Raw genomic sequence first — 57671 nt, forward strand, 5'->3', positions numbered from 1 at the left:
GTGTCCGCACTCCAATCGCTCTTATCAAATGCTTTTAGAATAAGGTCTAGTAATGTACTTGTGTCGCCATTGCGACTACTTGTTGAAATTTTCTTAATTAATGCCATCAAGGGATTTTTAAGGGTTAGTGTTTATTTATTATTCAAATGATTATTTTCTGCTTTACCAATTTAGGTAAGGGGCAAAAAATCAATATTTCAGGCTTTAACTGTATAGGTATTGAGTGAAAAACCATTTTTTAGGCTTTACCTATTTAGGCAAGGAGTAAAAAATCAATATTTCAGGCTTTACCTGTTTAGGCATTCATCAAAAAAACAATTATTCAAGCTTTACCCATATTGGTATCATTCAAACCCATCTCTTATCACTGTTCAATAGCCCTCTCTATCGCTGCTTTATAAGTATGTGTATGTACTTATCTTTGCTTGTGTTTTTATGATTAAGTATGAATTTACACTATTTTGTTTAAACTTGGAAAATAATTATCATATAATATCAAGTGATGTTAATAAATATAATAAGGTGTTGCCAGCTTAGCTTTATTTTATGCAGTTTTTATTTAGGCGTTGATTAAATAGGATCTCTTCAGCTCCCTACCCCTAAATCCCCTGAAGGGGACTAAAAAAAGCTACAACTTGAAGCCTCTTTAGGGGTTTGGGGTAAAAAAAAGAGAGGATACCCTTTGGGATATCCTCTCTTTATATATTTGTGTTTATCTGTTTCAAATACACCCTTTCGTCTATCGACACTTTCCCTAAAAGGGAAAGATTTAGGCACAAAACATAGAATAGTAATTCAAAGTTTTGTTCTCCCTTTTCAGGGGAGATGTCCGAAGGACAGAGCGGTGTTCAATGATTCGCAGTTAATGAACAAACTTTTTTAAATATGAATCACTTCATCATAAGCAGCTGCAGCTGCTTCCATTATCGCTTCACTCATTGTTGGGTGAGGGTGAATTGCTTTCAGTAACTCGTGACCAGTTGTTTCAAGTTTACGAGCGACTACTAATTCAGCAATCATCTCAGTTACATTAGCACCAATCATATGAGCACCTAGTAACTCGCCATATTTGGCATCGAAAATCAGTTTAACGAAACCTTCGTTGGCTCCAGCAGCACTTGCCTTACCCGAAGCAGAGAATGGGAATTTACCCACTTTGATTTCGTGTCCAGCTTCTTTAGCAGCTTTCTCAGTCAATCCCATTGAAGCAATCTCTGGGGTGGTATAAGTACAACCAGGAATTGTGGTATAATCGATAGGCTCAACGTTCATGCCTGAGATTTTCTCAACACAACAGATACCTTCAGCAGAAGCAACGTGAGCCAAAGCAGGACCTTCAAGGATATCGCCGATGGCATAAATACCTTCTACATTGGTGCGGAAATAATCGTCAACAATAACTCTTCCATTTTTAGTTGCAACACCAGCTTCTTCAAGACCAATGTTCTCTGTGTTTGGAGCAATACCTACAGCAGAAAGAACGATCTCACATTCGTGAACTTCGATTTCGCCTTTCTTATTTTTGATATTTACTTTCAAGTCACCAGCAGTACCTTCAACAGATTCAACTGATGAATTCACCATGACTTTAATTTTATTTTTCTTGAAAGAACGTCCCATTTGCTTCGAAACTTCTTCGTCTTCTATAGGAAGAATGTTTGGCATAAACTCAACTAACGTTACCTGAGTTCCCAAGCTTGAGTAGAAATAAGCAAACTCCGATCCAATCGCACCAGAACCCACAACAATCATCGACTTAGGCAACTTATCAAGAGTTAAAGCCTTACGGTAACCAATAATTTTTTCACCATCCTGTGGCAAGTTTGGTAATTCGCGTGAGCGAGCACCTGTCGCTAAAATAATGTGCTTTGCTTCGTAGTTGGTTTTACTACCATCTTCAGCCAAAACTTCTAGCTTTTTATCTGCAGTAAGTTTACCAAAACCATTGATAACCGTTACTTTATTCTTTTTAAGCAAATATTGAATACCTGCACTCATTTTGTCTGCAACACCACGGCTACGAGCCACAATCTTTTCAAAATCAGGCTTGATTTCACCTTCAACAGCAATACCATAATCAGCTGAATGCTTCATGTAATCGTAAACCTGAGCTGATTTTAATAATGATTTGGTTGGGATACATCCCCAGTTTAAACAGATACCACCCAGTTCGGCACGTTCTACTACGGCAACGTTCATACCCAATTGTGCACCTCTAATGGCAGCAACATAACCACCTGGCCCACTTCCTACTACTATTAAATCGTAATTCATCTTTATTTTGTTGTTTAGTTTATGAATATCTATGTGTTTCAGATCAGTTTAAAATCCTTCTGTTAAAGTCGATCTGATATATTTTCTGCTAATTTATTAATTCTAATTCTAAATAAAAGAATTTAAACTTTTTTTCCAGAGCACATACATGCACTTTTATCGATACTAATTTGGGCAAAACCCTGCGGGTCGGGCTATCCGCACTCGCTCTTTGTCCGAAAAAAAAATGGACAAAGGAGCTCAAACAAATGCTCCTATCCCTTTTGCGTAATTAAAAGCAAATGCCGCGAATTAATACGAACTTACCACGGATTATAAATTCCTTATTCACTCATTCCTCATTTTCTCCTAAAACTCTGTCAGGAACAACTACGTTGCACTCTAACAGGTTTTCTTCTCATATTTTTAACTCTAGGCACTTTCACTCATTTGTAATTCCTAATTCAGTCTCAAGACTGGTGATAATTCATAACTCATAATTCATAATTTGGGTCCTAGTTTTAAAAGACTTAGTTGAACCAGTTTTGCAAGGATAAATAAGATGACGAATGAAAAAATAATAGTTGCTCCAGAAGGAACGTTCATCTTATAAGCCATAAATAGCCCCAAAAGAGAGCCTAATATGCCAAAACCAATCGCTCCAATTATCATCCTTCCAAAATCCTGTGTAAACATATTGGCAATGGTTTGTGGAATAGTTAAAAATGAAATAACCAGAATAATACCGACAACCCGAATATTTAAAACGATAGCCAGAGCAACTAATGCAATCATCAAGTAATTGAGAAATTGGACAGGTGCCTTATGTGTTTGTGCGTAACTTTCGTCGAAAGCCACGTAAACAATTGGGCGCATCATAAAGGCAAAAACCAATATGGTGAGCACGCACAAGGCTGAAAGCAGGTAAAGATCGAGGCTCGAAACCGTGAGAATACTACCAAAAAGATAAGACATGAGGTTGGGAGCATAACCAGGTGTCATGTATATAAATATAATTCCCAAAGCCATTCCCAAAGCCCATAGTATCCCAATAACGGAGTCCTGACGAACATCGGTCTTTTTGGAAACCCACTCAATTCCTAAAGCGGATAAGACACCAAAAACGGCTGCCCCCAGAACAGGATTTAATCCTAGAAACCAGGCAATGCCAATTCCCCCAAAAGAGGCATGTGTGATACCTCCACTTATAAAAACGATGCGACGGGCTACAATATAGGTTCCTATAATCCCACAGGAGATACTTGCCAGTATGGCTGCTCCTATAGCGTTTTGGAAAAAATTGTAGCTTAATAATTCAATGATTTCGTTCATGAAATTTTGATTTCAAATGGAATGATAATGACTTGAAATTTCCTTAATGTTTCTTCAAAACTCGATGAGGGACTTCACCATGAGTAATTAAATCAATAGGACAGTTATACGTTTTGAGTTGTTCCTGATTGATAATGTTTGAATCGTGATAACACAAACTTCCATTGACACAAGCTATTGTTTTCACATGAGAACTGATGGTTCCAATATCGTGTGAAACAACAATAATGGCCATGTGATCGTTAAGTTGATCAAGTACGCCATAAAGTTCCATCTCGAAATGACTGTCTACGTATGTATCAGGTTCATCTAATATCAAGATTTGAGGATCAGAAATAATGGCTCTACAAAGAAATACACGTTGTAGCTGCCCTCCTGAAAGCTCTCCAATATTTTTATTTCTAAGATGAAGGATGCCCATTTGCTCCATCAGAACTTTAGACTTCTCCTTATCTTCGCTGGTGTATCTTCCAAATAATTTTTTGTGAGACATTAGTCCTGATAAAATGACTTCGCGTACAGGAATTGGAAATTTCTGATCGATGGTATTAATCTGAGGTAAGTAACCAATGAGGTTATCATCAATATTATTGAATTTAACCTGACCTTCGATGGGTTTGATTAAACCCAAAATAACTTTCAAAAGGGTTGTTTTCCCACCACCATTGGGGCCAATAATAGCAAGGAAGTCATTCTTTTTAACCGTTAGATTAACATCCTTGAGTACAACTTTATTATCGTAACCAGCATAAACTGATTTCAATTCCAGTAGTTTGGTCATTTTGTTTTTGTTGTTTTGAGCAGATACAAAATACAAAGTATTTCGCAGAAAGCACTATAGAAGTATCAAGTATCAAGTTAATTATGAATTAGAAATTATGAGTTATGAATTTCAAATTCATAAAATATCAAACTCACAATTTCACTCATTTTCAACTTTAGGCACTTCTATTTCTTTAGGTAAGTCATAATTCGGTTCATCTCAGTCAACCAATCCTCACTTAAGGGGTCAATCTGAATCAATTCAGCATCAATCTCTTTAGCAATAACCTGAGCATTTTCAATATTGAATTGCTTTTGAAGAAAAATTGTTTTGATATTGTGAGCTTTAGCTTGGTGGAGCATTTTCTTCATATGAGCCGGTGAAGGCGCTTTGCCATCGTGCTCGATTGAAATTTGAGTTAAACCATAGTCTCTTGCAATGTATGAAAGCGCAGGGTGGTAAATCATGAAAGCCTTTTCAGGCATTTGAGAAAAGATAGCTTCTGCACCTTTGTCCATTACATTGATATCCGACATCAACTTCATGTAGTTGCCTGTGTATTCTTGTTCTTTTTCCGGAGCCAATTGCACCAATACTTTAAAGGTATTTGCGATAAGTTGCTTGGCTGTTTTTGGAGATGACCAGATGTGAGGATCGATACCTCCTTCATGAAAATGATCGCCATGACGAACTTCGGTCCCTTTAATTAGTTCAATCCCCTCCGACATATCAACACTTTTAATATGATCGTTTCCTTCTAATAATTTATTCAACCAAGCTTTCTCGAATGGAATGTGACCAATTCTCAAATACAAGGATGATTTTGACATATCCTTCATTTGTTTTGGCGTGGGTTCATAGCTAGCAGGACTTGCTCCAGGAGGAATAAGTACGTTTACTCTGAAATCCTTACCAGCAATACGCTCGATAAAGTATTTTTGAGGTAGAATACTAACTGAAATTAGTTTATTGTCAACTTTGTTTTGTTTCGAGTTACAAGATTGAAATCCTAAGCTAAGGCCTAGGAATAACAAAAAAAGAGTGATTTTGTTCATTTGATTTTGATGCTTCAATTTAGAATAGTTTCAAATAACAAATGTAAAATATTTTACTCAATTAGCAATTCGTATTTCAAATTAAAGCAGCTCCTCTTTTAGAAATTTTGCAGTGAACGATTCTGTGCATTCTGAAACCTCTTCAGGCGTACCTATACACATGACTTCTCCTCCCTTACGACCACCTTCTTTACCGATATCAATCACATGATCTGCAACTTTAATCACATCCATATTGTGCTCAATTACGATTACCGTATTGCCTTTATCTACCAATCGATCTAATACTTCGAGTAAGACCCGGATGTCTTCAAAATGAAGACCTGTTGTTGGTTCATCAAGGATATAAAGAGTTTGCCCCGTATCCTTTTTAGCTAGTTCGGTTGCCAGTTTAACACGTTGAGATTCGCCACCTGAAAGCGTGGTTGATGGTTGCCCTAAAGTGATGTAACCCAATCCAACTTCTTGCAAAACTTTGAGCTTAGGCAGAATCGTTGGAATTTTCTCAAAGAAAACGACTGCTTGATTGATGGTCATATCCAAAACATCGCCAATAGACTTTCCTTTGTAACGAACCTCTAAAGTTTCACGATTGTATCGTTTACCATTACATTCATCACAATGCACATACACATCGGGAAGGAAATTCATTTCGATAGCTCTAACGCCGGCACCTTGACAGGTTTCACAACGCCCACCTTTTACATTAAAGGAGAATCTTCCGGCTTTATATCCTCGGATTAGAGACTCAGGTAATTTTTCGTAAAGTTTACGAATATCACCAAACACATTGGTGTAAGTTGCAGGATTCGATCGAGGCGTTTTTCCCAAAGGAGCTTGATTTACTTCAACGACCTTATCGACATGATCAATTCCTTTTATCTTATCGTAGCTCAAAGGATCTTTAACAGATCTATAGAAATGCTGTGATAGGATGGGTTGCAAGGTTCCATTTATCAAACTCGATTTTCCACTACCAGAAACACCCGTAACACAGATAAATTTCCCAAGAGGAAAACTAACATCAACATTCTTTAGATTATTTCCTTTACAGCCTATTAGTTGGATGCTTTTACCATTTCCTTTTCGTCTTTTCTCAGGAATAACAATGCTTTTTTTACCATTGATGTATTGCGAGGTAAGGCTATCGCCACTTAGCATTTTATTAGGCGTACCAGCAAAAACGATTTCACCACCATGCTTACCAGCAAAAGGCCCCATATCTACTACGTAATCAGCAGATAAAATCATATCCTTATCGTGCTCTACAACAACAACAGAGTTGCCCGAGTCGCGAAGCTGTCTTAAGGATTGAATCAATTTTTGATTGTCTCGCTGATGAAGCCCAATACTGGGTTCATCGAGTATATAAAGCACATTAACCAGCTGTGAACCAATTTGTGTTGCCAAGCGTATACGTTGCGATTCACCTCCAGAGAGGGTTATAGAACTACGATTGAGAGAGAGATATTCCAAACCTACATCAAGTAAGAATTCTAGACGATCTCGAATCTCTTTTAGAACTTCTGATGCAATTTTGAGTTGCTTTTCGCTTAAATGAGTCTCAACGGTTGCAATCCATTCGCTTAAAAGACTAAGGTCCATTTGAGCGAGATCGGTAATGTTCTTATCGTGAATTCGAAAATACAGCGATTCTTTTTTTAAACGTTGTCCTTCACAGGTTGGGCATAGTGTGTTTTTAATAAATTGCTCTGCCCATTTTTTTGCCTTTTTCGAAGTGGTACTACTTTCCTGATTCGAGATGTATTTTAAGACACCATCAAAACTTAAAAAGTAATTTGATGAACTCCCCAGTGGCGTATTTTCAAGCTTAAAGGTCTCGTTTGATCCGTCGAGAATAATACTCAAGGCTTCTTCTGGAATATCATTGATGGCCGTTTTTAAGTCAAAATTGTACTTACGAGCGATCGCTTCAATCTGCCAAAAGATTAGGCTATTTTTGTATTTACCCAAGGGCACAATTCCACCTGCGTGAATACTCACACTGTCATCGGGAATAATTTTTTCAATATCAATAGCACTTATTCGACCTAAACCTTTACACTTAGGGCAAGCTCCGTGTGGTGAGTTGAATGAGAAACTATGAGGTGCTGGTGTATTATAGGAAAGACCTGTACTAGGACACATTAAGAGACGACTGTAGTATTTCACTTCCTCACTATCCTTATCCATAATCATGGTAATGCCCTTACCATGTTTCATCGCCATTTGAATGGATTCTTTCAATCGCTTATCACCAACTTCATCAACAACCAATTTGTCAATTAAAATCTCGATGGTATGACTCTTGTAACGATCGACTTTAAAACCATGAAGTAATTCCACAATCTCACCATCGACACGTGCATATAAAAATCCTTTTTTTCTAATCTGTTCGAATAGATCTTTATAATGTCCTTTTCTCCCTTTTACAATAGGAGCGAGAATGTAAATTCGTTTCTCATTGAATTTCTCAAAGATGAGATTGATAATTTGCTCATCGGTATATTTAACCATCTTCTCACCCGTTTCGTAGGAGTAAGCAATACTTGCCCTTGCAAAAAGTAGTCGGAGGAAATCGTATAGTTCGGTTATGGTCCCAACGGTTGAACGTGGGTTTTTATTTGTGGTTTTCTGCTCTATGGCGATTACTGGACTAAGTCCGGTGATTTTATCCACATCAGGACGCTCCATGCCACCGAGGAATTGACGAGCATAGGCGGAGAATGTTTCGATATATCGACGCTGACCTTCAGCATAGATTGTGTCGAAAGCCAATGAAGATTTTCCACTACCACTTAATCCAGTAATAACGGAAAGTTGATTGCGGGGAATACTTATATCAATATTTTTCAGGTTATGAACTCTTGCACCAAGAACGTCAATATTCTCGGTTTCTAATAGTTCATTTTCTATGATTTGTTCAGCTTTGTCTTTCAATCTACAATCTCCTTATAATTTAAATCCTCGCTTCTACAGATGTTTTTACTTACGGATACCTTCAATAAGCTAACAACTACTTCTCTTCTTCCTGAGGTTTTTTGTATTCAGAAAACGCAAAATTAATATATCCTTTGGCAGGAAGTGTAATTTCGTACTCTTTTTTAGATTTATTTGTGAGATAGGGCTTTCTTAACCAAGGATTAAAGAGTTTTAGTATTTTATAATTAAGCCCATTTTTTTTTGCAAGATCAGCAAAATCCTTCACCTCACCTTTAATTTTAATCTTCCGAGTAGGAATGTTGGGATATAAATCGGAGTCACGGAATCTAAAGCCAAAATCTTGAGGATTTTCCATGATAAATTTGGTCGCAATAATTCTGAAAAGATAACGAGCTGGCTCTTCACCCAACAAAAGGTCATAATACGATCCTGCATTTTGAAGTTTCATTTGAGAATGGATGTGTGTTCTGCCTGCATTATATGAGGCAGCTACCAAGGCCCAGCTACCAAATTTTTCATAGGAATCTTTCAAATAGCTGCAAGCTGCTTGTGTTGATTTCTCAATATTGTATCGTTCATCTACTTCTTTATTAATTTCAAGCTTATAATCGCGAGCAGTAGGTGGCATAAATTGCCATAAACCGACAGCACCTGCTGGTGAAACAACTGTTGGGATCAAGCCACTTTCAATCAAAGCTAAATATTTAAAATCATCTGGGACTCCTTCATTTTTTAAGATAGGTTCGATGATTGGAAAATAACGATTGGCTCGTTTTATAAACAATAAGGTTTGAGATTGCCAATAGGTATTTACAAGCAGTTCTCTGTCCAATGATTCTTTTACATCCCATCGGTCCAAAGGCACTTTTTCATCTGCAAAGAAGAGATTGTTAGGTGTTTTTAATGCGTAAACCTCATACTTATCCATATAATCTGTTCCCAGATGTTCATTATCGAGGTCGGATAGTTTTGAGTAATTAAAAAGCTGGGCCACGAAATAACCACAGGTTAGCAAAATCAGTGTGAGTGATATATTTTTGAATGTCTTATTTTTTAACATGTTTTGAGTTTTTAAAGGCGTCCTAATACTGAGGTTTGATCTAGAATTTATCGAAATAAGTTTTGAATTCCTCTGGAGGCACAGAAACACAGATTCTAGCATATTTAGCAGCCTTATCTTTTTGGGTCTTGGTGAAATAGCTTAGTGATACAGAGCCGATTCTTTTTTCCAAGAGTTCTTCTTCTGATTTGTTTACGATTACAAATATGCCAATGGCTTTACTATTCGTGTAGAATTCAGATGCGAGAAGGCCTTTTTCTTCAAGAAAATTAATGTTCTGGTTTATACCTTTTACAGTTGTTTCTTTAAACTGTTTTCTGCTATTTTCTCCTTTTTCTGAGTTCAATAAATTTGCAACCAGAATTTGAGAGAAAGCATTAATGCCATTGGTGGCATACATGAGTCGAATACCCAACTCGGTATTAAATTCGGTATTTATAGAGTGGATAAAGCCCAAACGTTGCCCACTAAGCCCGATTGATTTGCTAAAACTTTCTACAATAATCACATTCTCAAAATCGAGTAGATTCTGATAAAAAAGATCTTCATTGTCGCAAAATATTCTTCGATAAGGACAATCGATTATAACAGTTGTATCATTATCATTCAGAATTTGAATGATCCTAAAAAGTTCGTCATCTTCAACCTTATTACCAATCGGGTTGTTTGGATCACAAATGATAACAGCTGAATTTTTAATTTCAGGTAAACGATCTAACAGATTATCAAAATGGGTATAAGTCCCAGATTCAATCTCTCGAATGGTCATTATCTGAAAATAGGAGCCCCAATAATACTCTGGTAAGAGAATTCGATCGACATTAAGTGTTTGGAATGTGAGGTCGAGAGCAGACATACCACCCCCACTAATACTAATATTAGACAAGGTGCTTTTGTTGTCAAAATAATGTTGATTGATTGCCTCTCGTAACTCTTGTCTTCCCTGCGAAGGAGGATAAACCTGCATGGCATTGCTATTGAAGCCTACATCTTCAACAATAGAATTTAGGTTTATATTGCAAACGGCATTTACACCACGATTAAGTAGTAAATATTCTTCCCCAGTTTCAACGCTCTGTTTTCTAATTCTCTCCCCGATACCAACAATGGCAGAATATTTTGCTCCACTTTTCCGTATTTGCATAAGTTTGTCTGTTTATGAAGATTCTAGTAAAATGCTTATTTAGAATAATTCAAAGATAAGAATATCTCTTGTTATGAGAACGGCTTATTGCCAGTTTTAATATTTGATTTAGATATTTTTTTTAAGTTTTTCCTTGTTCATTTTAAGAAAGACCATAATGAATAACGCCCCAAAACTAAGTTTTGAGGCGCTAATTATCTTGATTGTTCTGATTTATGAGTCTCTTGACCAAAAATTAAAACATATAGTCCCAAACAGGAAGTTGAATTGGCTTGCTTTCAAAAGCTTTGATCGCCTTTTCGTTTAAATATTTTTTGTTGATTACAACACGAAACATATACTCACTGAACCACTCATCTGTGAAAGTTAAGTAACCATTGTTTCCTGAAGTTGTACCCCAAGAGTTTTCGAACTCCCATTTTATTGGCTTTTCGTTTTCGTCAACATCAACTCCAATAAGTGTCATTGCATGAGATGAGCCCGATTGGCGAGTTAGGATTCTAGCTTTTTTGTCCATATCGAACTCAACACCGAATAAAGAAGCATAGTCGTAGGTGTTCATATCCATTACGCCAGCTTCACGGTTGTGTTGTTTTCCTACATCGCAAGATGCATACATCGCCTGATTGTTTTTGATAGAAGCCATCGCAAATGCTTTAATCTCATCATTTGGCAAGTTTAAATAGGTCCAGTTGATACCTTCAGCTACATTACGGTAGTTTTTGATTTCGTAAACTTTGTAATATTCACGAGTTGGGTCATTCATAATCATCACCATTTCGTCTTTTGCAAACTCAGGTGCTACAAGAGCCATAAATTCCTGAGGAGTGTATTTCTTAGCCTCGCTAACTTTACCATCAGTATCTTTGTATCTCCACGTAAAATCAACAGGTGGCTGACCCAATGAAAGAGCTAAAATACGGTAGACATCTTTCAATGCGCTTACTTTTGCAGCTTCAACTTTTTTCGCATGTCCTTTTTTGATTGCAAGCTGACGGATTTTGTATGCTTCACCTCTCAGTTTCTCTTTAACAATTCGGTTTAGTTGACCTGTGTTATTCGAAATAGTGGTTTCAGGCATAACTTCAGCTGGAACAACACCATATTTTTTTGCGACATTGAAAAATGAATTCCAAACACCACCATCATCAATAGGGCTACTTAAGTATCGAACAACTTCTCTGTCGTCCATATCTTTATCAGCAGTAGCAATAATGTTTTCTAAGAATAGGTTTGACTTTTCGAAGATATCCCAGAAATAGTTGTAGTTGTGTGAAAAATCGAAAGAGCTAAGATTTAAATCTTTGATCACGTTTGGACGAATTGTGTTCATCGAAGTGAACATCCAACAACGACCTGAGCTTTTTTGGTTGGTAATTCCTTTTACAGCAACTCTGTACTTAAAAAAGTGATCAGTTGCGCCTACTTTGTTTCTGTTTAGTGCTATATCGCGAATGCTTTTACTGTTTGTAATTGCATTCTGAATTGCTTGGGTTGAAGCATCAGCATTAAAGCTATTGCGAATCTCGCTAAGTGTTTTGCTGTCAATAGCACCCTTAGTTTGTGCCATGCTAGTACCTGCAATAGCCAAAGCTAAAACAGGAAGCATTAAAAATTTAAAATTCATGTTTGTGATTTTAGTTGTCAATTCTAATGAGCACAAACATAAGAAAACTATGGGATTTTGTCTCGAATGATTTCCTACTAGAGAGCAGGTTTTATTATAAAATTTATTAAAATCAGATTAGGGTTTCACCTTCTTTTCACGATGTACCAACCTGAGACTTTCGAAAAAGTCAACCAATTTACGGAGCAGATCAGCCCAAAGGGTTAAAAAGAGTAGGGCGGTTCCTAACCAAATAACTGCAAGATTAAACCAATAGGTATCTATATAGTAATTCCAAACTCTTTTTACAGGCGCGTAAAAATGTGCACGTCCAAATCTAGAATCAGGATACATAAAAACAGGGTCTTTCTTTTGTATGAGTCTTTGACTCACTTCAATCATTTTATTGACTTCAGTTCTATTTAAAACCAAATCAGCTAAGGCTTGGTTGTAATATTTTTGCTTAAAGTTATACACTCCATCACGTCCTAATGAGTCTACTAGTCGAGAGTATTGAAAATCTTTTTTGTAACCAGATTCACTGTTTATTCCCATAAAATGGAGCTTAATACCATCCAAGTATTGTCTTGTCTTTTCAAGTATATCTAAATTGAATTCAAGCATATTTAATTTAGCCAAGCTAGCGAATGGTTCAAATCCTGCTTCTTCGGTTAGTTGTGTGATTTCATTTCTAAGAAGATGGAAATGGCTCTTAGTTTCCTCTGAGTTTTTTTCGAATTCAATATTTCTTTCACAATCGATTAGAATGGATTCTATCTTAGGAATTAGGAAAGAGCTCGTGAAGGCAGCATCACTCACCCCTTTTTCGAAATCGAAGAAGTGCTTTTCGAATTCATTGTCTTTGAATTGGGTGACAGCCATGGCTTCGTAAGCCCATCGTGTTGTCATTAAATCCCCAATTATTGGTACATAAACTTTATTCGTAATACCACTGTGTAAATCATCGAATTTAATCATTGCTCCACCTAAAAGTAGCTGCGGAACAAGAATTAATGGGATGAGAATATAAATTGTAATGACTGAGTTTAGACCTGATGAGATATTCAAACCAACCATATTTGAATAACAGGATGTGGTAAAGAGAATTAGCCAGAAAGTCATTGTCATGCCATGAATTTCAAGAACATAACTGCCTAAAAGAACAAAGGTTAAACTTTGTATGGCTGAGAGTAAAAATAAGAAGGTAATCTTCGAAAAGAGATAGGCATTCCTTGAGAGGTTAAGAAATTTCTCCCTCTGAAGAATTTTTTTATCACGAATAATTTCCTCGGCACTTACACTTAATCCAATAAACATGGAAACAACTACGGCCATAAATAGAAATACAGGATAGTTCTTATTATCACCAAAAACATAGCCTCCAGCTGAAGTGTATTTGGTGAAAAAGCCCAGAATGAAGGCTAGGAGAGGAGCCTCAAACAGGTTGATGATCAAATACTGCTTGTTGGTAAGTTTAGATAGAAAGTTTCTAATCCAGAAAATTGAGAATTGCTTTGTCTTATTTGGAACCTTAAAGTTGCTTTTGGGTAAGCTGCTTTCTGATTTTACAGGTTCAACGGGAGCGTCAATGTTCTTACGGTATTTCTCGTTCCATACCTTAGGGCTTGTTCTTCGTTCGCGTGTGGGTTTTCCATTATCATCAATTTTCCGCGTTTCTACAATCTGAAGAATCTGTTCTGGATTTACATTTCCACAAGTTACACATTCACTTTCAGCCGCATTAACCTGAGAATTCTGAGTTTTAAAATAGACAATAGAGTCAATAGGGTTACCTGTGTATATAGGGTAACCACCCCTATCCATAATCCAGAGTTTATCGAACATTTTAAAAATCTCCGATGAGGGTTGATGGATATTAGCAATAACCAGTTTTCCTTTTAGAGTCTGCTGCTTAAGTAAATTCATAATCATCTCAGAATCTGTAGACGATAGACCTGAAGTAGGCTCGTCAACCAGGAGGATAGATGGTTCACGCATCAACTCTAAACCAATATTTAGTCGTTTACGCTGACCGCCACTAATGAATTTATTTAGTGGGTTTCCTACCTTGAGATTTCGAACTTCGTATAGTGCTAAATCGTGTAGTAGGGTATGAACCGTTTTTAGAATTTGACGTTCTGTAAACTCTTTGAAACAAAGTTTAGCGTTGTAATAGAGGTTTTGTAAAACACTTAACTCCTCTATTAGAAGATCGTCTTGTGGGACAAAACCAATAAGACCTTGAATGGCTGATTTATTTCGATGTATTTCAAAATCGTTGATGAAAATCTCGCCACTATTTAAAGGCAGATTTCCATTTAATACATTGAGAAGAGTAGATTTACCAACACCACTTCCTCCCATAATTCCAATAAGCTGTCCGCTTTTTTCAGAGATATTGAAATTGTGAATTCCATTGTGAGAATTTCGGAATCTGAAAATGGCATTTTTTACGGTAAAGACAATATTTTCCTGATTATCTTCTTTTAGAAAGATACTCGCGAGATCGGAATAGTATATGGAATTAATATTTGGTCCTTTTATAATTGAACCATGTTTAAGTCTGTAGCTTTGTCCTTTAATTATCTTATTGCCTTCAAGATATAAGTTGAGCTCACCGAGGTATCTAAAAACGATGAGATTGGCTGAAGGGAAATAAAGGTTAATGAGTTTTCCATACAGATTTTCACAATACAGATGTTTGGTTTGATTGAGATCTTTTTTTTGTTCTTTTTTCATGAACCAGGAAAGATTCTCCGACCATTCAGTTATCTGATTGTTTATAATAAGGAACTTACTTTTATCGTATTCATCAAGAAAATCTTCACCGATAATAAAAGCAATTGCATTTAGAAATTCATTCCGTTTGATGTTGAAATTCTCGGCAACAATACTGATGAACTCAAATTCATCTTCACTAACAATATCATCTTCGTAAATGAATTCCAGAAGGCGAAGTAAAACGATGAGGCGTTCTTCTTGAATGAGTTCGGAGCGAATTCTGATACATACATTAGCAGCCTCGGATAGGGAGATAATATTAGACGTTTTTTCATGTACGCTTGATTGATATTCCATTTCTCTATGGTAGAACTCATAGTAGTTCTGGAATAAATTAAGGTATTCAACTTCATCTTGTGCACTAACATAACGCTTAAGGAAATTATCGACTATATCTTTCCCTTTGTTAGAAACACCCTCTTCCTTAGCATTTGCTACAATAGCAAAAAGGTGCATCAGTGCATTTAATATAGATTCTCCCATTTGAAGAGTTGAATTTTAATATAAGAGTAAAATAGCTTAGATTATCTTTGCTGAATAGATCTAAAAATACAATTTATTTATCAAAAATATGAACAGCTTAGAGAAAACAAGTCATAAAAAAAACTGCAATTCTTCTGAATTGCAGTTTTAGATTTTTTCGATAGTATTAAACTAGAATGAAGGTTACTTTACAATAGCTTCTCTTAGTTTCACAATACTTGCTGTAATCTCTTCTAACTGAGGCTTAGTCATACTGCCTTCAACTTTATCGTAGCTAGCTTTTAAACCATTGAAATCAGCTATTAATGCAGCAATATTTGGATCTTGCATTTCTGGCTGAAGAACTTTTAAAAGACGTTCTAATGAATCTTTCTGATCGAAAATTACTTTAACAATTTCAGGGTTTGTAAATGTATTCTCAGAAATGTGAGTTGCAATATACAAGCCTTCTATAAAACTACCACTTACAACAAAAAGAGAAAGGTTAGCCTTGCCATTCTTGTTTAAGAAAGCATAAGTCTCATAAAATGAGTTTGTAATAATCTTAACTAACTCTTCTTTCTTATCTATATTTTTTTCTACATCACTCACCAAAGTTTCGTTAAATGCAGAAGTGATTTCTAAATTGTCAATAATTTTCTTAGAAGCTTTTAGGAACAACATTGTTTCTTGCTTTCTATGGTATGTACTTGCGTAACTTAGGTCTGCACTATAGATACCCAGATTTAAAGCTCTGGACTTTTCTGTAAAATACTTGTCTGCATTTTCAGTAGAATTTGAGATGCCCAAAATATAATCAGCACCAATTCTATTCAGCATCGAAGTTAGTTCGAAAGTTGTTGGAAGCGGATAAACGATATCTTTAACTTCTTTAGCGATTGCTTTTTTTAGTAATGGTTTTTCAGTTTTAGCTTCGTTATTTGCTTTTTTGTCTACAGGCTTACATCCTGTGATGTTAATTGCGAATATTAATCCTAAGATTATTAGGCTATAAGGGGTTGTTGTTAGTCGTTTCATTTTATTACGATTTTATAGATCAATATGTATTCAAGTTTTCAGCCTAAATTTAGCAAAAAGGTGGTAAAAACGAACTTAAATCAAATTATATTTTTTAAGATTTAGTCAAGTCATTTGAGTCTAAACAAACTCAAGATTAGAATGAGCTATTTATGTTAATGCGATTATTGAAAACTAAACTAACTCAGATGAATTTTTTGTAGAAAGTTTTGCTTGTAGTTGTTGCCGATTGGTAAAGTGTTATTGCTCATATGTACCATATTGCCTTCAATCGATTTTATTTTGGCAAGAGCGACAATATAGGATTTGTGTACGCGATAAAATTTTTGAGTAGGCAATAGCTTTTCAATCCCCTTTAAAGATTGATAAGTGACAATATGTTCCGAATCCGTATAGATTTTTACATAGTCGCCTAAAGCTTCTATATACTGAATACTATCTAATCTAACATTAATCGTTTTTTTATTGGCCTTTACAAATATGTATTCCATATCACCTCTAACTTCTTCTTGATGTTCAGTCAGCTTTATTTTTTCTTCGGCTTTCTGTATGGCTTGCAAGAAACGCTGAAATGCAAAAGGTTTTTTTAGATAGTCGAGTACGTTAAGCTCATAGCTTTCCACCGCATACTCAGTATAAGCACTTGTAATAATAGTTAATGGAGGATTTTTGTAAGTTTTAAGAAAGTTGATCCCATTTAGTCTCGGCATATTGATATCTAAAAAGATTAAATCAATCTCTTCTTTTTTAAGAACTTCCATTGCTTCCAGAGCATCTCCGCACTTACCAACCAATTCTAAGCCCGAAAGTTCAGCAATGTATTTCTCCAGCACACGTTGCGCTAAAGGTTCATCGTCAATTATTAAGCATCTTAGTTTCATATTTATATTTTTTTTTCGTTCTAAGACTTGGTGGTTAGTCTTACCTCAATCGGCATCAGCCAACCAAATTAATCATTTTTTTGAGACAATCAGGATAGTTCAATGCTTAGTGTGATTTTAAATACTTTTTCTCCTTTGTCAATTTCTATTTTATGCTTCTGAGGGTAAATCAGTTCAAGGCGGCTTATTACATTTTGAATACCGATTCCACCACTTCCTTTTTTAGAATTACTCCAATTAGGATCGTAGCTATTTTCGATGACGAGTTCCATTTGATTATTTTCATCGAAATTGAAGGTGATATTGATAAAGCTATCTGAGTTTTTACCGTAAACGCCGTGTTTGAATGCATTTTCGATGAGGGGTTCAAAAAGAAGTGGCGCTATTTTATGCCCATCGAAATGCCCATTCACAATAAAATTAATAGGGGTATTTTCATCCAATCTAATTTTGTGAAGGCTGATATAATTTCGCGAAAAATCAAGTTCCTTATTGATGTCTACAAATTTTTCATTGCAATCGTATAAAATATAGCGCATTAAATCGGATAGTTGTAAAACGACAGTTGCAGTATCATCAGATTTATCTAGAGCTAAAGAGTAGATATTGTTTAAGGAGTTGAATAAGAAGTGAGGTTTTATTTGTGTTTTTAAAACTTTAAGTTCAGCTTCAAGTTTTTCCTTTTCAATGTCTTTTAATTGGCTAGATATTTTTTGTAGAATAAACCACTCTCTGGTTACTGAAATTATACTGGTAACCCCAACATAAATAAATGAAAAGAAAAAGAAGCCAAACCATTCTGCAAGCACGAAAGATTTGAACCCATCATCTTCTAATACAAAACTATTTAGAGGGTATATGAGTAAAAACTGAATTAAAAGTGCCGAAAGTCCAACAGTTATAAAGAGAAAAACAAAAAAAAGAAAAAATGATTTTTTTTTGAAAAATACGGGTAATAAAAACCTTAAATTGGTATAGACGGCAGCTGCAAAACAAAGATTGAAAGCTATCGCAAGAGAAATGGTTTGGAATGTAAGGACATTTTTAAATTCACTTGCCCAAAATAAGGAGAATAGCCAAAAAAAGACTGAAACAAGCCAAAATATAATATGGTAAATGTTTCTGCTTCGGGTCATTAATATAGGTGTTGACATATAGAGTATTTCAAATTGCAGCATGAAAATAAAAAACAATCAGCAGTATATGAAATAAATGTCTAAATAAGATTCATTATGGCTATGAGATAGATAGTTTTGTACGATTTTTATTAGCTTCGTTGGAATCTAATGACTCAAATGATATGATTAAAAAAGAGCTTTTGTTTTGGAATGTAGACACCCAGTTCGATTTTATGAGCGAATCGGGAAAATTATATGTGCCTGGTTCGGAAGAGATTTTGCCTGCACTGAAGTGTTTAACTTCATTGGCAAAAGAGAATCATATTCAGGTTGTAAATACAGCCGATCATCATTTCCCTGATGCAAAAGAATTGTCTGATACGCCTGATTTCGTAAACACTTTCCCTCCACATTGTATGGCTGATTCGCCAGGAGCTAACTATATGGATGAGACACGACCTGAGGCACCTGAAGTTATTCAATGGGATAAGGTGTATTCTAATGATGAGCTTAAGAAATTGATTTCTTTTCGAAATCTTGTCGTGTTGAAAGATGTATTCGATGTATTCGAAGGCAACCCTAATACTCAAAAACTTGTGAAGTTTTTATCACCTCAAAAGGTTTTTGTGTACGGCGTAACAACTAATGTTTGTGTTGATTGTGCTGTTTGTGGATTGGCTGAGCAGAATATTCATGTCTTTGTGATTGAAGATGCAATTAAAGAGCTCCCTAATATCCCTCTTCCTTTTAAAAAATGGGATGCTTTAGGTGTCAAGCGAATTAAATATGCTGATATCGCAAGTTATATGTAAATATTGAACGGGAGTTTTGTAAATCTATGCATTCCAAAGTTCTTTAACTTTTTCAATTTTTTCGTCCAGTGGCATAAAACCATCTAGCCAATGAATTTCGAATCCACTGCGCTCCATTTTTCTAAACCAAGTCATTTGACGCTTTGCAAATTGATGAATAGCAATCTCTAATTGAGTAAACATCTCTTCATAAGTTAGTTTTCCAGTTACATATTGGGTGAGGAATTTGTATTCCAGTCCATAGTAAATAAGATCCTCTGGGCTAACACCAGATTTAATCAGGCCTTCAACTTCTTGTATCATACCTGAATCCAGACGTTCTTTTAGGCGTTGAGAAATTCTACTTCTTCTATCTTCTCGGTCAAATTTAATCCCAATAAGTAGTGGTTTAAGTTCGGGGTGCTTCATCTCTATCTCGGGATGAGAACTTATATATCGCTCAATTTCAATAGCACGTATGGCTCGTTTTTTTGTTTCCAGATCGGAATTGTTATGAACGTGTTTGTATCCTCTAAGAATATCGCCTAGTTCATCTATGCTTTTATCCATTAATGTATCACGAAAATCTTGATCCTTTGGAACGGCAATCAATTTGTAGCCTTTTAGGCAGGCTTCAAGATACATGCCTGTGCCTCCACAAACAAGGGGTAGGTGATTTCTTTTTTGAATATCTTCGAACGCTTCAACAAAATCTCGCTGAAACTCATAAACATTGTATTTGTAACCTGCATCTGCAATATCAATTAAATGATGAGGAATTTTTTGACCATCAATTGTGTATTCTTCAATGTCTTTTCCTGTCCCTAGATCCATCCCACGATAGATTTGTCTTGAGTCAGCACTGATGATTTCAGCATGAAATGTTTTAGCAAGGTTTACAGCTAAACTTGTCTTTCCAGTTGCTGTTGCACCTAGTACGACTAATAAATTGTATTGCATGAGATTTTTTTTCTGGTGAATCGCTACAAAATTACTTTAAGTTTTCAGAATAATTAGAATCATTTTCTATATTTGATAGTATGGCCTATTTGATGGGCCTCTTTTATTTTAAAATGGATTCATAAAATGCGTTTTTTTTCAGCTTTGGCTCTTTTAGGTAATTTGTTATTTGATCCCGTAAGGACTTGGGAGAAACTATCTTTGAAAGAAGAATTAATCAGTGATTTGCTTTACAAGTTTTTATCAATCATTGTGTTCTGTTCTTCTTTGTTTGCATTTATAGGAATTCTAGTTCAAACATCCAGTATGGTTAGGGCTATCGTTCAGTTTATTATTGTGTTTGTTTCGCTGATGGTAGGTGTCTATTTTGCGGCAAAGCTTTTAATAATCACTGCTCCGAATTTTATGGGAGAGGTTAAGATGCATCGAATTTTTCAATGGACGATTTATTCTTCTTCTGCATTTGTTCTTTTTCATGGATTATCTCAATTGTTTACGCCATATTCTTTTCTAAATCAACTTTGTTTGTTTCTGGAGCTTTATTTCATTCGTTTATTATGGATAGGGTTGAAGCCAGTTTTGGCTATTCCAGAAAATAAAAAACTTGGTTATATGTTTTTAGCAGGAATGTTTATACTTGTTTTACCTTTGATATGCGAACGCATACTTTTAGTGTTATTTCAGTATTTTCAATGATAATGGCTAGGGAGGGAGAAAGGAAGAGGTGTCCTGTTAATAAATTTGAGATAAATACTAACTTTGTCTCGAATTGATTCTAGCTTGTTAGTTTAGTTAGTATTATTTCAGTCTCCCTAGTTTGGTGAGGCAATATGAAAATAGAATAAAGCTTAAAATGCAAAAAATAAATATAAGAAATAAGCGTGCCAGTTTTGAATATGAATTCATTGATGAATTCGTTGCAGGAATCCAATTATTTGGAACAGAAATTAAATCTATTCGTGCTGGTAAAGCTAGTTTGGTTGATTCGTACTGCTACTTTTCTAACTCCGAATTGTATGTGAAAGGCATGCATATTGCCGAATACAGATTTGGGAGTTATTACAATCATGAAGAGAAGCGTGAAAGAAAACTTCTACTTAATCGCAAGGAATTAGATAAACTGGATAGAAAAACAAAAGAATCCGGTCTTTCAATTGTTCCGATCAGTCTTTTTATCACTGAAAAAGGCTTTGCTAAGCTTAAAATAGCTCTATGTAGAGGTAAAAAGAACTACGATAAACGCGAAAGTTTGAAACAAAAAGATCATAAACGAGATATTGATCGTTTGATGAAGAGGTAGTTAGGCTGTAAGGCCTATTTTTATTGAAAAAACATGTCGTTTCAAGTCGTTTTTGAAGACATTTACTTTATATTTGCAGTCCCATTTTCGCCAGGAAGTGGGATTTTTCATCTCCCATAATTTATAAAAAGTCAATCAGAATAAAAATTGACTTAAGGACTGGATATTAACAAGATATCAACATTGTTGATAATTTGTTAATAACATCTGTGTGCCCTTATTTTACTACGCTTGAGTTGTTGATAACTTAAAAGGTTCATTTGTTGCAAGTGACTTATTAACAATTTGAAAGGCCCTACTTATCAACGATGTATTTACTTATCAACAATTCTTATTTAGAATAGGATTGAGTTTATTCAAGAAGATTATTTTGTACAAAATAGTAAGAGAAGTTTTTGTGTAGAACCTTGAAAGCCCTCTCTTTGTGGTGTTTGAATTTTGAGAAGCTTTATTTAGTTTCTTTTTTTAAGAATTATTGAATAAAAATATTCTTAAATGATAAATATAAATTTTGATAGTAGCGACTCTTCGAAAATGAAAATGCGACCATAAATATAGTTTATGGTCGCATTATATGATATGGATTTTTTAATATTCAAAAGTGCTGCCACCCAAAAATTCTCTCATAAGCGAGTTTTTAGGAATCTCGTTGTCCGGAATCGGAATGAAAAAACTGAAGAATTTCAGAAGACGATTGGCTTCGGAATACTCGGGCTGATTGGGCTGAACCTCTTTTAGTATAGGTTCTACATGTCTCTTAAGCACACCTAGTTCATAGGGTAAAGCAGAATTAAACATCACATCGGCATTCTCTTGAAAAGGGAAGATGTTTTTTTCTTCACCATTTCTAACACTTTGCCAACGTTTAATTGTATCAAGAGCTGAGTAATTTCGATATTTGTGATCGCGAACGATTCTACGAATTAGGCGATTGTCGGTTGAGTGAAGTAGATTGTGACCATCAATAGAGATTGAAGTTAGAGCTGATATATAGATCTTGAATTTAACTTCATCAGAAATTAGAGAGGTTAGTTCTGGGTTCAATGCATGAATGCCTTCTATGACAATAACATTCTTGCCATTAATCCTTAATTTTTCACCATCGTAGTAGCGTTGCCCGGTTTCAAAAGAAAATTTTGGAAGATCGATCTCTTTCCCATCAAGTAGCTCAAGTAAATTCTCATTGAAAAGTTTCACATCCAGAGCTTCTATGGATTCAAAATCATATTCCCCATTTTCATCAAGAGGAGTTAGTTCTCTATTTACAAAATAATTGTCAAGTGAAAGGTTAATTGGTTGAATACCTGAAACCTTAAGTTGGATAGATAATCTTTTCCCAAAGGTTGTTTTCCCAGATGAGGAGGGGCCAGCGATTAGGATAATTTTAATTTTCTTCCATTTTTTACGAATGCGATCTGCAATTTGAGAGATTTTTTTCTCATGCATCGCTTCGTATATTTTAATTAGTTCAGATATTTTATGCTCTTCTATACTTTTATTGAGATCCCCAATATTTGATATGCCTAGAATTTTCCCCCAGCGCTTATACTCGCTAAAAATCTGAAACATTTTTTCCTGCTCAAGTCTAGTTTCAGCTACTGATGGATCTTTTTTGTTAGGAGCTAAAAGTAACATACCATTGTGGTAGTGTTGTAGATCGAATACATCTAAAAGTCCAGTTCTTGGGAGTAAAAATCCATAGAAATAATCGACAACAGAACCAATCTTATATACTGAAGTGTAAAGGTTGCCTCGAGTTCTTAGCAGCTTTGTTTTTTCATGTAAACCTTGAGACTCGAATAATTCAATTGCTTTTTCAGTTTCGATCTCATTTCTTTCAAAGGGTAAATTAGCTTCAACGATGCTTTGCATTCTTGCCTTAATTTGCAGTACTCCTTCTTCGGTTAGGATGGTATTTTTATTTGTTAATCTGCAATACTCGCCATTGGAAACCGAGTGCTCTACTCGAAATCCTGCATTGGGAAAGACTTCTTGTACAGCTTTATAAAGAACAAATGTAAGCGAACGAATATACATTCGTCTTCCTGCTGGGTTTGTATAGTCGACAAACTTGATATTCTTTGGTTTGTAAATTTCGTAAGTGAGTTCTTTGAGTTTATTATTGACTATTGCTCCCAAAACGTTCATTTTTAATTGAGAGGCAATTTCGTTTAAAATAGTTTGGAGGCTTGTGCCTATTGGATAAGATCTTTTTTCATCAAGATCTTCTATATATATGCATATAAGATTTCCCATAATTAGATATTTATACTTGTTTAAGCTCTTTCTAAAGATAGTAATTATAGGATTTGAATAACTTTTTATTTGTTAATTAAAATCAAAAATTGTGTCAGGAAATCTGAAAGAGAGGCTTTTCTGTGTCGAAGCTTATTCATTACTGTTTGATTCTTTTTTTGTTAAAGTAGTTTAGCATCAATAAACTGAATGCAATAACCAACATGCCGAGAATTGAGATGAAATCTGGTGATTCGTTAGGTAGAATTAACCAACTAATACAAGCGCCAAAAATTGGGATGATGAATTTCCAGGTATTCAGGTTAGAGACTTTAACACCTTTACGACCTAAAAGGCCAAACCAAATGGTAATTGCCATAGCTGATACAATAGCCAGCCAACCTAAAGCAAAGTAATATTCACTTGGGTGAATGGTCCAATTGGGTTGTTCTAGTGGAATTGAAACGAGTATGAGCATGATTCCACCCAATATCATCGAAAATGAAGCTAAGATTCGAGGAGGAATCTCTTGTGTATCACGAGCGACAATCACATTACCCATACTACCCACAATATTATTTAGAATTAAAATTCCTACACCCAAAGGAATTGTAGTTGTTAGAACAAAATCGGCTCTTCCTAAACTAATGATACACACTCCAAGCATACCAAGAAGAATGGCTGATATTTTTGTCCAGGTCATCTTGTCATTTTTCATCATCAGATGAGCCAAGATAGCTGCAAAAAGGGGTTGTGCACCAATAAGCATTGCACCTAATGCTCCAGGGAGATAGTCGATGCCGGTATAAAACAGACCATATAGAAAGGTGGTTTGTAAAAGCGCGACTTGTATAATTAACTTCCATGATTTTGAACTTAAGCCTCGGAGTTTGGCTTTAAATTTTGGAATAAAAGGTAGAATAAGCAGACCCGAAATAAAGAATCGAATACCTGCAAAGTTTAGAGGAGTCGTGTATTTCAAACCAATTTTGATGGCAGCAAAGGGGGTTGCCCAAAGCAAACAGGCAACTATAGCTAAAAAACTAGTTGAAAGTAGACGTTTATTCATGTTTTGACTTTATTTCGAACTATAAAAAATCCCTTCGTAATGAAGGGATTTAATGGTGTGAGTTCTGGGAAATAGTTGAAGAATAACTAGCTTCTTAGAAATATATTATTCTTTTTTTCGTGACCAATAGTGGTGATAGGACCATGGCCTGGATGAACTGTTACGTCATTATCCATGACCAAAAGTTTGGTTTTAATTCCTGTAATTAAGTCTTCGAAATTACCGTATGGTAAATCGGTACGACCAATGCTCTCACGGAATAAAACATCACCAGCTATTATGAATTTTTGTGCTTCGTTATAGAAAACAACATGCCCTGGAGAGTGTCCTGGAACATGAAGAACCTTCAGCTCAGAATTTCCAAAACGGATAATATCACCTTCATTGATAGCATCGCCCATTGCTGGTGGCTCAACTACATTTTCAAGACCAAGACGTACCCCATAGTTTGGAGCTTCAGCCAAAAGAAATTCATCAGCTTTATGTGCTTTGGCTAGTAGACCGAACTGATCTTTCATGAATTGGTTCCCAAAAACATGGTCGATATGTAAATGTGTGTTTAAAAGATGAACAATTTTAAGTCCTTTTTTCTCAACAATATCAATTAGCTTTTGTCCTTCTTCTTGATAGAAAACGCCACAGTCGATTAGAACAGCCTCTCCTGTCTCATCGTACAATAAATAGGTGTTTTCTTGCCATTGGTTAAAAACCAAAGTTTCTATAGTAATCATATCTTCAATTTTTACAGTTAAAGCTTCAAATTTAAGTCTAAAGCTTTAATTGACAAAAGAATTATATGGATTTGCATGAATTAGAAATATGATTTAATCCAGGCTTGCCTTTTTCATTGAATTTATATTATGAAATAAGCTGCTTTCTATTTCGTGAAAAGCCGCTATAATACTTATCTTTATTGTTCTTGATTTATTCTTTATTGGAGCACTTCCATAAATTAGGAGATCAGAATTTCAGAAAAAATAAATAGATGTTGTTATGAAAACAAATAAGAAAATTGCAGTTGTATTATCTGGTTCGGGTGTGTATGATGGATCTGAGATTCATGAAGCGACACTTTCCTTATATGCTATTTCAAAACATGGGGGAGAGTATCAGATTTTTGCTCCCAATATTGACCAGCATCACGTTGTGAATCATCTGACGGGTGAAGAGATGGCTGAAACTAGAAATGTTTTGGTTGAGTCTGCTAGAATTGCCAGAGGTCAGATTAAAGATTTAACTGAGTTTAAGGCAAATGAGTTTGATGCTATTTTATTCCCTGGTGGATTTGGTGTCGCTAAAAACCTTTGTTCTTTAGCTTTTGATGGCGCTGAATGCAAAGTAAATTCAGCTGTTGAGAAGGTATTGAAGGAAATGCACGAGGCTTCAAAACCCATTGCAGCGCTTTGTATCGCACCTGCATTAATTGCAAAGGTGATTACAGGTGCAGAAGTTACCATTGGGCATGATGAAGGAACAGTAGGTGCTATTGAAGCAATGGGCTCTCATCATAAGCAAGCCGGACATGGCGAAGTAGTGATTGATACAAAGAATAAAATTGTAACGACACCTTGTTATATGCTCGATGCAACTATTGCGCAGATAGGCGAAGGTGCCGATAATGTTGTGAAAACCCTTATGGAAATGTAAGTTCAATCTTGTAGATAATATGGTAACGAGAGGGGCCTATGGGTGCCCTCTCTGTATATGTAGAGTACTGAGACTATATTTTGCAAAAAAAAATGATTTGCAGGATGACTTAGCTCTCATAAATTAAAAAGTATTTCAATAAGTACATTCTGTGGAATTGATTTACTTTTAGATTGGTTTTATGTATTTGAAACTGCTAAAAAATAAGATTTAATTTATTGACAATGAAGAATAGAAACACCAAAGACCTTGGAGCCAACCATATTTATACTTTTATTTTTTCGAATATCTCCTTATTTGTAGCTGTCTTTTTTTCCATAAATTCAGTGCCTCAGGTTGCAGCCATTCTTTATTCTTTAAGTTTGAATCTTCTTTTGATTTGGGTCCTTTATTATGCATCAGCCAAAAGCAAGTTAAAATACCATTCACAATATTTTAATGATTTGACGATTGGAATGGGGATGCTTGCAGCTTTTGTATCAGCTGTTATTTTTAGTTCAATTATGTTGCTTTTGAATGATAATCAGTCTTTCGGAGCTCTAATTATCTTTTTTGCTTTCCTGGCTTATTTCATTCATTTCTTAATCATGAAAGCCTATTCGTGGAATAAGGTTTTTGAAAACAAGCTAATTGATTATAGAATGACAATTGAAGCAGAGAAAGAGAATAACAGGAAAATATTATTAGAATTCTTAAGTGAAAGTGATTTAGATAAAGCCTCTGATTACCTTGATACAATTGGTTTGTACGATTCAGGCGTTGATGCCATTATTGAGAATCTTAGGAAATAAGTTATTTGCATTTATTTAAGATCTTCTCTTTCGAGTTTGATATTTAGTTTTCGTGGAGGAGGTAATTCCCCTTTTTTCATACGCTCAAGAATTTCTTCAACCATCCAATCTCTACTTTCGGGCTGGTACTTCGATTTTAGTGAAGTTCCAAACATGCTTGCAACAGCTTGCCAAAAAAAAGCCGTAGTCGATCCCTTCAATTCCTTTAGATGATCGTAGGAGGAGCTTCCTGTTTCTCTATCAATTAATCTCATTAATAGTTTACCCTGAGAAATCTTCAATTTCATCATGGGTTCTTTATAGGCTTTCATCAATCCTTTATATTCTTTTCGAATAAGTTTTCTTCTTTCTTTTTTTGAAGTGACTGATACCAATTCCTTATTGAGAGCGCTAATGGTTTGGTTAGCCATTTCGGCATAGGGATAAACGATTCTGATATTCCGAACAGTTCGCCAATATTTTTTAGTAGATCTGTAGTGTTTTCTTTTTTTTCGTTTACGAGCTTTAATTTTTACCTCTTTCAAATCGACATGAAGATTGCTGTCTAAAACGGTAATGCTATCTGTTTTATTAACTTGAGCAATACCATTTGTAGGCATTCCTAAAAAGAATGATGCCAATAATATAAAACAGATTAGAGCTTTGTTTTGCATGCGCTGAATTGAAAAACGATTGTTTGTATTTACGAAAATACGAATTTGATTTATTTTATGACTGACTAAAATAAATTCAAGACAACGAACGGTGCTTTTGGTAAAGATATAATCTAAATTATGAATTGTATTTGTTAGGAGCAGCCTTTGTTTACTTCCTTATTCAAATGATTTAGACTCATCCTTCAAAATAATCTATATAACAGTAATTTTTGCTTATCTATTTTGGTCTAAGTGGTTAGACATGAGTGAATAGATTACTTTTGTCTGTTAAAAATTTTTGGGATGAAAAATCTTTCATGCAATCCTTTTCAATACCCTTTATTTTTCTTTCTTTTGCAAAATATTAACAGAATTGTACTACAACAAACATCAGTCGTTTAACGACAGAAATTAAAACATAATAGGGCATGACTAAGTACGTAGAATTAGATGTTCGATCGGAGATTGGGGAAATAGAGGGTGTTATCCTTCATACACCAGGATCGGAAGTTGAGAATATGACTCCTGAGAATGCTGAACGAGCTCTTTATAGCGATATTCTAAACCTTTCAGTAGCGCAAAAAGAATACAAGCAATTGAGTGGGTCATTGAATGAGATTACTCAAACTTATCAGGTAAAAGAATTATTGGCGAACATCCTTAAGGACGATAAAGTAAAAGAGATCGTTATTAATAAGGTTTGCAAAATTGAGCCTGACCTAGCTATTAAAGGAAATACTTATTGTATTAAGGATACTCTGTTGGATCAAACAGCTGAAGATTTAGCTTCCTTATTGATTGAAGGTGTGACCTTAACTCGCGATAACCTGACTAAATTTTTAAGCAAGGAGCGTTATGCAATGCGTCCGCTTCATAATTTTTTCTTTACTCGTGATGCCTCTATGTCACTTGGTGATGAGGTATTAATTGGTAAAATGGCGAATGCCGTTCGTGATCGTGAGTCATTGATTATGCAGGCTATTTTTGATTATACACCAGGTTTCAAAGCTAAGACTGTCAATCCTATTGACAATCCAAATATGGACCCTAATTGTATGATTGAGGGGGGTGATGTTTTAATTGCACGTGAAGATATCCTAATCATTGGTAATGGTACACGTACGACAACTCAAGGTATCGACTTTATTTTGGCTCAGCTACTTTCTCAGAAAGAAGAAAAGCCTCGTCATATTTTAGTTCAGGAATTGCCTGCGCATCCAGAATCGTTTATTCACCTTGATATGGTGTTTACTTTGCTTGATAAAGACAAGTGTATGGTTTATGAGCCATTGATTATTCGTCCTAATAAATACCAAACGGTTCATATCACCATCCAGAATGGTAAGGTTGTAAATATCAGGAATGAGAACAACTTATTGCAAGCGCTTAAGAAATTAGGTATGGAGTTGAAGCCAATTTACTGTGGTGGAACTAAAGAGCCTTGGAACCAGGAGAGAGAGCAGTGGCATTCTGGTGCTAACTTCTTCGCTGTAGGACCAGGTAAGGTGGTTGGATATGCTCGTAATATCTACACCATGGAAGAAATGAACAAGAATGGTTTCGAAATTATTCCTGCTGACCATGTCATTAGCCACAAAGTTAATTTGGCTGATTACGAAAAGTATGTGATTACACTTGAAGGATCAGAGCTACCTCGTGGTGGTGGTGGTGCTCGTTGTATGACCATGCCAATTCGTCGTAAAGCGGTTAACTGGTAAACCAAACGATATATTTTAAAAAGAGAGCCTTGCAGATCTATGATTTGCGAGGCTTTTTCTATTTATAGACTTGCCATTTCAGTTTGATAGAAAAGGATGTAGAGTATGCCAATTTCTACTTTGTTGTGCTTTTGTTCATATACTCACACGTGTTTATTCCCTCTTACCCCACAGTAGATTTAAGCCAATATTTAGTTTTTGAATTTTATTTCAATGACAAATTAGCTTCCCATTTATTGGAAATACGTTTTTGAGATGAATCATCTCTATTTCACACAAAACCTGTAAATCCTTGCTATTCCTAATGTTAACCTGTTTTGAATGGGTAAAAACAAGGGCTCTATAATATAGAATACATCTAAAAGGTATGTACTGTGCAATGCTAGGTAGAAAATATTTATATTTGCTGTGTGAGATTCAGTAGTCAATATAGAAAGAAGTCAAAAAAATAAACTCATCATGAACAAGAACAAATCCAAAGAGTATGATGTGATAATCATCGGGGGTGGAGCCACCGGTGCGGGAACGGCACGAGATTGTGCCCTGCGTGGACTAAGTGTTTTGCTTGTTGAACGTCATGATTTTGCCACTGGTGCAACAGGACGAAATCATGGTTTGTTGCATAGTGGTGCACGATACGCTGTAACCGACCACGAGTCGGCGAAAGAATGTATCGAAGAGAATATGATTCTACGTCGTATCGCAAGCCATTGTGTTGAAGAGAATAATGGGTTATTTCTAACCCTCCCAGAAGATGATATCGCTTTTCAGTCTCAATTTGTTGAGGCTTGTACAAGTGCGGGTATTGGCACTGAAATCATAGATCCTGATTTCGCTCGACGATTGGAGCCTTCAGTCAATCCTAATATAATTGGTGCTGTGAAAGTACCTGATGGTTCTGTGGATCCTTTCCGTTTGACCATGTCAAATGCCTTGGATGCACGACTTAATGGTGCAGAGCTTTTAACACAACACGAGGTGACGGGGGTGATTCGTGAGCAGGATAGAGTTGTGGGGGTGGAGTTAATCAATCACAATAATAAAGAGAAGGTAAAGCACTATGCAAAGATTGTTGTCAATGCCGGAGGTATTTGGGGCCATCACATTGCAAATCTTGCAGGTGTCAATATCAATATGTTTCCAGCCAAAGGTTCCTTATTAATTTTTGGTCACCGTGTTAATAAAATGGTCCTTAATAGATGTCGAAAGCCAGCCAATGCAGATATTCTGGTACCGGGAGATACAATTTGTTTGATTGGAACCACATCAGAACACATCCCATACGATCAAATCGATAATATGTTTGTATCCAAGGATGATGTGGATGTGCTTATTCGCGAAGGCGTGAAGCTCTCTCCATCATTGGCTACGACTCGTATTTTACGTGCCTATGCAGGTGTTCGTCCTTTGGTTGCAGCTGACGATGACCCAACAGGACGAAGCATTAGTCGTGGTATTGTACTGCTGGATCACCAGAAGCGTGATGGTCTTTCAGGTTTCATAACCATTACGGGTGGTAAACTAATGACTTACCGATTGATGGCTGAAGAAGCAACTGATTTGATTTGCCAAAAACTGGCTGTTGATAAAGCCTGTGAAACGGCTCATAAGCCATTGCCTGGATCGGAAAGGAGTGACTTGTCTATGGAGAATGTTTCTCAGAAAATTTATTCAGGTTTAAGTATTGCGCAAAAATCGGCGCAAGACCGCCATGGCTCATTGGCACATAAGGCTTCTAATGGAGATGAGAATGACGATTCACTGGTTTGTGAGTGTGAAGGGGTGTCTCTGGGAGAGGTGAAATATGCCATTAATGAATTACATGTCAATAACCTAATCGACCTGCGTCGCCGTACCCGTGTCGGTATGGGAACCTGTCAGGGGGAATTGTGTGCTTGCCGTGCGGCAGGATTGCTTTGTGAGTCTTTGGAAGAAGTAGGTAAGGCAAAAGATGACTTGGCTAATTTCCTTCAGGAACGATGGAAGGGGATGTCGCCAATTGCCTGGGGAGATACAATCAATGAAGTTCAGTTTACCTCCTGGATTTATGAGGGTATATACGGATTGAAAGCAGATAACAATTAAGAAAGCATTAGTATGAAGTTCGATAACATTATTATAGGAGGTGGGTTGAGTGGACTCACATGTGGCATTAAGTTGGCAGAGCAAGGACGAAAATGTGCGATTGTTTCATCTGGGCAGAGTGCCATCCATTTCTTTTCGGGTTCTTTCGATTTGCTTGGTCAGGTGAATGGAGAAGAGGTTAGCCATCCTATTGAGGCAATAAAAAACTTAGCCGATACGCATCCTTATCAGCGTGTGGGAATAGAAAATATAGGCCGTTTGGCAGAGGAAGCACCTCAATTACTGAATCGTGCCGGCTTGAAATTTTGTGGAAAGGCAGATCAAAATCATTTTGTATTGACACCAATGGGTGTTATGAAACCAAGCTGGTTGACTCTGGATGATTTTACCTGTTTCGATCAAAAACATAGCTTCCCATGGAAGAAAGTTCTCATTCTAAACTTCAGTGGTTTTCTGGACTTTCACACTTTGTTTGTAAAGGATGGCCTAAAGAAGTTTGAGGTAGACTCTCAAATCAAAAATATTGCAATGAAGGCCTTCGAAGCGATTCGTAAAAATCCAAGCGAAATGCGTTCTACCAATATTGCCAAGGTCTTCGATAAGGGAGATGTATTAGATGAGTTTGTCAAAAAAGCAAACCTCTTAAGCGAAGGTTTCGAAGTGATTATTCTGCCATCAGTCTTCGGATTATTTAATAAAAAGGTAGTTGATGAGCTTAAAGCAAAAGTAAATAAACCGGTTGTATTGGTGCCGGCTATCCCACCTTCAGTCCCGGGTATTCGCAGTCAGATGCTTCTTAGTCGGCGTTTTCAGGAGTTGGGAGGAACCTTTTTTATGGGCGATAATGTGGAAGAGGGCTATTTCGAGAATAACCGACTCATGGATATCAGGACCAATAATCATGGTGATATCAAGCTGGAAGCCGATGCCTTTATTCTGGCTAGTGGGAGCTTTTATAGTAAAGGAATTGTGGCTACTCACGACAAGTTATACGAACCCATTTTTGGCTTGGATATCGATGGAGATACTGATCGTTCTCAATGGCTCGATGAGAAGTTCTTCAAAGATCAGCCCTATATGCATTTTGGTGTAAAAGCTGATAGCAATTTCCGTGCATTGATGAAGGGACAGGCCATAGAGAATTTATATGTTGCAGGTTCGGTACTTGGAGGGGCTAATGCCCTAAAGGAAGGCAGTGGAGCTGGTATCAGTTTATTGACTTCGCTGCATGTCGTTGAGCAAATTTTAAAATAACAGGATGATGAAGAAGGAAATATTTGAGCCGTTTAATATCAGCGACAATAATTTTGAACAATGTGTGAAGTGTACCATTTGTACCGTCTATTGTCCTGTTCTGGAAGTTAATCCTGACTACCCAGGTCCTAAGCAGTCTGGTCCCGATGGGGAACGATTACGTTTAAAGGATCCTGGTTTTTACGATGAGGCATTAAAACTATGTTTGAACTGTAAACGTTGTGAGGTTGCTTGTCCGCATGGGGTTAAAATTGGAGATATCATCCAGATGGCCCGCATTAAACACTCTAAGAAAAAGCCAAAGTTTAGAGATATGATTTTGGCCAATACCGATATCGTAGGGAGCATGGCGAGCACATTCGCACCTCTTGTTAATCCTATGGTTGCTTTGAAGCCTGTCCGTCGAATAATGGATGGTGTGCTTAAAATTGATCATCACCGTATATTCCCTAAATATGCAGGGATGAGGTTTGAAACCTGGTATCGCAGATATGCGGCTAAGAAACAAATGGATTTTAAGAAACACGTTAGTTATTTTCATGGCTGTTATGTGAATTATAATTTCCCTCAGCAGGGTAAGGATCTCATTAAGATTATGAATGCAGCAGGTTATGGTGTTCATCTTCTTGAAAAGGAAAAATGCTGTGGAGTGGCTTTAATATCCAATGGTTTGATTAAACAAGCCACCAAACAGGCACGTCATAATGTCGAAGCCTTTAAGAAATCTATCATCGATAAGAAGATGCCGGTTATCTCGACTTCTTCAACCTGTATATTCACCATTCGCGATGAGTACCCGCATTTGTTAGGCGTAGAGAATAATGAAATTCGTGATGAAAGTGAATTGGCAACCCGTTTCCTATTTCGTTTAGTCGATTCTGGAAAGCTTAAATTGGTTTTCAAAAAGAATTACAAAAAGCGTATTGCTTATCATACCCCATGCCATATGGAAAAGCTGGGTTGGTCTATATATTCAACTTCGCTATTGCGAATGATTCCGGGAGTAGACTTTGTGTCGCTTGAGTCACGATGCTGTGGTATTGCAGGAACTTACGGATTTAAGAAAGAGAATTATGAAACCTCGCAAGGTGTCGGTAAGCCTCTATTCGATCAGATAGATAGCTCTGATGTTGATTTTGTAGCTACCGATTGTGAAACCTGTAAGTGGCAAATTGAGATGTCTACATCAAGATCGGTACAGCATCCCATCTCTATACTTGCAGAAGCACTGGATGTGGAAGCGACCATGAAACTATGGCAAAACGAATCGGCTGAAATCAGCTTATAAACCAAACGATAATATGTAAAAGAAACCTTGCATATCTTTGATTTGCAAGGCTTTTCTATTTTTCATTTGCGAGTTATCCGATGAATTTTCATCATATAGAGTAATCATCGGATAACTGACCAATTATTTATCGATAAAGGAACCCGATACTACCGAAACGAAGTGGAGATCAGCTGTTGTTTATGACTTATATTTCTGATAATTGAATGATAAAGATCGATTCGAATTTATGAATTGAATTATATGTGTTACTTTTGAAACGTTGAAATGTTTCATCATCAATCTTAAGTTTATGCCGTATCAAGATGTGTTTGTTCTTTTCTGGGAACAGGTAAAAGAAAGTGTGCAAGAAGGCCGTTTTGCCAAGTTAACTATGGCAAAGACCATTGGTAAGCCCGACTTGAGAAATATATTTGTCAGACCAGTCGCTTCTGAGGATGGCTTTAAGGTCTTAGTGAAATTGCGCTACAGATCTAAAGAGACAGAGGATGTGGAAAACGAACTGACATTAGAAGAGGCTTTTGTGGTTTTGGAATCACATCTTAAAAAGCCTTTTTTATCTGTTCTGCTATTTTCCACAACAAAGGATCTTACTTTCAAAATTAATAAAAAGGGAGCGGGTAGCATTACCGAGAATTTGCCAACATTCCATGAGGTTATACAAGCTCAAAATGACGAGGAATAGTTGGCTCTTAGCTAGTCAACCAAACGATATATTTTAAAAAGAAAGCCTTGCAGATCTACGATTGGCAAGGCTTCTTTTTTATGTGAACGGGTAGCTGTGTTGTTAAGCTTTTCTATTTTTCGTTTGCGAGTTATCCGATGAATTTTCATCATATAGAGTAAGTATCGGATAACTGACCAATAGGGCGTAGTCCCAACAGAACCCAGATCAAAACACCTGAGTTGTTGAAAAATAAATGTTTATAGATATTGAAATGTTTTAATGTCCCCTTATTTGTCCCCACTTAAAAATTTTCATTTGTTAATGAAATCAATGGTCCAGAGATTTATGTCTAAAGCAAGCGATTGTAGAATTCTAGCAAGAATATAAACACATAGAGGAGTAATTAGACTCCTCTATGTGCTTTTTGAGAAACAGTTTGTAGGAAAGTTTCTAAATATGTAAACGATACTTCCATTTAAAAATTTACTGTAATTGGATCTCCCCAAGTTTCATCTAAAGTTATGTTGAATGGTGAATTTTTAGTTGTTGTTTCATCTTTTAATATCTCACCTGAAATAGTTGTTGTACAATTAGGAGCTAGTGGGACATCATTTATTGTTCTTATTTTTATAATCGTATTTGCTTCTGCATTATACACTGAAACTTTAACTGTTGCTAAATAAGGTGTATTATCTACTATATTTGGTACTAATAATTGTGATGTTTTATTTGATAATGGAAAACTATTGTAAACAGCTGCTCCATCAGCAGCACGTGTTCCCATCCAATATGAAGTAGGCATATTTTGTATTTCAATACATAATGCTCTAGTGCCTTCCAGATCTGTAAAATTATAAGCTATTGCAGCAGATATACGCTTTAAATCAACAGTTACTGCATTTATTATATTGTCAGTTACAGTGAAGTCAACTTTACCTTTAAAGAATCCTGTAGTTGAAGCTCGTGCTCCATTCATCTCCCAAGAACAATTAATATATTCACTACCTGCACTCATTGCTGCTCCATCTGTCAAATCATGTCCTATTAATGTGACGGTATAGTCACCTGCAGGTAATTCATCAGCTATTGCTGAAGTAAACTGAATTGTTTTAACAAATGTACCATCTTGTTTAAATAATAAATATTCATATACTGGTAATACTATTCCTGTTTTGGTATTTGAGATTTCACTAGTTAAGCTATTTGTATTAAAAGTAACTTTGTTAAGCATAGCTTCTGGTTTTACTTCAGCATCTTTATTTTTTGAACATCCGGTGAACATTGTAGTAATTACAGCTACGATAAATAATAATTTCCTCATTTGATTTACTTTTATAATTGATGAATATTTACAATTGATTTTTCGAAATCAAAATTATAAACAATAGTTTTTCATTCCTACTGTCAAATCTGTCAACTTTTCGAGACGGAAAATAACATTTAGAAGAAGTCTTTATCTCGAGAACTGGATAAGTTGAAAATTGAGCCAAGAAACGAAGCTTATTTATTTGGGGGAAACTTCACTAACGCCTGACACACTGGGCTATTCTAAGAATGAATACAGATAACAAAAGCCAGTTTTAGAAGCCAGAAACCCGTTTCCGGTATTTGGGATATAAACTATACAAAACATACTTATAAAAATATCCATTACTGATAAAACCCCTATAAAATGGGAGATTTTACAAAGCCAACAACCAATTTTTAAACGGGGTATTTAAACCGATAACTCGATAACGGTAGTATTAAATAGGAATTATATTTATTTAAGATATAAACTCACTTTCATCTGATATATGAGTCTTAAAAAAGATTGGAAAATATCATATCTAATCAATCTGAATCGCACTTTACTTCCGATTCAGCCTAAACACTAAAAAGCCTTTATTGAGGTGTCCACTATATAATCGTGTGGGCTAAGTAAATCAAATTTACTCTTCGGTTGAAAAAATTCTATAAAAATAGAAATAAGTGCAATTTTGAGTCAGAAATAATAACCAGACTATTCTTTATTGTAATGAATGAGAATCCTTGTTCTAGCAAAAGGAGGATAGTAAAAACTAAAATAAATGGAATTTAATTGCAAAATGAAAAAAACGTCAAAACTGAAGACAATAGAATTTGAATTCAAAACATATGGTCCCATAGATTTTTTAAAAGACATATTGAATAAGTATTTAATAAAAAGAGAGCATCAAAAAGCTCTCTTCTTTTGTGGTGTATTAATAATTGTATGCTTTTTAGCGTATACCTAAAAAAAAGATAGAAGTAAGCTCTGAAAATAGGGCAGTAGGAGGTGTTCATTAAGCTTGGCTAAAAGGGGTACAGGGCTTTCGTTTTGCTTATGAAGGCTTGTTTTCTGCAACAAAAATCAAGGCTTATTTGTGGGTGTTGTAATATGCTGGTAATGAGCAGTGCTTGGGGATCAAAAAAAACATAGTGTTGTTTTTAAAAAACAACACTATGTTTTGAGTAAAATGTGCTTATGTTTTTACAAAAACATAAGCATGTTTTTTTTAACAGATAGCCTTAATCATTTTTACACGACCTTTTCGTATGTCAAATTTGTTAGCATAGTCTTTAATTCCTTGCCGGGTGTAAAAAGTGTTTTTGCATTTTTTATGGAGTGAGCAGTGACATCTTCTTTATTTGCTTCCCCATTGCTGCTAATACTCACACGTAGGCTACCAAGCTCGCCAAGGCGAACAATTGAACCTTCTTCCAGTCCGTCTTGCATGACTTCTACCAGTGCATAAAGTACAGCACGAATATCTGCACCACCAACCGTACTGTTTTGAGCAATACGCTTGGTGAGTTTCTCAAGTGTTAATTCACCATTACTAGCTGAACTTGCATAAAATTTTTTCTCTCCGCCACCCACGACACCTGGCTGACCTCTTTCAATGACTTTGTACTTGATTGTCATATTGTAATAATTTTTAATCCGTAATTGTTCTGATTTTTTAGTTTCGAGGTGCAGCTATCTGTCCTGTTTACAGTAATCACCTATTCTAAACTAAAATCAAAATGTTTGATTTTACGTATTAAGTTTTATATTGCGGGCTCCATCGGCCTCCTCTTCCAGTTGTCTCGCCAAAGTCGTCCGGTTGATGACCAGCCGATGGTTTACCTCATTTTTATGAATGACTTGCTTTAGTCGTCATCCAGTAAAACAGTTATGAAATTATATAAAATATTTTTAACAACATAATGAGTTATTAAGTTTCGTTAGGCTATTCTTTTGTTTTGTGTATCTCCTTTTCAGGTTTCCTTCTAAGTTCGTTATAGCATCTCCCACATTTTATTTTTATTCTAGTCTTTTAGTATTAAATTCGCGCCATCATTAAAAGAAACCATTAGCATGAGGAAGTTGAAAAACAGCGAGCTGAATCGCAAAAGTATAACTGAGTTTAAAACGGCAGAGAAAACACCCTTTATAATTGTGTTGGACAATGTGCGCAGTTTAAACAATATTGGTTCGGTCTTTCGTACTTCTGATGCGCTTTTGATTGAGGCGATTTACCTGTGTGGTATTACAGCCACACCACCACATCGCGATTTGCACAAAACTGCTTTGGGTGCTGAGGATTCTGTGGCTTGGAAATACTTTGAGAAAACAGAAGATGCTGTTGCCGATCTTAAGGCGAATGGTTTTGATGTTTACGCTATTGAGCAAGCCGAGAACTCAATTTCTTTGCCTGACTTTGAAATTGAATCGGATAAAAAATATGCCTTTGTTTTTGGTAACGAGGTAAAAGGTGTACAGCAATCTATTGTTGATGCTTCACAGTCGTGCATCGAAATACCTCAGTTTGGAACCAAACATTCATTCAATATCTCGGTAAGCTGTGGTATTGTTCTTTGGGATTTATTCTCGAAGTTAAGATTCTAAAAAGTACGCCTAAAGTTTTAGACGCAGATTATAAGGATTAAAATATGATCGATATACAAGATTGAAATATGATTTTTCAATCTTAATAAAATCATCATTAATCAGCGTCTAAATCGATTTGTGAAAATCAAATTTTGACCCTCTATACATTGAATTCGAGTGTGACAATTGTTCCAGGGAACTCTTTGCGCGTTAGTTTTGAGAACTTACGGTGCTTCACTTGTTTCCATACACCATTACCCGAAATAATTTGAATTTTACCATCGTTTTGCTCAATAAACTGACGAATGGTAAATAAACCCATACCATTGTGTTTAAATGGTTTTGAGGTTGATCCTGACTCTACAGCCCATCTTATGGCTCCCATACCGTTTTGAGCCTTTTTTAAGACAGCTGTCGCCAATTGTGGTATACTAGCTCCTCTATTTACGATACTGATGATTAGCTTCTTATTGTGTACCGATACGTAATGCGAAATAAACACTTCTTTACGATTGCTATGAGTAAAAGCATTTCGGAATATTTCAGCGACACAGAGTTCAATCGCCATTTTTAGCTGAGGATTCAAAGCGACATCAGGACGTTCCGGGAATATTTTATTTTCCAGATAATCGGTCAGTTCGCTTTCATCATCACTATTAAAGAATTGGCATTTAATAAGACTCTTCCAAACATCTTTTTTCATGCCACCTCTAATCATTTTCTTGGTATAGAAAAGGTTAAGAATGGAATCTTGAAGATTGATTAAACGAACCTTATTCTTGCGTCTTTCACAATCCATAATAAGACTTCCTAATACCGCAAAAAGATTGGATTCAATGAGTTTAGTCTCATGAAAATTCAGAACGACTTCGTCCTTTATCAATTGCTTCGTAGAGGTATATAATTCTGTTAGGAATAGATGACTCTGAAAGTTATTAGTAAGTTTTTTAGGGATGATGATTTCCATATTGCTTGGGATATAATTCAATATTAAAAAAAGATGATACTTCTTCAAGTGGTTACATGACGGACCTCTTTAAATTAAAAGTATCATAGTTTACAAAATGGAGAAATTTAAGTGGCGACTAAGATATAAAATATCCTTCATATCCATATATCCTTTGGCTAATTTTAGATGGATATCAGCTATTCGTATGATGAACGGAAGGAAAGCTCTTGATAATAGGAGCAAAAAAAAACGACTCTAGAGAGAGTCGTTTTTTTATATGCTTTAAGTTTGAGTTTAATTACTCAACAATAGCTTTAAATTCTGCATTTTCAAAAACAGTATAGAATTCAAGATCTGACTTAGCGAAAGCTTTTAATGAAGCATCCTTAGCAGTAGCTGATTTCAAGTTAGAGAAAATTAAGTTGTTGTTGTTAGTTCTTGCACCAACAATAGCTTTAAGGTAGTCAACCATAGCATCATCACTTGTGTTCTTGTTCAATTTCTCAAGAGCAACCGTGTATTTTCCAGCTAAGATGTTTGCTAAAGCAGAGTTTACAGCATAACACTCACCAAACTGCTGAGTTGCTAAGTCGTACTGAGCTTTTTTAATTGCAACGATACCTAAGTTGTAGTTTACTTCTTTACCTGCACCTGTAGCAGCACCAAACAGTACTTCAGCTTCAGCAACATTACCATTAACTAATTCTACAGCACCTAAGTTGTTTTTAACAACTGCGTTGTTAGCAGAAAGTTGATCAGCTTTGTCGAAGTTAGCTTTAGCTTCCTCGATTTTTTTCATTCCGAATAAAATCATACCTGCATCGTTATGAGCTCTCCAGTCAGCAGCAAATTGTTTTTTAGCTGTGTTGTAGATCGCTAATTTCTCGCTAGCTACTTCAGTTAGAGTTGCAGCATAAAGCAATTCTTCAACGTTTAATTCAGCAGGATTGTTCTTAGCAAGATCTTTAATTTTTTCGTCTGATTTACCAATATTATCAACGTTTACAAGGAATTTAGCTCTTCTTAATTTAGGAAGGATCTCTTCTTTAACTTCAGAGAAAGCAGCCGAAATATTTCTGATTTCTTTTTCACGTACTTCAGGATCTGTGTACATTGAAAGAACACGTAGAATTAATTCTTTATCTCTGATGTTAGAGGCTTGCATTAATTTTTTGAAACCATCCCAGTCCTCAGGAGTCACATTAGATTTGAAGAATTCCTCGCTAGTGTAATCAGAAAGCTTCGCTTTCTTCATTGATTTCTTCACATACTTCGAAGAAGATACTTCACGTTTACCAGCTAATTTCTCATTGAAATCTTCCGCTCCATCAGGTGATGCATAAGCCGAAACTTCAATCCCTTTATATTCTTTCTTAGCGTCAGCTTCAACAGTTTTGAAGTACTCGCTTAGAGCTTTAATATCTTCGCTTTTCATTTCTGACCAACGAACGTTAGCGCTGTTGATTAGGTAATGAAGATCAGCTTCTTTAGTTTCAGCAATAATTCTTTGGAAAGCATCTTTACCAATAATATTAGCAGGTTTATTTTGAACAAGAGTAGCAGTCGCTTTAACCCCTTGTGCAATTTTTACAGGATCAAAATCCAATGATTTTTCACCTTTTTGAGCTGTCATTCTAACTTCTAAGTCAGATATACGCATGGCAACTTCATAATCAACACTCCCTTTATATTTAATTGTTTTGCCAGCTTCGTAAGGTACAACTTCAGCATTTCCTTGTACTTTTTCACCCTGTAGAGTTCTTGGCGCAAAAGCAACTTCTCCACCTTCAAACTTTAATACCGGAGTCGCAATTAAAGTCGCTTTCTTGTTAAAATAGTTAGCAGGTATTCTAACGCTAACCTCAACATCAACTTTCCCAGCGTGAGTTTCTAGAATCTCTGGAGTCACATTGTAATCAATGTCACTTGCATTTTTTTTCATCTTACTCATTCCAGCACAACCAGAAAGTAAGGCACCAGCTAGTAGCATAGCTGCCACGTGATTAAGCTTGATTTTTTTCATGATAATAACTTAAATATGTTGTTGTAATTAATTAAAAGGATATGAAAACAAATTTAAGAAAAATTTATTCACTAAAAGATTCAATTTTGATTAATGTTTGGAAACTAATCTTCTAGATTATGACTCTATTGAGACCTTTTTTGTATTCGGTGTTAAAGATCACGTCACAGATTTTAGAATAGTCAGAATTATTTCCAATAAAATCGATGTTATTTGTATCAATAACGAGGAAGTTCAGATCTTGTTGTTGTTTGAAGAATGAAAAATAACTATTCTGAATTTTCAGTAGATAATCTGCTGTTATGTCTTGCTCATAATCCCGACCTCTCATTTTGATGTTGTCCAGTAACTTGTCCACATCTGAATGGAGATAGACATATAAATCAGGTTTAGGTAAAGAGTTGTAAATGATATGAAAGAATTGACTATACAGTTTATATTCATCATCTTGAAGCGTCTGTTTAGAGAAAATCAAAGACTTCATAAAATAATAGTCAGCAATGGTGAACGATTTGAATAAATCTTGTTCACTCAATTCATTTTTTAATTGATTGTATCTATCGGCCAAAAATGACATCTCGAGAGGGAATGAATATTTCTCAGGCTCCTCGTAAAATTTAGGCAGGAAAGGGTTATCTGCAAACTGCTCCAAAATGAGTTTTGCATTGAATTCTGAAGCTATTTTGCTCGATAAAGAGGTTTTTCCGGCACCTATATTTCCTTCGATGACGATAAAATTATAATCCATTAAAAGTGTGTTTCTGATTTGGACTCGTAAAAATATAAAATGCTGTTTAAATAATAGGCTTTTTAAAAAAAAGAGTAGCCATTGTTGATAAAAAAATCAAAATGGCCACTCCTGTAAATTCGTGTTAGTATGCTTTAAGTTATTTTATATCAGGGCTTATATTCATGTTGTAAAAGATGAATGACCAGATATCTGCATATTCTTCAATTTGCTTAGATGTTGGCATGCCAGCACCATGGCCTGCATTCGATTCAATTCTTATGAGAACAGGCTGATTTCCTGTATGTTTTTCTTGTAGAGTGGCTATATATTTAAATGAATGAGCTGGCACGACTCTGTCATCGTGATCGGCAGTTGTAACCATTACAGCAGGGTAAGCTTTATTACTTATATTATGAATAGGCGAGTACTTATAGAGATAATTAAACATCTCATTGTTATCCTCACTGGTTCCGTAATCGCCAGCCCAAGCCCAACCGATTGTGAATTTATGATAGCGCAGCATATCCATAACACCCACTTCGGGAATAGCGACTTTAAAAAGGTCGGGACGCTGATTGATAACAGCTCCTACAAGTAAGCCTCCATTTGAACCACCTTTTAAGGCTAGCTTTTCAGCATTGGTATATTTATTTTCAATTAGGTATTCAGCGGCTGAGATACAATCATCAAATACATTCTGTTTTTTCATTTTTGTACCAGCCTGATGCCAATCTTCGCCATATTCGCCACCACCACGTAAATTTGCAACAACATAAACACCTCCATTTTCTAACCAAACTAAACGGCGAGGAGTGAAGTAGGGGGTTAAACTGACATTGAATCCGCCATAGCCATATAATAAACATGGATTGTTTCCATCCAATTGAGTTCCTTTTTTGTAGATAATAAACAGTGGAACCTGGGTGCCATCCTTACTTGTGTAGAACTTCTGTTCTGTTATAAAATCTTCAGGATTGAAATTGATTTTTGGCTGATAAAATAGTTCTGATTTTTTTGTTTCGAAATTATACTTGTACGCAATTGCAGGTGATGTGAACGATTCGAAACTATAGAAAGCCGTTTTTTCATCCTTCTTCCCAGAGAAACTTCCAGCTGTGCCAATTCCAGGTAGATCGAAATCATAATCGAAGCTACCATCCAAATTTAGAATTTCGATTTTTGAATAAGCATCCTGCATGTATGTGGCTACAATTTTACCACCTGCAAGTTTTACACCACTCAAAACATTCTCATTTTCGGCGATGATGTCTTTCCAGTTTTCCTTGGCTGGATTTTTAACATCAACAGAAACTAAACGGTATTTTGGAGAACCATTATTGGTATACATCAATAAGCTACCATTGATATCATCAATAATATTGTGATCGAAAGTTAATTCGTCGGTAATCAATTTAAAATCGGCTCCTTTTTTGTCTAGTTCTTTAAAATAAAGCGCATTCCCATGTGAAGCAGACATAGCCGATAGAATGAGGTATTTCTCATCGTCGGTAACAGAAGCTCCATATAAACGTTTCGGAAATTTTGAATCTTGATAAACTAGTTCGTCATCAGATTGCCTGTGGCCTAGCTTGTGATAATAGACTTTATGGTATTCATTAGAGTTCGATAATTCGGTGCCTGCCTTTGGAGCATCGTAGGCACCATAGAAGAAACCGTCTTTATACCAGGAAACGCCTGAGAATTTAATCCACATTAAATGATCACTGATATCTTCACCTGTTGCAATGTTTTTTACAAATACTTCGTTCCAATCCGACCCCGATCGAGCAACTAAATAGGCTAAGTATTTGCTATCGCTTGAAACAGATATCCCTGCAAGTGCAACTGTTCCATCATCAGATAATTGATTTGGATCGAGTAGAACACGAGCTTCATCTTCAAGTTTAGATTGGACGTATAAAACGGCCTGGTTTTGTAAGCCATCGTTTCTATAGTGGAAATACAATTCACCCTTTTTAAAGGGAACACCAATCTTGGGATAGTTCCAAACCTCGGTCAGTCGTTCTTTAATCTTCGCTTTGAAAGGAATGCTGTTTAGAAAGTTATCGGTGACTTTGTTTTGCTCAACAACCCAGGCTTTAGTTTCATCAGAATTATCGTCTTCTAACCATCGGTATGGGTCGGCAACTGTCGTGTTGAAATACAGATCTGTTGTGTCAACTTTTTTTGAAATGGGGTAGTTCATTTTTGTTCTTTCGTTGGAACAGGAAACCATTATCGAAATGCAAAATAATGGCAAAATAAGTTTCTTCATGATTTGAACTTAAGGATTAGAAATAGGTTTTAACTCCAGTTGAATCAGTATTATTCAGAGAATAATAATCTGAATTAGAAATGATTGTCTTAAAGTTAGAATTATAAATCTAATAACTCAATATCATATTTGGAAGGATATTTATTGCTGTTCTTATTATTTAGAATGCTAAAGCTGTTTTCCTGTTCGGGCTTGATGCTTATCTTTTTTTGCTCCTAGTATATTCCCAATGACCATGCCTATACCTGCACACAAGAAAAATAGGTGTGGATTAAAACTATAGAATGTTCCATAACTCAGAAGTAAACCAAAGGCCACACCGACTAAGGTATAAATGCCAGAGTAGGTATAAGTGAAATGATGAGCTTGGTATATTTGATGTGCATCTTTTAGATGCTTGATCAGTTTTTCAACCCTTTTCTCGTATTCGCTTCTATTAACCCCAGATTTGTTTATCAGGCGATCGAGATCGTTCACTATTTTCTCCAATTCGATTTTAGCATGCTTACAATCCAAACAATTTTTGTGTTTGACATGATCTATTAATGCAGCTATTCGCTTTAGTTTTTCGATTTGATAAAAACGATAATCCTTTACAGAAATATGTTCGTCAATTTGATTATCAATGTTATTGTTGATGCTGTCGAGCCAGGAGTTTTGCATAGAATAAAAATATTTTGAGCAAATTTAGTGAAATAAAGAGAGAAACGTTCATGCCTTTTCCCTAAGCTTTTAGGCCTTTAGAATATATGTTTTCAATGATTTTATGGATATGCTTTTACTTAGTTGTATGATTGGGATTTACCTACTACCTTTGCCTATTCAGAAAAATAGAATAATAAGTAGACAAATGGCAAAGCAAAGACAAGAAATGTTGTTCGGGATTAGAGCAGCAATGGAAGCGATTAATAGTGAAAAAGAAATTGAGAAAATATTGATTCGTAGCGGTCTTGCTGGACCATTGTACAATGAATTTTTCGAATTGGTTCGTACAAAAGATGTGCAATATCAATTTGTTCCAAAGGAAAAGATTGATGCAATGGATCAAAGAAACAATCAAGGTGTTATTGCCTTAATTGCTCCAATTGCTTATCAAGAAATTGAAGATGTATTGCCAGAGATTATGGTTGGGGGAAAAATTCCTTTGATTTTAGTGCTTGATCAGATTACTGATGTTAGAAACTTTGGTGCAATTGCTCGTTCTGCTGAATGTGCAGGTGTTCAGGCGATTATTATCCCTTTCAAGAATTCGGCTAAAGTAACTCCAGATGCTATTAAAACATCGGCTGGTGCTTTATACAACATCCCAGTTTGTCGTGTACAAAACCTAAAGACCTTAGTTCGTGATTTAAAGAAAGAAGGTATTCGTATTGTTGCAGCTACCGAAAAGGGAGATAAAATGTACACTGAGGCTAATTTGACTTTGGCAACAGCTATTATTATGGGATCAGAGGATGTTGGTATCGATGATGCTTTATTGCGTCTTGCTGATGAGCAAGTGAAGATTCCAATCTTAGGTTCGATTGAATCATTAAATGTATCAGTTGCTGCTTCGTTAATGATTTATGAGGCTGTTAGACAAAGAAATTTGTAAGTTTTAGGTCATTCGACCATATAAGATATTCCAATAAAAAAGTCATTCGATAAATCGAATGACTTTTTTTATGACTGAATTTATTTTGAATAAGGAGACTACTCAACCTCCTTTGTATCATATTTTCTATAGTTGTAATAAGCCGCTACGCTCAATACGATAAGAATTCCAACCGTATAATATACCCAAGATGGAACAGGAATTGGATCACCTTTTGCGTAAGAGTGAAGTCCTGCAAGGTAATAGTTTACTCCAAAGTAAGTCATGATGATAGAACTATAGGCCCATACAGATGCAAGGTTGAAGGTGAAGATTGATTTTAAACCCGGAATGTAGCGCATATGAAGAACAAAGCTGTAGACTAACACACTGACCAAAGCCCAGGTTTCTTTTGGATCCCATCCCCAATAACGACCCCATGATTCGTTGGCCCAGATACCGCCTAGAATAGTTCCAATGGTTAGACTATATAAACCAATAATCATAGTCATTTCACTAATTCGACTTAACTCAACAACTGTTGTATCAATCCTAATTTCATTCTTTTTGTTTTTTAATACCATTAACAATAGGCTTATCATTCCAAGAATAGTTGCCAACGCAAGGAAACCGTAGCTGCCTGTTATAATTGCAACATGAATGGTTAACCAGTACGATTTTAAAACAGGAACCAAGTTGGTTATTTCAGGACTCATCCAGGATAGGTGGGCTACAAATAAAGTAAGACCCGCTAATACCGAAGTTGCTGCCAAAGCAAACTTCGATTTTCGGGTAAATAAGAATCCCGCAAGAAGACAGGCCCAAGCCACATAGGTCATCGATTCAAATCCATTACTCCAGGGTGCACGACCGGCGATATACCAACGAGCACCTAAACCTATCGTATGCATCAAAAAGGCAACACTTAGAACAATAAATGCAATGCGGAATAACCACTTGATTGACATTTTAGGTGTGATGATTTTTGCAACCAATGCAATAATCAGAATGAAACCAATAAGAAGGTAGTACGGGAATAATTTTTTGAAAATATTGATATTATTGTAAAGAATCTCAGTTTTTATTTTGCTTGCCGATGGCATCACTTCTTTACCATAGGTATTCTGATATTTCTTGATGCCATTGATATACATATCTGCAGAGTCGTAATCATGAGCTTTAAGAGACTGACTAAGCATTAATATTGACTTCTTAATGAATAATGAATCTTCACCTTGAACATGAATAGGCTCCTTTGGATGGTACCAAGCATGGTTTTTGTCTTTAGGATCGGGGAATAGTTTTAAAAACTCACCTGTAAATACCATATAACTGATGTTCACTCTTTCGTCAACTGAGATAATCTCTTTGTCGTAAGCAGTTCGATTTGCAGGCTTACGAGAATAGGCATCTTGAACTTTTTTCCCAAGTTTGTATTGTCCTCTGATATCAAGGAAATTGGCAAAACTTGCATATTTTCCACTTGCTCCAATCTCTCGAATTAAGTCAGGGTTGCTAACCTTTATAAGTGGTGTTTCTTCCCAGCTCTGAGGATCGATAATCATACTCAGGAATACTTGATCTGCATTAAGACCATCAATACGGCTCTTTTTGCTGATTTTACGAATAACCTCACTGGCTAATGTATTGATCGGTTCGAATCGACCCGTTTTGTCTTGAACGACCAGTTCACCAAAACTCTTTGCTTGCTCCAATGGCACTTCTATTCTGTTTCCATCTTGAGCATAAGTTGAAATACTACCTCCCAAGGCTATAATTAAAACAAGAATTGTTTTCAAGCTTTTACTTTTCATCTGACTTAAAGCTTTAAAACGAGTTCCAGATGCGATTAATGACCAAACCATACCTACAATCATTAAGAAATAGCCAAAGTAAGTCACCATCATTCCCCACTGATCGTGATTAACCGATAGGATTGTGCCACCCTCGTCGGTATCATATGACGATTGGTAAAAGCGAAATCCCTGATGTTTTAAAATGTTGTTCATATAGATACGGTAATCTTTCTTGATGGAACTTAATGTGTCAATCAAGGTTACTTCGCTTGCAAACGAAGATGGACTCATAGAACCAGGATAGCGTTCAAGCTGAAAATCGTTGAGCTTAATGAAAAAAGGTAAGTTCAAATATTTTGAGCCGTAAGAAACGCTAACATTTAAACCGTTAATTTGTGTTGTTTCAGGTGTACCGATATAATCTTTAAATCCTTTTACGATCAATTCTTTTTCTTGCTCACCACTTTTTACATCGAAAACTAAAACGGTTGGTGCTTTTTTATCTTGAGTATTAACATACTTGTATTTGGCGGAAGGAAAGAAATTCTTAATGATCAAACGTATTCCATTAATCTCATATAATTTTCTTGGACCAATGGTATACCATTTATTGCTTTCCATTTGAGCACCTTCTCCACCCATCATATTTAATTCTTTGATCGGGTAGGGGCTTTTTATTCTTAAACTATCGGTATAGGAGAAGTTAGTTGCGAGTTCAGTCTCTTTTTCGCCAAATGAAAATAAATTTTCACCAAGCACTTTATGGCTGTTATAATCAAGACTGAATGTTTGCATGCCTTGCATTTTGTTTTCTGTGGTTGCAGCAAATGTTATAACAGGTGTGCCACCAGCTTCTTCAATTAGGCTCGTTGATGCGTTAGGAATATAATGCTTTAGACTGACTTTAATGTTCTTCTCATTAAGCGATAGTTTCTCATTAAGACTAACATTACTCAATGCACTCATGTTGAGTTTTATGGATTCTTCCGCTTTATTACCATTCTCTTCAACTATTATATCGACATAGCTATCGATGCTGGTAATTTGACTTGTGGCTTTCCCTTCTCGAATATGCATGCTGCCTTCGTAACCTACATAGCGGGTAATTCCTGATCCCAAAAGAATAATAATGAATGAAACATGGAAGAGTCCCATAGCCCATTTTTCTTTTTTGTAAAGCTTATATCTATAAATGTTAGCTGCGAGGTTTACTGTAATTAAAAACAGTAATATTTCGAACCAAGCTGCATTATAAACAACAGCTTTAGCAGCTTGAGTCCCAAAATCATTTTCAATAAATGTGGCAGCACCGATAGAAATTGCAAAAACGGCAATCAAAGTGCCCATCATTTGCATAGAGAAGAGAAAGTTTAGTAGTTTTTTCATATAGTTCTGTGTGTAATATAACCCATTAGGCTTATTGGGGATGAAAATGTCTTTTTTAATTAACGACTTGAAGATAAGATTTTCCATGTAAATAGAACTATAGGGAAACGATAATTCGAGTATAAAAGTTCTAGTTTAGAATATCTGGATCCTAAGTGGATATAATGCTTATTAAGAACAGAAATAAATTATCGCAAGATAAATGGATGCTGTTTTATTAGAAACGATTGATAATCAATAAGAGAAAAAAGAGAAAAAGGTATTAATATTTAAATATAATAAGTTTAAATAGTCCCTTATTATTGAAAAACTTCTTTATCCTCTGTAATATTGCAAATGTTAAAAAATATTACAAACTTGAATTTCAGTTTGTTGAATTTCTTTTTTTTAATGAAAAATCAAAGTTTTGAAAATGGATGGGATTATCATTCAAGCCATAATTATCAATTGAAACGATGATTTGATGAAATAATTGTTTTGAATTTTCAGCCTTATACTTCCTACCTAGTTGTATTCTGTTGTGTTGAATTTTCAGTTGTTAAAAATGAAAACTAAATCATAATCTAATGGAAAAATTACTGCTTTTACTTGTAGTCCTTATTGGAGCATTATTGCCTAATACAATAATGGCTCAGTTGAAATTTACTGGCGAAATGCGACCACGTACAGAGTATCGCAATGGTTTAAAATCGTTGTTTAATTCTGAAGATGATGCAGCATTTTTCACTTCTCAGCGTACTCGTTTAAACTTAAACTATACAGACGCTAAATTTAAAGTTGGTTTGTCTCTTCAAGATGTGAGAACATGGGGCGATGTGGCTCAATTGAATATGTCTGATAAGAATCAGTTGATGTTACACGAAGCTTGGGGGGAATTACTTTTCACTGAGAATTTCTCATTAAAAGTGGGTCGTCAGGAATTGGTTTATGATGATCATAGAATTTTAGGTAATGTAGGTTGGGCTCAGCAGGCTAGAAGTCATGACTTGGCTTTATTAAAGTTTAAGACAGACGATAAAGGTCAGTTGCATATCGGTTTGGCATACAATAACGATATGGAAGCTTTGAAGGATCAATTGTATACAACTTCGTATAAGAGCATGCAGTTTGCATGGTATAATCGTCAGTACGATAACTTCAATTTTAGCTTATTATTCCTAAACAATGGTCTACAAAGACTGGATGTTGACAATTTAAAAACTTATTACAGTCAGACTTTGGGAGTTCATGCGAATCATAGTAAAGATAAGCTAGGGTTAACAGGTTCAGCTTATCTTCAAACGGGTAAAGATGCTGCCGATCGTGATTTAAGTGCTTATTTGGTTTCTTTAGGAGCTAACTACGCTTTGAGTTCAAACTTTAAGGGGAATATTGGTTTTGAAATTCAGTCAGGAACTGATACGAATGAGCAAAATGCAAATTTCGATAATAAATCATTCACACCTCTTTTTGGAACCAATCATAAATTTAATGGGCATATGGACTATTTCTATGTGGGTAATCACACAGGTAATGTTGGTTTAGTTGATGCTTTTATTGGTGGTGCTTATTCTAAGGATAAGATCTCTTTTGGAGCAACACTTCACCGTTTTGCTACACAAGCTGATTTAATGTTAGCGGGAGAAAAACAAGACAGTTATTTAGGAACAGAACTTGACCTATCATTCGGATACCAATATTCTAAGTCAGTAACTTTTAAAATGGGATATTCACAAATGTTTGCTTCTGATTCAATGGAAGTGCTTAAAGGTGGAGATTCTGGAGAAAGACAATGTTGGGGATGGATGATGTTAGTGTTCAAACCTAATTTTCTAAAATAATACCTGATGTTTCTGATCTTTGGCATTTGTCAGGGATCAGAAATTTTCAGTCATATTCAATCTAAGAGCCAATGGTAAAATTATTCAAATTATTAACCCCTCCACCAAAATGGAGATTTCCGGTGATGATTGTCTTGGGTGCTTTTGTCGGATTAGGTATTCATGTGCTTTATTTATCAAAGGCACTTTCTTACCTATCTGATGATCCAAAGACATGTGTCAACTGTCACGTTATGGCACCTCAGTATGCGACCTACAACCATAGCTCGCACCGCGAAGTTGCCACATGTAACGATTGCCATGTACCACACAATAACGTGTTTAATAAGTACTTTTTTAAGGCAAAAGACGGATTAAGACATGCAACAATGTTTGCCTTAAGAATGGAACCGGAAGTCATCTTTATTTTGGAAGAAGGTCGCGAAGTGGTTCATAACAACTGTATTCGCTGTCACAGTCAAACACTGACTGATCCTAAACTGGCAACGCAAGTACCACAACACACGCATAATACGCAAGGTAGAGTGTGCTGGGATTGCCACAGGGAAGTTCCCCACGGAAGGGTTAATAGCCTTTCGAGTGTTCCAAACGCACGCGTACCTGTACCTTCAAGTCCAATTCCAGATTGGATGAAAGATTATTTAAAAGAAACTGATACCAAATAAAACTTAAATAAATAAACTATGAAGCCTATTAACGAATCAGTAAATAGAAGACCCTTATTGGGGTGGCTTATTTTCTTAGCTTCTCTAATTGTTGTTGTTCTTTTGGGGATTTTAGCGTCTTCGATTATGGAAAGAAGAGCTGAGTCTGTATTTGCCTATACACCGCAGGTTAAGCATGACCAGTGGGAGCCTCGCAACGAGGTGTGGGGTGAGAATTTCCCTCGCGAATTTGAAACTTATTATAAGACTGCCGATACGAGCTTTAACAGCAAGTACAATGGGAGTGCCATGATTGACATGTTGGAAGTTGATCCTCGCTTGGTTGTGCTTTGGGCAGGTTATGGTTTCTCAAAAGACTATAATCAAGGTCGTGGTCACTATTATGCCATTGAAGACTTACAGAATACCTTACGTACTGGTGGGCCAAAAACAGAAAATGATGGTCCGATGCCAGCGACCTGTTGGACATGTAAATCACCTGATGTACCTCGTTTAATGAACGAGATTGGTGTTGCCGAATTCTATAAGGGAAAATGGGCAGGTAAAGGTCATGAAGTTGTGAATCCAATTGGATGTGCTGATTGTCATGATGCTAAAACAATGAACTTGAGAGTAACTCGTCCTGCCTTAATTGAGGCTTTCCAGCGTCAAGGAAAAAATATCGAAGATGCAACTCACCAGGAGATGCGTTCTTTAGTATGTGCTCAGTGTCACGTTGAATATTATTTCGATAAGAAAAAAGTAGATGGTGCCAACTACCTAACTTTCCCTTGGGATAAAGGCATGAATGTTGAAGCGATGGAAGAATATTACGACGAGATTGAGTTTAAAGATTGGACTCATAAGTTGAGTAAAGCACCTATGTTGAAAGCTCAGCATCCTGGTTATGAAGTTTACCTAAAAGGTATTCACGCTGATCGTGGTGTTTCTTGTGCTGACTGTCATATGCCTTACAAATCAGAAGGTGGACAGAAATTTACAGATCACCATATCCAGTCACCTTTGAACAATGTGGCTAATTCATGTCAGGTTTGTCACCGTGAGGAAACTGAGAAGTTAATCAAGAACGTATACACACGTCAGGATCAAATTATCGAAAATCGCGATAAGCTTGAGGAACTTTTGGTTCGTGCTCACGTTGAGGCTAAGAAGGCTTGGGATTTAGGAGCTGATGAGGCAACTATGAAGCCCGTACTAATGATGATTCGTCATGCACAATGGCGTTGGGATTATGCTGCTGCTTCTCATGGTGGATCATTCCATGCTCCAACTGAAATTAGCCGTGTTGTATCAACGGGTATCGTTCGTGCTCAAGAGGCGAGATTACAATTAGCTCGTATTTTTGCTAGCAAAGGATTCAACGAAGAGGTTGCTTACCCAGATATCGCTACTAAAGCTAAAGCTCAAAAATTCATTGGTTTGGATATTGAGAAATTAGAAGCAGAAAAAGCAGAATTTAAGAAGAATATGCTTCCTGAGTGGAAGAAGAAAGCTGAAGAACGTGAAAGCGCTTATCAGGTTAAACGTTAATCTTTAATAGATATTCAATATGAAAATGCTGCCCATTTAGGGTGGCATTTTTTTTGCTTAATGTACAAAGTACAGAGCATGAAAAATTGATCTTTTGCCGAATATCAATACTTACAAAACCTGAAAAAGGAATATTTGGGTGGATGTACAAAGTACAAAGCTTGAGAAATTGGCTTTTTAACGAATGTACAAAGTATAAAGCCTGAAAAATGAATTTTTGAATGAATTTACAAAGTACAAAGTCGGAAAAATGAATTTTGGGATGGATGTATAAAGTAGAAAGCTTGAGAAATTGGTTTTTTATCGAATGTACTAAGTACAAAGCAAAAATAAGCATTTGGAAAGTTGATAAATATTAAATCCTGACTTATGTCTTATTTGTTTATGCCCTGCGGAAAAGAGAATGTAGATAAACCTATATTCTCTCTTTTAATCGTTTAGCATGCGATTAGTTTTAGATTATTATTCGTACTTTCAAGTCTTTTATTATGTGAGAATAAAACATCACAATAATAGAGGTTAAGAACCTTACAAAGCCTAACTATACACACTATATGTCTATAAAGAAACCCATCTGGCAGCACCCCTTTGGATATGCTGAAAGCTTTATTATTTCATTTGGTATTTTAAGTGTCGGATTCATACTGGAATTTATATTACCCAAAACACAATCGACACTTGTCTTTCCTTTAAACCTTATTTTAGGAATTAGTTTTTTTGTCCTATTAGTTGTTTCACATTTCCTTTTCAGGAAGACAAAGATTCATTCATTCCTATCAGGTATTCCTCTAACCATTGCTTTGGTTTCCAGCTTAAGTTTTCTGGTTATTCTAATGGGTATTTTGCCTCAGGTTTCATCTCATAAAACCGGATTGATTCAGCAGTTAGGTTTAAATCAAATGACCAGTTCATACCCCTTTTTAATGATCAATGTTCTTTTGTTGATCGTTCTAGCTTTTGTGAGCTTACGAAAGACCTTTCCTTTTAAATTAAAGAATTGGGGTTTTGTATGCAGTCATTGGGGCTTATGGATTGTGATTTTTGCTGGTGGTTTGGGTTCTGGTGATTTGCGCCGATTGAAAATGGATGTGTATGAGAACAAGATCGAATTGCAATCATACGATGAAAATAAAAAATTATACGAGATGCCTTTAGCCATTAAATTGAAGGATTTCTTGATAGATGAATTTAATCCCAAGTTAGCCATTGTTGAAAATGAAACGGGGAAATTGTACGAAGCACAGAAGCCATCCATGATCATGATTGAAAAAGGGCTTCATTGTGATCTGCAAAGCTGGAAAATTCAGGTTGAAGAATTTTATGTGGCATCGGGAAGGGCAGGAGATCGTTATTATCAATTAGCCGATTTTGGAGCAGCACCTGCTGCGAAGGTTCAGGCTATTTCACCTCAAAATGATACACTGCAAGGCTGGATCTCATGTGGAAGCTTCAATCGACCTCATGAATCTTTAAAGCTTAATGATCAGTTTTCTTTGGTGATGACAGTTCCTGAGCCAAAGCGATTCTCTTCTGTAGTGACTTTCTATACGCCAGATGGTAAAAAACAAGATGCCACGCTTGAGGTGAATAAACCTGTGACTGTAAACGGATGGAAAATATACCAGTTGAGTTACGATGATAAAATGGGACGCTATTCCAATAAATCGATTTTAGAAGTCGTTCGTGACCCTTGGCAGCCTTATGTTTATTTAGGTATTTTCATGATGATGATAGGTGCCGTTTATATGTTTTGGAAAGGACGAGAAACAATTAGAGAGTAGGTCAGTTTTTATTTGTAATTAAGTTTTCTCATTCATTCTTTTTCCTTATTTACTTTTTCACTCATTTACACTTTCACTTTTTTACTCATTTACCCATGATCTGGTCAAATTTTATACTCGTCTTACTAAGCAGTAGTCTACTGTGGTTATTGGCTCTTATCCTTTATAAAAAGGAATTTTTGAAACGCTTATTTATTGTTTTGGGAACAGTTTGTATTGGTGCTTTTATCGCTTTTTTGTGGGTGAAGCTAGAACGACCACCTTTGAGAACCCTAGGAGAGACACGCTTGTGGTATGCCTTTTTTCTCCCTGCCATTGGCATGATAACGTATATGCGTTGGCGTTACAATTGGATGCTTTTTTACAGCTTGGGGCTATCGCTACTGTTTTTAGTAATTAATTACATGCATCCCGAAAACTTCTCGAAAACGCTTATGCCAGCTTTACAGAGCCCTTGGTTTGTACCGCATGTGGTTGTATATATTTTTGCTTATGCCTTCTTGGCTGCTTCCTCATTGGTAGCTGTTCGTGGCTTGTATCAGCATTATTACCAAAAGTTGGATAGAAAGGTGATGTTAATGGCGGATAACTTGGTGTATCTGGGTTTTGCTTTTTTAAGCTTAGGCCTGCTTTTCGGAGCACTTTGGGCCAAAGAAGCTTGGGGACATTATTGGACTTGGGATCCCAAGGAAACATGGGCCCTTATTACTTGGTTAGGTTATTTAATCTACATACATCGCCGCCACCACATGCCAAACGTATCTAAATCCTCACTTTGGATTCTCGCATTGGCTTTTGTGATTCTACTGGTCTGCTGGTTTGGAGTGAATTATTTGCCATCAGCACAGTTTTCTGTTCATACTTATAGTCAGGCTCCCTGAGTCGATTAGTGATTAGGGATTAGTGATTGCGCTATTTTTTTTGTTAAGTTTATATTTCGTTATGTGAAAAATAAATTAAAATAATTATATGGCAGAAGATCTTATCCAAGTTGCTGAAGAAATCCAATCTACGACTGAAATAAAGGAAATACCAATTGATAAACCACTTCAAGATTTTCATCATCATTTGAGCTATAATGAAAGAATTATTTTCTCAGCAAAATTTGGCGATGGGAAAACATACTTTCTGAATAAGTTTTTTGAGGTACACAAAGATGAATTTGAAGCTATTCGGATTTTCCCCGTCAATTATCAGGTTGCCGATAATAAAGATGTCTTTGAGTTAATTAAGAAAGACATTTTAATACATCTTCTAGCTAATGATTTAATAGAGGATGAGGATTTCTTTGATGAAAGTATTTACGCTCAAAACTATCTGTTTAATAACGGAGCAGATATTGTTTTTGATATTTTAAGTGATGTTCCAGCGGTTAAAGTTCCGGCTAAAATTATCCAGAAATCTCTTAAGCATTTAAAGAAATATAAGAATGGTAAAGTAGATTCTGCAGAAAGTAAAAGAGTACAAATAGAAAATTATCTTTTAAAATTTGAAGAGGATAAAGGTGTTGCTGAGTATGACGTTATCTCAGAACTGATTACTCGTATCATAAAGTCAATTCAAGATAAAGGAAAGAAAAAGAAAGTTGTTCTTATTATTGATGATTTAGATAGAATTGATCCAGCTCATTTATTTAGAATTCTTAATGTCTTGACTGCTCATATCGACAGGGATATTATTTTGCAAAAAGAAATTGAAGATGGTGTGGGTAATAACAAGTTTAATTTCGATCATATTATTACTGTTTTCGATATTGAGAATGCGAAGAATATTTTCAGTCATTTATATGGACTTAAGACAGATTTCCCGGGCTATATATCAAAATTTATTTCGGGAAAACCATTTGAATACTCATTACAGAATATCTTGATGGATTATGTATTTGAAAATCTTTCAGAGCGATATGGAATCGATAAAAATATTCTTAAAATAACAAAGATTCGAGAAGCGATTAGAAAGGCTTCGGTTCGGGATAAAATAAAATTAATCTCAGGAATTGAAAAAGAAATAGTAAACTGTATTATTGAAGAGAAAGAAACAAAGTTTTCTTCAGTTAATAAATTTACATGTTTTTTAGTTTTATTAAAAAGATTAGATCTTAGAATTATTGATGTGTTCGATGATCTTTTAAAAGTTAATAAGTTCTGTTTATTTAATCTAATTGGAGTTAATCTTTATTTAGGAAGTGATATAGTTATAGGAAATGATGTTATTGGCATAGCAGTACGATTAGGTTCAAATAATTCAAATTGGTCAAAAATTACAATTAAAAGACACAATTCCATTGTTGAGGATATTGAGTTCTTAGAAGATGTTGGAGATATAGACATTTCTGTTCTTAGATCAGAAGTGAAGTTGATAACTAATAAGTTGATAGCTTATGTAAAGCTATA

44 protein-coding genes (2 of these 44 cut by a window edge) are annotated in these 57671 nt (G+C 35.7%); 18 read left to right on the top strand and 26 right to left on the bottom strand.

All coding sequences use genetic code 11. The annotated features are described in order from the left end of the window. From DWB61_RS04050 to DWB61_RS04110, 13 genes are all read right to left on the bottom strand, one after another. Positions 1–107, bottom strand: the 5' end (the start) of a protein-coding gene (locus DWB61_RS04050; protein ID WP_125029615.1) for a DUF6261 family protein. Its footprint begins 622 nt before the window's first position; only the first 107 of its 729 coding nucleotides appear in the window; the start codon lies at positions 105–107; the stop codon falls past the left edge of the window. Between the two features lie 772 nt (positions 108–879). After that, on the bottom strand, positions 880–2274 hold the full coding sequence (gene lpdA, locus DWB61_RS04055) for a dihydrolipoyl dehydrogenase (RefSeq protein WP_125029616.1): 1395 nt from the start codon (positions 2272–2274) through the stop codon (positions 880–882). Positions 2275–2754: 480 nt separating this feature from the next. Then, complete coding sequence (locus DWB61_RS04060; protein WP_156190168.1) at positions 2755–3585, bottom strand: metal ABC transporter permease; 831 nt, start codon at positions 3583–3585, stop codon at positions 2755–2757. A gap of 43 nt (positions 3586–3628) precedes the next feature. Beyond that, complete coding sequence (locus DWB61_RS04065) at positions 3629–4366, bottom strand: metal ABC transporter ATP-binding protein (RefSeq protein WP_125029617.1); 738 nt, start codon at positions 4364–4366, stop codon at positions 3629–3631. Between the two features lie 167 nt (positions 4367–4533). Continuing rightward, a complete protein-coding gene (locus tag DWB61_RS04070) occupies positions 4534–5403 on the bottom strand; it encodes a metal ABC transporter solute-binding protein, Zn/Mn family (protein ID WP_125029618.1) in 870 nt (289 codons plus the stop codon). An 81-nt stretch (positions 5404–5484) separates the two neighbouring features. Continuing rightward, positions 5485–8343 carry an excinuclease ABC subunit UvrA gene (uvrA, locus tag DWB61_RS04075; RefSeq protein WP_156190169.1) on the bottom strand — a complete coding sequence of 953 codons (2859 nt, stop codon included), beginning with the start codon at positions 8341–8343 and terminating at the stop codon, positions 5485–5487. 76 nt (positions 8344–8419) lie between these two features. Beyond that, complete coding sequence (locus DWB61_RS04080) at positions 8420–9406, bottom strand: lytic transglycosylase domain-containing protein (protein ID WP_125029619.1); 987 nt, start codon at positions 9404–9406, stop codon at positions 8420–8422. 40 nt (positions 9407–9446) lie between these two features. Further along, positions 9447–10550 carry a pyridoxal phosphate-dependent aminotransferase gene (locus DWB61_RS04085; RefSeq protein ID WP_125029620.1) on the bottom strand — a complete coding sequence of 368 codons (1104 nt, stop codon included), beginning with the start codon at positions 10548–10550 and terminating at the stop codon, positions 9447–9449. 235 nt (positions 10551–10785) lie between these two features. Beyond that, on the bottom strand, positions 10786–12177 hold the full coding sequence (locus tag DWB61_RS04090; RefSeq protein WP_125029621.1) for a C1 family peptidase: 1392 nt from the start codon (positions 12175–12177) through the stop codon (positions 10786–10788). Between the two features lie 117 nt (positions 12178–12294). After that, a complete protein-coding gene (locus tag DWB61_RS04095) occupies positions 12295–15420 on the bottom strand; it encodes an ATP-binding cassette domain-containing protein (protein WP_125029622.1) in 3126 nt (1041 codons plus the stop codon). Between the two features lie 183 nt (positions 15421–15603). Then, complete coding sequence (locus tag DWB61_RS04100) at positions 15604–16437, bottom strand: hypothetical protein (RefSeq protein WP_125029623.1); 834 nt, start codon at positions 16435–16437, stop codon at positions 15604–15606. 179 nt (positions 16438–16616) lie between these two features. Next, a complete protein-coding gene (locus DWB61_RS04105; protein ID WP_125029624.1) occupies positions 16617–17318 on the bottom strand; it encodes a LytR/AlgR family response regulator transcription factor in 702 nt (233 codons plus the stop codon). 89 nt (positions 17319–17407) lie between these two features. Next, complete coding sequence (locus DWB61_RS04110; RefSeq protein WP_158614366.1) at positions 17408–18472, bottom strand: sensor histidine kinase; 1065 nt, start codon at positions 18470–18472, stop codon at positions 17408–17410. A 146-nt stretch (positions 18473–18618) separates the two neighbouring features. Here DWB61_RS04110 and DWB61_RS04115 point away from each other — a divergent pair, with 146 nt between their 5' ends. Continuing rightward, positions 18619–19248, top strand: a complete 630-nt coding sequence (locus DWB61_RS04115) for a cysteine hydrolase family protein (RefSeq protein WP_125029626.1) — start codon at positions 18619–18621, stop codon at positions 19246–19248. A gap of 24 nt (positions 19249–19272) precedes the next feature. Here DWB61_RS04115 and miaA read toward each other — a convergent pair whose 3' ends face one another. Further along, positions 19273–20187 carry a tRNA (adenosine(37)-N6)-dimethylallyltransferase MiaA gene (miaA, locus tag DWB61_RS04120; RefSeq protein ID WP_125029627.1) on the bottom strand — a complete coding sequence of 305 codons (915 nt, stop codon included), beginning with the start codon at positions 20185–20187 and terminating at the stop codon, positions 19273–19275. A 126-nt stretch (positions 20188–20313) separates the two neighbouring features. Between miaA and DWB61_RS04125 the strand changes: the two genes are divergently transcribed. After that, the gene (locus DWB61_RS04125) at positions 20314–20883 is read left to right on the top strand and encodes a YIP1 family protein (RefSeq protein ID WP_125029628.1); all 570 of its coding nucleotides are present in this window, start codon (positions 20314–20316) and stop codon (positions 20881–20883) included. A 157-nt stretch (positions 20884–21040) separates the two neighbouring features. Then, on the top strand, positions 21041–21487 hold the full coding sequence (gene smpB / locus DWB61_RS04130; protein WP_125029629.1) for an SsrA-binding protein: 447 nt from the start codon (positions 21041–21043) through the stop codon (positions 21485–21487). 588 nt (positions 21488–22075) lie between these two features. On the opposite strand, the gene DWB61_RS04135 is transcribed toward smpB, so the two are convergent. The 3 genes from DWB61_RS04135 to DWB61_RS04145 form a co-directional block, all read right to left on the bottom strand. After that, positions 22076–23743: a nucleoside kinase gene (locus tag DWB61_RS04135; protein ID WP_125029630.1), complete on the bottom strand. Its 1668-nt coding sequence runs from the start codon at positions 23741–23743 to the stop codon at positions 22076–22078. Between the two features lie 139 nt (positions 23744–23882). Beyond that, positions 23883–24791, bottom strand: a complete 909-nt coding sequence (locus DWB61_RS04140) for a DMT family transporter (protein WP_125029631.1) — start codon at positions 24789–24791, stop codon at positions 23883–23885. Positions 24792–24877: 86 nt separating this feature from the next. Continuing rightward, positions 24878–25522, bottom strand: a complete 645-nt coding sequence (locus tag DWB61_RS04145) for an MBL fold metallo-hydrolase (protein WP_156190170.1) — start codon at positions 25520–25522, stop codon at positions 24878–24880. A gap of 262 nt (positions 25523–25784) precedes the next feature. Here DWB61_RS04145 and elbB point away from each other — a divergent pair, with 262 nt between their 5' ends. Beyond that, positions 25785–26438: an isoprenoid biosynthesis glyoxalase ElbB gene (gene elbB, locus DWB61_RS04150; RefSeq protein ID WP_125029632.1), complete on the top strand. Its 654-nt coding sequence runs from the start codon at positions 25785–25787 to the stop codon at positions 26436–26438. A 224-nt stretch (positions 26439–26662) separates the two neighbouring features. After that, complete coding sequence (locus DWB61_RS04155) at positions 26663–27229, top strand: hypothetical protein (RefSeq protein ID WP_125029633.1); 567 nt, start codon at positions 26663–26665, stop codon at positions 27227–27229. Between the two features lie 11 nt (positions 27230–27240). On the opposite strand, the gene DWB61_RS04160 is transcribed toward DWB61_RS04155, so the two are convergent. Then, the gene (locus DWB61_RS04160) at positions 27241–27882 is read right to left on the bottom strand and encodes a DUF4294 domain-containing protein (protein ID WP_125029634.1); all 642 of its coding nucleotides are present in this window, start codon (positions 27880–27882) and stop codon (positions 27241–27243) included. Between the two features lie 410 nt (positions 27883–28292). Here DWB61_RS04160 and DWB61_RS04165 point away from each other — a divergent pair, with 410 nt between their 5' ends. The 5 genes from DWB61_RS04165 (at position 28293) to DWB61_RS04185 (ending at position 34894) form a co-directional block, all read left to right on the top strand. Beyond that, positions 28293–29582 carry an arginine deiminase gene (locus DWB61_RS04165; protein WP_125029635.1) on the top strand — a complete coding sequence of 430 codons (1290 nt, stop codon included), beginning with the start codon at positions 28293–28295 and terminating at the stop codon, positions 29580–29582. 459 nt (positions 29583–30041) lie between these two features. Then, positions 30042–31667, top strand: coding sequence for an anaerobic glycerol-3-phosphate dehydrogenase subunit A (gene glpA / locus DWB61_RS04170; protein ID WP_125029636.1), 1626 nt, complete (start codon positions 30042–30044; stop codon positions 31665–31667). 12 nt (positions 31668–31679) lie between these two features. Then, the gene (glpB, locus tag DWB61_RS04175; protein WP_125029637.1) at positions 31680–32921 is read left to right on the top strand and encodes a glycerol-3-phosphate dehydrogenase subunit GlpB; all 1242 of its coding nucleotides are present in this window, start codon (positions 31680–31682) and stop codon (positions 32919–32921) included. A gap of 7 nt (positions 32922–32928) precedes the next feature. Then, a complete protein-coding gene (glpC, locus tag DWB61_RS04180) occupies positions 32929–34209 on the top strand; it encodes an anaerobic glycerol-3-phosphate dehydrogenase subunit GlpC (protein WP_125029638.1) in 1281 nt (426 codons plus the stop codon). Positions 34210–34501: 292 nt separating this feature from the next. Further along, on the top strand, positions 34502–34894 hold the full coding sequence (locus tag DWB61_RS04185) for a hypothetical protein (RefSeq protein WP_125029639.1): 393 nt from the start codon (positions 34502–34504) through the stop codon (positions 34892–34894). Between the two features lie 457 nt (positions 34895–35351). Here DWB61_RS04185 and DWB61_RS04190 read toward each other — a convergent pair whose 3' ends face one another. Beyond that, on the bottom strand, positions 35352–36197 hold the full coding sequence (locus DWB61_RS04190) for a hypothetical protein (protein WP_125029640.1): 846 nt from the start codon (positions 36195–36197) through the stop codon (positions 35352–35354). A gap of 1218 nt (positions 36198–37415) precedes the next feature. Continuing rightward, positions 37416–37802, bottom strand: coding sequence for an HU family DNA-binding protein (locus DWB61_RS04195; RefSeq protein WP_125029641.1), 387 nt, complete (start codon positions 37800–37802; stop codon positions 37416–37418). Positions 37803–38237: 435 nt separating this feature from the next. Between DWB61_RS04195 and DWB61_RS04200 the strand changes: the two genes are divergently transcribed. Beyond that, positions 38238–38768 (top strand): RNA methyltransferase, encoded by a 531-nt coding sequence (locus DWB61_RS04200; RefSeq protein WP_125029642.1) that lies wholly within the window; start codon positions 38238–38240, stop codon positions 38766–38768. Positions 38769–38910: 142 nt separating this feature from the next. Here the strand turns inward: DWB61_RS04200 and DWB61_RS04205 are convergent, their stop codons facing one another. The 5 genes from DWB61_RS04205 to DWB61_RS04225 all read right to left on the bottom strand — a co-directional run bounded on the left by DWB61_RS04205 (position 38911) and on the right by DWB61_RS04225 (position 45390). Continuing rightward, on the bottom strand, positions 38911–39717 hold the full coding sequence (locus DWB61_RS04205) for an ATP-binding protein (RefSeq protein WP_125029643.1): 807 nt from the start codon (positions 39715–39717) through the stop codon (positions 38911–38913). Between the two features lie 280 nt (positions 39718–39997). Beyond that, a complete protein-coding gene (locus tag DWB61_RS04210) occupies positions 39998–41722 on the bottom strand; it encodes a tetratricopeptide repeat protein (RefSeq protein ID WP_125029644.1) in 1725 nt (574 codons plus the stop codon). A 112-nt stretch (positions 41723–41834) separates the two neighbouring features. Then, on the bottom strand, positions 41835–42470 hold the full coding sequence (locus tag DWB61_RS04215) for a deoxynucleoside kinase (protein WP_125029645.1): 636 nt from the start codon (positions 42468–42470) through the stop codon (positions 41835–41837). 139 nt (positions 42471–42609) lie between these two features. Beyond that, on the bottom strand, positions 42610–44727 hold the full coding sequence (locus tag DWB61_RS04220; protein WP_125029646.1) for a prolyl oligopeptidase family serine peptidase: 2118 nt from the start codon (positions 44725–44727) through the stop codon (positions 42610–42612). 168 nt (positions 44728–44895) lie between these two features. Next, entirely contained in the window at positions 44896–45390 is a 495-nt protein-coding gene (locus DWB61_RS04225) for a hypothetical protein (RefSeq protein WP_125029647.1), read from the bottom strand. A gap of 187 nt (positions 45391–45577) precedes the next feature. On the opposite strand from DWB61_RS04225, the gene rlmB reads away from it, so the two are divergent. Next, a complete protein-coding gene (rlmB, locus tag DWB61_RS04230) occupies positions 45578–46321 on the top strand; it encodes a 23S rRNA (guanosine(2251)-2'-O)-methyltransferase RlmB (protein ID WP_125029648.1) in 744 nt (247 codons plus the stop codon). Between the two features lie 98 nt (positions 46322–46419). Here the strand turns inward: rlmB and DWB61_RS04235 are convergent, their stop codons facing one another. Then, positions 46420–49482 (bottom strand): cytochrome c biogenesis protein, encoded by a 3063-nt coding sequence (locus DWB61_RS04235; protein ID WP_158614367.1) that lies wholly within the window; start codon positions 49480–49482, stop codon positions 46420–46422. Between the two features lie 566 nt (positions 49483–50048). On the opposite strand from DWB61_RS04235, the gene DWB61_RS04240 reads away from it, so the two are divergent. The 6 genes from DWB61_RS04240 to DWB61_RS04265 form a co-directional block, all read left to right on the top strand. Further along, complete coding sequence (locus DWB61_RS04240) at positions 50049–51302, top strand: alginate export family protein (RefSeq protein ID WP_125029650.1); 1254 nt, start codon at positions 50049–50051, stop codon at positions 51300–51302. 71 nt (positions 51303–51373) lie between these two features. After that, complete coding sequence (gene nrfH / locus DWB61_RS04245; protein ID WP_125029651.1) at positions 51374–51967, top strand: cytochrome c nitrite reductase small subunit; 594 nt, start codon at positions 51374–51376, stop codon at positions 51965–51967. A gap of 18 nt (positions 51968–51985) precedes the next feature. Next, complete coding sequence (nrfA, locus tag DWB61_RS04250) at positions 51986–53497, top strand: ammonia-forming cytochrome c nitrite reductase (RefSeq protein ID WP_125029652.1); 1512 nt, start codon at positions 51986–51988, stop codon at positions 53495–53497. Between the two features lie 554 nt (positions 53498–54051). Next, entirely contained in the window at positions 54052–55278 is a 1227-nt protein-coding gene (locus tag DWB61_RS04255) for a cytochrome c biogenesis protein ResB (RefSeq protein ID WP_125029653.1), read from the top strand. A 95-nt stretch (positions 55279–55373) separates the two neighbouring features. Further along, complete coding sequence (gene ccsA / locus DWB61_RS04260) at positions 55374–56159, top strand: cytochrome c biogenesis protein CcsA (RefSeq protein ID WP_125029654.1); 786 nt, start codon at positions 55374–55376, stop codon at positions 56157–56159. Positions 56160–56247: 88 nt separating this feature from the next. After that, positions 56248–57671, top strand: partial view of a P-loop NTPase fold protein gene (locus DWB61_RS04265; protein ID WP_125029655.1) — the 5' portion only. It continues 1 nt past the right edge of the window; the window shows 1424 of its 1425 coding nt (coding positions 1–1424); its start codon is at positions 56248–56250; the stop codon is cut by the window's right edge — 2 of its three bases fall inside, at positions 57670–57671.

It is taken from the genome of Ancylomarina euxina, assembly GCF_003863355.1.
Lineage (GTDB): Bacteria > Bacteroidota > Bacteroidia > Bacteroidales > Marinifilaceae > Ancylomarina > Ancylomarina euxinus.

Bases quoted from the DNA above. Each gene is read 5' to 3' on its own strand.
- DWB61_RS04090 (WP_125029621.1), bottom strand. From the start codon at position 12,177: ATGAATTTTAAATTTTTAATGCTTCCTGTTTTAGCTTTGGCTATTGCA.
- rlmB (WP_125029648.1), top strand. From the start codon at position 45,578: ATGGCAAAGCAAAGACAAGAAATGTTGTTCGGGATTAGAGCAGCAATG.
- DWB61_RS04205 (WP_125029643.1), bottom strand. From the start codon at position 39,717: ATGGAAATCATCATCCCTAAAAAACTTACTAATAACTTTCAGAGTCAT.
- miaA (WP_125029627.1), bottom strand. From the start codon at position 20,187: ATGCAATACAATTTATTAGTCGTACTAGGTGCAACAGCAACTGGAAAG.
- DWB61_RS04140 (WP_125029631.1), bottom strand. From the start codon at position 24,791: ATGAATAAACGTCTACTTTCAACTAGTTTTTTAGCTATAGTTGCCTGT.
- DWB61_RS04070 (WP_125029618.1), bottom strand. From the start codon at position 5,403: ATGAACAAAATCACTCTTTTTTTGTTATTCCTAGGCCTTAGCTTAGGA.
- DWB61_RS04115 (WP_125029626.1), top strand. From the start codon at position 18,619: ATGATTAAAAAAGAGCTTTTGTTTTGGAATGTAGACACCCAGTTCGAT.
- DWB61_RS04195 (WP_125029641.1), bottom strand. From the start codon at position 37,802: ATGACAATCAAGTACAAAGTCATTGAAAGAGGTCAGCCAGGTGTCGTG.
- elbB (WP_125029632.1), top strand. From the start codon at position 25,785: ATGAAAACAAATAAGAAAATTGCAGTTGTATTATCTGGTTCGGGTGTG.
- DWB61_RS04200 (WP_125029642.1), top strand. From the start codon at position 38,238: ATGAGGAAGTTGAAAAACAGCGAGCTGAATCGCAAAAGTATAACTGAG.
- DWB61_RS04235 (WP_158614367.1), bottom strand. From the start codon at position 49,482: ATGAAAAAACTACTAAACTTTCTCTTCTCTATGCAAATGATGGGCACT.
- DWB61_RS04105 (WP_125029624.1), bottom strand. From the start codon at position 17,318: ATGAAACTAAGATGCTTAATAATTGACGATGAACCTTTAGCGCAACGT.
- glpB (WP_125029637.1), top strand. From the start codon at position 31,680: ATGAAGTTCGATAACATTATTATAGGAGGTGGGTTGAGTGGACTCACA.
- DWB61_RS04155 (WP_125029633.1), top strand. From the start codon at position 26,663: ATGAAGAATAGAAACACCAAAGACCTTGGAGCCAACCATATTTATACT.
- DWB61_RS04065 (WP_125029617.1), bottom strand. From the start codon at position 4,366: ATGACCAAACTACTGGAATTGAAATCAGTTTATGCTGGTTACGATAAT.
- nrfA (WP_125029652.1), top strand. From the start codon at position 51,986: ATGAAGCCTATTAACGAATCAGTAAATAGAAGACCCTTATTGGGGTGG.
- lpdA (WP_125029616.1), bottom strand. From the start codon at position 2,274: ATGAATTACGATTTAATAGTAGTAGGAAGTGGGCCAGGTGGTTATGTT.
- ccsA (WP_125029654.1), top strand. From the start codon at position 55,374: ATGATCTGGTCAAATTTTATACTCGTCTTACTAAGCAGTAGTCTACTG.
- DWB61_RS04255 (WP_125029653.1), top strand. From the start codon at position 54,052: ATGTCTATAAAGAAACCCATCTGGCAGCACCCCTTTGGATATGCTGAA.
- DWB61_RS04160 (WP_125029634.1), bottom strand. From the start codon at position 27,882: ATGCAAAACAAAGCTCTAATCTGTTTTATATTATTGGCATCATTCTTT.
- DWB61_RS04125 (WP_125029628.1), top strand. From the start codon at position 20,314: ATGCGTTTTTTTTCAGCTTTGGCTCTTTTAGGTAATTTGTTATTTGAT.
- DWB61_RS04225 (WP_125029647.1), bottom strand. From the start codon at position 45,390: ATGCAAAACTCCTGGCTCGACAGCATCAACAATAACATTGATAATCAA.
- glpA (WP_125029636.1), top strand. From the start codon at position 30,042: ATGAACAAGAACAAATCCAAAGAGTATGATGTGATAATCATCGGGGGT.
- DWB61_RS04145 (WP_156190170.1), bottom strand. From the start codon at position 25,522: ATGATTACTATAGAAACTTTGGTTTTTAACCAATGGCAAGAAAACACC.
- DWB61_RS04220 (WP_125029646.1), bottom strand. From the start codon at position 44,727: ATGAAGAAACTTATTTTGCCATTATTTTGCATTTCGATAATGGTTTCC.
- DWB61_RS04240 (WP_125029650.1), top strand. From the start codon at position 50,049: ATGGAAAAATTACTGCTTTTACTTGTAGTCCTTATTGGAGCATTATTG.
- nrfH (WP_125029651.1), top strand. From the start codon at position 51,374: ATGGTAAAATTATTCAAATTATTAACCCCTCCACCAAAATGGAGATTT.
- DWB61_RS04210 (WP_125029644.1), bottom strand. From the start codon at position 41,722: ATGAAAAAAATCAAGCTTAATCACGTGGCAGCTATGCTACTAGCTGGT.
- smpB (WP_125029629.1), top strand. From the start codon at position 21,041: ATGCAAAAAATAAATATAAGAAATAAGCGTGCCAGTTTTGAATATGAA.
- DWB61_RS04110 (WP_158614366.1), bottom strand. From the start codon at position 18,472: ATGTCAACACCTATATTAATGACCCGAAGCAGAAACATTTACCATATT.
- DWB61_RS04190 (WP_125029640.1), bottom strand. From the start codon at position 36,197: ATGAGGAAATTATTATTTATCGTAGCTGTAATTACTACAATGTTCACC.
- DWB61_RS04215 (WP_125029645.1), bottom strand. From the start codon at position 42,470: ATGGATTATAATTTTATCGTCATCGAAGGAAATATAGGTGCCGGAAAA.
- DWB61_RS04165 (WP_125029635.1), top strand. From the start codon at position 28,293: ATGACTAAGTACGTAGAATTAGATGTTCGATCGGAGATTGGGGAAATA.
- DWB61_RS04100 (WP_125029623.1), bottom strand. From the start codon at position 16,437: ATGAAACGACTAACAACAACCCCTTATAGCCTAATAATCTTAGGATTA.
- DWB61_RS04095 (WP_125029622.1), bottom strand. From the start codon at position 15,420: ATGGGAGAATCTATATTAAATGCACTGATGCACCTTTTTGCTATTGTA.
- DWB61_RS04135 (WP_125029630.1), bottom strand. From the start codon at position 23,743: ATGGGAAATCTTATATGCATATATATAGAAGATCTTGATGAAAAAAGA.
- DWB61_RS04060 (WP_156190168.1), bottom strand. From the start codon at position 3,585: ATGAACGAAATCATTGAATTATTAAGCTACAATTTTTTCCAAAACGCT.
- glpC (WP_125029638.1), top strand. From the start codon at position 32,929: ATGAAGAAGGAAATATTTGAGCCGTTTAATATCAGCGACAATAATTTT.
- DWB61_RS04185 (WP_125029639.1), top strand. From the start codon at position 34,502: ATGCCGTATCAAGATGTGTTTGTTCTTTTCTGGGAACAGGTAAAAGAA.
- DWB61_RS04085 (WP_125029620.1), bottom strand. From the start codon at position 10,550: ATGCAAATACGGAAAAGTGGAGCAAAATATTCTGCCATTGTTGGTATC.
- DWB61_RS04080 (WP_125029619.1), bottom strand. From the start codon at position 9,406: ATGTTAAAAAATAAGACATTCAAAAATATATCACTCACACTGATTTTG.